We start from the raw sequence: 57,671 nt of genomic DNA, 5'->3' as shown, positions 1-57,671 counted from the left end.
AGCGGTCTTCGAACTCACCACGGTATTTTGTACCGGCGACGAGTGTTCCCATATCGAGAACCATGACGCGTTTATTCCGTAACGTCTCCGGCACTTCATTGTTAATGATTTGTTGGGCAAGACCTTCGACGACGGCTGTTTTACCAACACCCGGCTCTCCGATCAAGACCGGATTGTTTTTTGTCCGACGGCTTAAGACTTCAATGACACGTTGGATTTCTTTCGCACGGCCGATCACTGGATCAAGACGTGTTTCCCGTGCCTGTTGTGTCAAGTCGCGTGCGAGACCGTCAAGCGTCGGTGTTGCGACACCAGATCCTGCTTGCGACGCATTGGCTGTCGTTTCACTGTTACCAAGCAGTTGAAGCACCTGCTGACGGGCTTTAGAGAGGCTGATGCCAAGGTTGTTTAAGACACGTGCTGCGACGCCTTCTCCTTCACGGATCAGACCGAGTAAGAGATGCTCTGTACCGACATACGAATGACCGAGTTTACGGGCCTCATCCATCGACAGCTCGATGACTTTTTTCGCGCGTGGTGTATAGTGAATCGTCGTCGCACCGTCTTGGCCGCGACCGATTAAAGCTTCAACTTCCATTTGAATCTTATCTGAACTGAGTCCGAGTGCTGTTAAGGCTTTCGCCGCAATCCCGTCTCCTTCACGTACAAGTCCGAGTAAAATGTGTTCTGTCCCGATATTATGGTGACCAAGACGTACCGCTTCTTCTTGAGCAAGTGCGAGTACGCGTTGAGCACGTTCTGTGAATCGTCCAAACATCATTACGCAAAACCTCCTTGTGTGTGATCCCTGTTTGTCTGTTCGGTTAACATCTGACGAATGATACTCGCTCGTTCGATGTCCCGTTCTCTTGATGTTAATTGTTTCCCGAAATGCTTTTGTAGAAAACCTGTTTGTAGCGATACAAGTAAATGATGGAATAAGTTTGGCGGAAGTTCCACGGCCAAACCGAGGCTATCGGCTAACCGGACATCGGATAAACGCTCCGTTGCTTCCCGTGCCGTAATTAATCGGGCCGATTGCAAAATTCCGGATGACCGGTAAAGCCGGTCTTCTAGTTCTTCTTGATACGTCTCCAATAATCCTTTTCTTGCCGCTTGTTCTGCCTCAATTAATGCTTCAACAGCAAATTGATAATCCGTAATCAGCATATCCTCACTCGCACCAAGTGTCCGTTGATTCGATAATTGGAACATTCGACCGGAAGCATCGCTTCCTTCGCCGTAACGCCCGCGAATCGCAAAACCGAGCTGCCGCAGGTGTTTAATATACCCTTGGATTTGATTGGTCAGGACGAGTCCCGGTAAATGCAACATCACCGAGGCCCGTAGGCCTGTGCCGACGTTACTCGGACAAGTCGTCAAATAACCGAGCGTATCATCAAAAGCTATCTTGAAGCGTTCACTGATTAAACGATCGACCTGCTTTGCCACCCGAAAAGCTTCTTCTAACTGCAAACCCGGTAACAGGGTTTGAATACGAAAATGATCTTCTTCATTCACCATGACACTGATCTGTTCATCTTCACTGATAAAAAGTCCGGTTCGTGGGTGTGTCGCAAGGGCAGGACTGATCAAATGTTTTTCTACTAAAGCAGTTCGCGTTAAGGCATCAACTTGATCGACCCGCCCGAATTGAAATCCTTTTAGTCCGGATAATTGACGTTCTGTTTCGTTGATTAACGCATTTGCCTGTTCTTCTGTCATTCTTGTCGAAAAAGGATAATGGGCTACATTACGCGCTAAGCGAATTCGTGTCGAAACGACGATATCATCGTAAGGTGCCTGTTGATCCATCTTTTGACTAAGAGGTTGCGTCAATAGTTCTTCAAACATGGCGCAAATCCTCCTCCACATTTACAATCTGCTGTTTAATGAGTTCTGCTTCTTCATAGTCTTCCGATAAAATCTTACGGTTCAACTGTTCTTTGAGTCGACTCAACTGTTGTGCCAATCTTTTTTCGACCGACTCTTCTTCAGGACGTGAACCATAATGTTTCGTATGACCGTGTTGAAACTGACGAATCATCCCATCTACTTCTTCTTTGAAAAACGAATAGCATGTTGCACAACCAACTTTTCGCAAATGTAAAAGTTGTTGGCGTGTCATCCCACATGAAGGACAAGCGGTTTCTTGATAGGCTTTTGCCAGTTCTTTTACACAAACTGAACAAAGAACTTGTTCTGTTCCCTCTTGATCTTGTGGGAGTTTGACACGGACGACAGCTTCTCGTTCACCACACCGCTGACAACGCATACACATTCCTCCCGTGTCACAGTCGCTTAATGGTTTGCAGGACGGTCTGCATCAAATGAGCCCGCATCCGGCGTTGATCCTCAAGTGCCATTGGTAGACTTTCCTTTTGCAACAACGATTGAATCAAAATCGCTTCTCGCCGTGTCAACAGCTGCTCGTTTACTAAACGAATCAGATAATCTTCTGCAGCTTGTTCGGTTAAATCGTTTCCAACCCATTGGCTGACTTCATCTAACAGATCATGACTATCTAAAATGACAATCTTTTGAATGCGGATATACCCACCGCCACCACGTTTACTTTCAACAAAATAACCCTTTTCAACCGTAAAACGGGTGTTGATGACATAATTGATTTGTGAGGGTACACAATCAAAACGTTCTGCAATTTCCTGGCGTTTGATTTCAATTTTTTTCTCATCATGTAAAATCTGCTTTAAATAGGCTTCGATGATATCTGTGATGTTTTGCATGGGCACCACCTCTCTGACCATCTTTGACTATTGTTTGATTTAATAGTAATCATCTTAAAAGTGAAATGCAACCATTTAGGCTTTTCATTTGGCATACACAAAAAGACCGACCTGCAAAATGCAGATCGGTCCTTCACTTGCCTGGCAACGTCCTATCCTCACAGGGGGAAGCCCCCAACTACTTTCGGCGTTCAAGTGCTTAACTTCCGTGTTCGGCATGGGAACGGGTGTGACCACTTGGCTATCGTCACCAGACGACGGGCTCGCGCCCTCAAAACTGAAGTCATCAACAAGATCATCTGCTAGAACAAGGCCTCGACCGATTAGTATCACTCAGCTCCGCATGTCGCCATGCTTCCACCCGTGACCTATCTACCTCATCGTCTCTGAGGGGTCTTTCTTGATTACTCAAAGGGAAATCTCATCTTGGAGGGGGCTTCATGCTTAGATGCTTTCAGCATTTATCCCGTCCGCACGTAGCTACCCAGCGATGCTCCTGGCGGAACAACTGGTACACCAGCGGTGCGTCCATCCCGGTCCTCTCGTACTAAGGACAGCTCTCCTCAAATTTCCTGCGCCCACGACGGATAGGGACCGAACTGTCTCACGACGTTCTGAACCCAGCTCGCGTACCGCTTTAATGGGCGAACAGCCCAACCCTTGGGACCTACTCCAGCCCCAGGATGCGATGAGCCGACATCGAGGTGCCAAACCTCCCCGTCGATGTGGACTCTTGGGGGAGATCAGCCTGTTATCCCCAGGGTAGCTTTTATCCGTTGAGCGATGGCCCTTCCATGCGGAACCACCGGATCACTAAGCCCGACTTTCGTCCCTGCTCGACTTGTAGGTCTCGCAGTCAAGCTCCCTTCTGCCTTTGCGCTCTACGAATGATTTCCAACCATTCTGAGGGAACCTTTGGGCGCCTCCGTTACTGTTTAGGAGGCGACCGCCCCAGTCAAACTACCCGCCTGACACGGTCCTCCAGCCGGATGACGGCTGCGAGTTAGAGACTCTATGCATGAAGGGCGGTATCCCAAGGGTGACTCCTCCGAAGCTGGCGCTCCGGTCTCGACGTCTCCCGCCTATCCTGTACATCATGCACAAAGCCTCAATATCAGGCTGTAGTAAAGCTCCATGGGGTCTTTCCGTCCTGTCGCGGGTAACCTGCATCTTCACAGGTACTATGATTTCACCGGGTCTCTCGTTGAGACAGTGCCCAAATCGTTACGCCTTTCGTGCGGGTCGGAACTTACCCGACAAGGAATTTCGCTACCTTAGGACCGTTATAGTTACGGCCGCCGTTTACTGGGGCTTCGGTTCAAAGCTTCGCTTGCGCTAACCCATCCCCTTAACCTTCCAGCACCGGGCAGGCGTCAGCCCCTATACGTCATCTTGCGATTTAGCAGAGACCTGTGTTTTTGCTAAACAGTCGTTTGGGCCTATTCACTGCGGCTCTACTCATGTAGAGCGTCCCTTCTCCCGAAGTTACGGGACCATTTTGCCGAGTTCCTTAACGAGAGTTATCCCGCGCGTCTTAGAATTCTCATCCCGCCTACCTGTGTCGGTTTACGGTACTGGCACCTTCCACCTCACTAGAGGCTTTTCTTGGCAGTGTGAAATCGTGACCTTCGTCCCTACGGGACTCCGCATCGTTCCTCGACTTTGGTGCCTGACGGATTTGCCAATCAGACGGTCTCGAAACTTACACATGCACTTCCATCCGCATGCGTCACTATCCTCCTGCGTCCCCCCATTGTTCAAACGGTGGATCGGTGGTACAGGAATATCAACCTGTTATCCATCGCCTACGCCTTTCGGCCTCGGCTTAGGTCCAGACTAACCCTGAGCGGACGAGCCTTCCTCAGGAAACCTTGGGCTTTCGACGGAGGGGATTCTCACCCCTCTTTTCGCTACTCACACCGGCATTCTCACTTCCAAACGCTCCACTGCTCCTTACGGTACAGCTTCACAGCGGTTTGGAACGCTCCCCTACCATTCCTTACGGAATCCGCAGCTTCGGTGGTATGTTTAGCCCCGTTACATTTTCGGCGCGGCGCCACTCGACTAGTGAGCTATTACGCACTCTTTGAATGGTGGCTGCTTCTAAGCCAACATCCTAGCTGTCTAGGCAGCGCCACATCCTTTTCCACTTAACATACACTTTGGGACCTTAGCTGGCGGTCTGGGCTGTTTCCCTCTTGACTACGGATCTTATCACTCGCAGTCTGACTCCCGAGTATAAGTTGCCGGCATTCGGAGTTTAACTGAATTCGGTAACCCTGTGGGGGCCCCTAGTCCAATCAGTGCTCTACCTCCGGAACTCTCAACCTCGAGGCTAGCCCTAAAGCTATTTCGGGGAGAACCAGCTATCTCCAGGTTCGATTGGCATTTCACCGCTACCCACACCTCATCCCCGCACTTTTCAACGTGCGTGGGTTCGGACCTCCAGTCAGTGTTACCTGACCTTCATCCTGGACATGGGTAGATCACCTGGTTTCGGGTCTACGACAACGCACTATGGCGCCCTATTCAGACTCGCTTTCGCTACGGCTCCGCCTCATCAGCTTAACCTCGCGCGCTATCGTAACTCGCCGGTTCATTCTACAAAAGGCACGCCATCACCCATTAACGGGCTCTGACTACTTGTAGGCATACGGTTTCAGGATCTATTTCACTCCCCTTCCGGGGTGCTTTTCACCTTTCCCTCACGGTACTGGTTCACTATCGGTCACTAGGGAGTATTTAGCCTTGGGAGATGGTCCTCCCGGATTCCGACGGGGTTTCACGTGTCCCGCCGTACTCAGGATCCACTCTGGAGGGAAAACAGTTTCAGCTACAGGGCTGTCACCTTCTTCGGCCGACCTTTCCAGGTCGTTCACCTACTGTCTTCCTTTTTGACTCCGTATAGAGTGTCCTACAACCCCGGAGAGCATGCTCTCCGGTTTGGGCTGTTCCCGTTTCGCTCGCCGCTACTCAGGGAATCGCATTTGCTTTCTCTTCCTCCGGGTACTTAGATGTTTCAGTTCCCCGGGTCTGCCTCACGCTACACTATGTATTCATGTAACATGTCCCATCCCATTACGGATGGTGGGTTCCCCCATTCGGAAATCCTCGGATCAAAGCATACTTACTGCTCCCCGAAGCATATCGCTGTTCGTCGCGTCCTTCATCGGCTCCTAGTGCCAAGGCATCCACCGTACGCCCTTCATACCTTGATCTAGCATTTTGGTATTCTAAGAACACACGTCTAATGACATGGTTATAAAAATTTGATGTCTTGTTGATGTCTTCAGTTTTCAAGGTGCGAGTGTCTCTTGCGAGACTGAGAGACGAGCTCTCAAAACTGAACGATGGGCATGTCCCGTAAGGGACGTTTTCCTTAGAAAGGAGGTGATCCAGCCGCACCTTCCGATACGGCTACCTTGTTACGACTTCACCCCAATCATCTACCCCACCTTCGACGGCTGGCTCCTTGCGGTTACCTCACCGGCTTCGGGTGTTGCAAACTCTCGTGGTGTGACGGGCGGTGTGTACAAGACCCGGGAACGTATTCACCGCAGTATGCTGACCTGCGATTACTAGCGATTCCGACTTCATGCAGGCGAGTTGCAGCCTGCAATCCGAACTGGGAACGGCTTTCTGGGATTGGCTCCACCTCGCGGTCTCGCTGCCCTTTGTACCGTCCATTGTAGCACGTGTGTAGCCCAACTCATAAGGGGCATGATGATTTGACGTCATCCCCACCTTCCTCCGGTTTGTCACCGGCAGTCTCCCTAGAGTGCCCAACTGAATGCTGGCAACTAAGGATAGGGGTTGCGCTCGTTGCGGGACTTAACCCAACATCTCACGACACGAGCTGACGACAACCATGCACCACCTGTCACCCTTGTCCCCGAAGGGAAAACTTGATCTCTCAAGCGGTCAAGGGGATGTCAAGAGTTGGTAAGGTTCTTCGCGTTGCTTCGAATTAAACCACATGCTCCACCGCTTGTGCGGGTCCCCGTCAATTCCTTTGAGTTTCAGCCTTGCGGCCGTACTCCCCAGGCGGAGTGCTTAATGCGTTAGCTTCAGCACTGAGGGGCGGAAACCCCCCAACACCTAGCACTCATCGTTTACGGCGTGGACTACCAGGGTATCTAATCCTGTTTGCTCCCCACGCTTTCGCGCCTCAGCGTCAGTTACAGACCAAAGAGTCGCCTTCGCCACTGGTGTTCCTCCACATCTCTACGCATTTCACCGCTACACATGGAATTCCACTCTTCTCTTCTGTACTCAAGCCTTCCAGTTTCCAATGACCCTCCCCGGTTGAGCCGGGGGCTTTCACATCAGACTTAAAAGGCCGCCTGCGCGCGCTTTACGCCCAATAATTCCGGACAACGCTTGCCACCTACGTATTACCGCGGCTGCTGGCACGTAGTTAGCCGTGGCTTTCTCGCAAGGTACCGTCAAGGTACGAGCATTACCTCTCGTACTTGTTCTTCCCTTACAACAGAGTTTTACGATCCGAAAACCTTCATCACTCACGCGGCGTTGCTCCATCAGACTTTCGTCCATTGTGGAAGATTCCCTACTGCTGCCTCCCGTAGGAGTCTGGGCCGTGTCTCAGTCCCAGTGTGGCCGATCACCCTCTCAGGTCGGCTATGCATCGTCGCCTTGGTGGGCCATTACCCCACCAACTAGCTAATGCACCGCAAGGCCATCCCAAGGTGACGCCGGAGCGCCTTTCATCATCAGACCATGCGGTCTGAAGAACTATTCGGTATTAGCTCCGATTTCTCGGAGTTATCCCAATCCTTGGGGCAGGTTCCTTACGTGTTACTCACCCGTCCGCCGCTCATTCCCTTCACTTCCCTCCGAAGAGTTCCGTGAGCTTCCTGCGCTCGACTTGCATGTATTAGGCACGCCGCCAGCGTTCGTCCTGAGCCAGGATCAAACTCTCCATAAAGTGTTTGACTTGCTCGTTGTGTGACCGAAGTCACGTTGACGAAGCTTGCGCTTCATTCATTGTTTGTATCCGAAGATACGTTTTTTGCCTCATCGTTCAGTTTTCAAAGTTCGTCATAAAAATGGTGGAGCCTAGCGGGATCGAACCGCTGACCTCCTGCGTGCAAGGCAGGCGCTCTCCCAGCTGAGCTAAGGCCCCATTAAGGGATTAAATTGAAGATGGTCGGGAAGACAGGATTCGAACCTGCGACCCCTTGGTCCCAAACCAAGTGCTCTACCAAGCTGAGCTACTTCCCGAAAAGTGCACCCTGAGAGATTCGAACTCCCGACCCCTTGATTCGTAGTCAAGTACTCTATCCAGCTGAGCTAAGGGTGCGGGGTAATTAATCAAACAGTGAAATTTAAATGGTACCGAGGGCCGGAATCGAACCGGCACGGGGAAACCCCCGCAGGATTTTAAGTCCTGTGCGTCTACCAGTTCCGCCACCCCGGCAGGGTGTTAAAAGGTAGCATCTACACTTTTTCAAGGTCGATGATGATATTTAAGGTGAAAATGGTGCCGGCAACAGGAGTCGAACCCGCGACCTACTGATTACAAGTCAGTTGCTCTACCAGCTGAGCTACACCGGCAAGTGTAATAAAAAATGGTGGAGGATGACGGGATCGAACCGCCGACCCTCTGCTTGTAAGGCAGATGCTCTCCCAGCTGAGCTAATCCTCCATATGTATCGCCTGGCAGCGTCCTATCCTCACAGGGGGAAGCCCCCAACTACTTTCGGCGTTCAAGTGCTTAACTTCCGTGTTCGGCATGGGAACGGGTGTGACCACTTGGCTATCGCCACCAGACATCTATGATCTTAACATTATGTTTCCATAACGTCAAGCACTTTTTTGAAAGGCTCGCGCCCTCAAAACTGAAGTCATCAACAATGCATCTGCTAGAACAAGGCCTCGACCGATTAGTATCACTCAGCTCCGCATGTCGCCATGCTTCCACCCGTGACCTATCTACCTCATCGTCTCTGAGGGGTCTTTCTTGATTACTCAAAGGGAAATCTCATCTTGGAGGGGGCTTCATGCTTAGATGCTTTCAGCATTTATCCCGTCCGCACGTAGCTACCCAGCGATGCTCCTGGCGGAACAACTGGTACACCAGCGGTGCGTCCATCCCGGTCCTCTCGTACTAAGGACAGCTCTCCTCAAATTTCCTGCGCCCACGACGGATAGGGACCGAACTGTCTCACGACGTTCTGAACCCAGCTCGCGTACCGCTTTAATGGGCGAACAGCCCAACCCTTGGGACCTACTCCAGCCCCAGGATGCGATGAGCCGACATCGAGGTGCCAAACCTCCCCGTCGATGTGGACTCTTGGGGGAGATCAGCCTGTTATCCCCAGGGTAGCTTTTATCCGTTGAGCGATGGCCCTTCCATGCGGAACCACCGGATCACTAAGCCCGACTTTCGTCCCTGCTCGACTTGTAGGTCTCGCAGTCAAGCTCCCTTCTGCCTTTGCGCTCTACGAATGATTTCCAACCATTCTGAGGGAACCTTTGGGCGCCTCCGTTACTGTTTAGGAGGCGACCGCCCCAGTCAAACTACCCGCCTGACACGGTCCTCCAGCCGGATGACGGCTGCGAGTTAGAGACTCTATGCATGAAGGGCGGTATCCCAAGGGTGACTCCTCCGAAGCTGGCGCTCCGGTCTCGACGTCTCCCGCCTATCCTGTACATCATGCACAAAGCCTCAATATCAGGCTGTAGTAAAGCTCCATGGGGTCTTTCCGTCCTGTCGCGGGTAACCTGCATCTTCACAGGTACTATGATTTCACCGGGTCTCTCGTTGAGACAGTGCCCAAATCGTTACGCCTTTCGTGCGGGTCGGAACTTACCCGACAAGGAATTTCGCTACCTTAGGACCGTTATAGTTACGGCCGCCGTTTACTGGGGCTTCGGTTCAAAGCTTCGCTTGCGCTAACCCATCCCCTTAACCTTCCAGCACCGGGCAGGCGTCAGCCCCTATACGTCATCTTGCGATTTAGCAGAGACCTGTGTTTTTGCTAAACAGTCGTTTGGGCCTATTCACTGCGGCTCTACTCATGTAGAGCGTCCCTTCTCCCGAAGTTACGGGACCATTTTGCCGAGTTCCTTAACGAGAGTTATCCCGCGCGTCTTAGAATTCTCATCCCGCCTACCTGTGTCGGTTTACGGTACTGGCACCTTCCACCTCACTAGAGGCTTTTCTTGGCAGTGTGAAATCGTGACCTTCGTCCCTACGGGACTCCGCATCGTTCCTCGACTTTGGTGCCTGACGGATTTGCCAATCAGACGGTCTCGAAACTTACACATGCACTTCCATCCGCATGCGTCACTATCCTCCTGCGTCCCCCCATTGTTCAAACGGTGGATCGGTGGTACAGGAATATCAACCTGTTATCCATCGCCTACGCCTTTCGGCCTCGGCTTAGGTCCAGACTAACCCTGAGCGGACGAGCCTTCCTCAGGAAACCTTGGGCTTTCGACGGAGGGGATTCTCACCCCTCTTTTCGCTACTCACACCGGCATTCTCACTTCCAAACGCTCCACTGCTCCTTACGGTACAGCTTCACAGCGGTTTGGAACGCTCCCCTACCATTCCTTACGGAATCCGCAGCTTCGGTGGTATGTTTAGCCCCGTTACATTTTCGGCGCGGCGCCACTCGACTAGTGAGCTATTACGCACTCTTTGAATGGTGGCTGCTTCTAAGCCAACATCCTAGCTGTCTAGGCAGCGCCACATCCTTTTCCACTTAACATACACTTTGGGACCTTAGCTGGCGGTCTGGGCTGTTTCCCTCTTGACTACGGATCTTATCACTCGCAGTCTGACTCCCGAGTATAAGTTGCCGGCATTCGGAGTTTAACTGAATTCGGTAACCCTGTGGGGGCCCCTAGTCCAATCAGTGCTCTACCTCCGGAACTCTCAACCTCGAGGCTAGCCCTAAAGCTATTTCGGGGAGAACCAGCTATCTCCAGGTTCGATTGGCATTTCACCGCTACCCACACCTCATCCCCGCACTTTTCAACGTGCGTGGGTTCGGACCTCCAGTCAGTGTTACCTGACCTTCATCCTGGACATGGGTAGATCACCTGGTTTCGGGTCTACGACAACGCACTATGGCGCCCTATTCAGACTCGCTTTCGCTACGGCTCCGCCTCATCAGCTTAACCTCGCGCGCTATCGTAACTCGCCGGTTCATTCTACAAAAGGCACGCCATCACCCATTAACGGGCTCTGACTACTTGTAGGCATACGGTTTCAGGATCTATTTCACTCCCCTTCCGGGGTGCTTTTCACCTTTCCCTCACGGTACTGGTTCACTATCGGTCACTAGGGAGTATTTAGCCTTGGGAGATGGTCCTCCCGGATTCCGACGGGGTTTCACGTGTCCCGCCGTACTCAGGATCCACTCTGGAGGGAAAACAGTTTCAGCTACAGGGCTGTCACCTTCTTCGGCCGACCTTTCCAGGTCGTTCACCTACTGTCTTCCTTTTTGACTCCGTATAGAGTGTCCTACAACCCCGGAGAGCATGCTCTCCGGTTTGGGCTGTTCCCGTTTCGCTCGCCGCTACTCAGGGAATCGCATTTGCTTTCTCTTCCTCCGGGTACTTAGATGTTTCAGTTCCCCGGGTCTGCCTCACGCTACACTATGTATTCATGTAACATGTCCCATCCCATTACGGATGGTGGGTTCCCCCATTCGGAAATCCTCGGATCAAAGCATACTTACTGCTCCCCGAAGCATATCGCTGTTCGTCGCGTCCTTCATCGGCTCCTAGTGCCAAGGCATCCACCGTACGCCCTTCATACCTTGATCTAGCATTTTGGTATTCTAAGAACACACGTCTAATGACATGGTTATAAAAATTTGATGTCTTGTTGATGTCTTCAGTTTTCAAGGTGCGAGTGTCTCTTGCGAGACTGAGAGACGAGCTCTCAAAACTGAACGATGGGCATGTCCCGTAAGGGACGTTTTCCTTAGAAAGGAGGTGATCCAGCCGCACCTTCCGATACGGCTACCTTGTTACGACTTCACCCCAATCATCTACCCCACCTTCGACGGCTGGCTCCTTGCGGTTACCTCACCGGCTTCGGGTGTTGCAAACTCTCGTGGTGTGACGGGCGGTGTGTACAAGACCCGGGAACGTATTCACCGCAGTATGCTGACCTGCGATTACTAGCGATTCCGACTTCATGCAGGCGAGTTGCAGCCTGCAATCCGAACTGGGAACGGCTTTCTGGGATTGGCTCCACCTCGCGGTCTCGCTGCCCTTTGTACCGTCCATTGTAGCACGTGTGTAGCCCAACTCATAAGGGGCATGATGATTTGACGTCATCCCCACCTTCCTCCGGTTTGTCACCGGCAGTCTCCCTAGAGTGCCCAACTGAATGCTGGCAACTAAGGATAGGGGTTGCGCTCGTTGCGGGACTTAACCCAACATCTCACGACACGAGCTGACGACAACCATGCACCACCTGTCACCCTTGTCCCCGAAGGGAAAACTTGATCTCTCAAGCGGTCAAGGGGATGTCAAGAGTTGGTAAGGTTCTTCGCGTTGCTTCGAATTAAACCACATGCTCCACCGCTTGTGCGGGTCCCCGTCAATTCCTTTGAGTTTCAGCCTTGCGGCCGTACTCCCCAGGCGGAGTGCTTAATGCGTTAGCTTCAGCACTGAGGGGCGGAAACCCCCCAACACCTAGCACTCATCGTTTACGGCGTGGACTACCAGGGTATCTAATCCTGTTTGCTCCCCACGCTTTCGCGCCTCAGCGTCAGTTACAGACCAAAGAGTCGCCTTCGCCACTGGTGTTCCTCCACATCTCTACGCATTTCACCGCTACACATGGAATTCCACTCTTCTCTTCTGTACTCAAGCCTTCCAGTTTCCAATGACCCTCCCCGGTTGAGCCGGGGGCTTTCACATCAGACTTAAAAGGCCGCCTGCGCGCGCTTTACGCCCAATAATTCCGGACAACGCTTGCCACCTACGTATTACCGCGGCTGCTGGCACGTAGTTAGCCGTGGCTTTCTCGCAAGGTACCGTCAAGGTACGAGCATTACCTCTCGTACTTGTTCTTCCCTTACAACAGAGTTTTACGATCCGAAAACCTTCATCACTCACGCGGCGTTGCTCCATCAGACTTTCGTCCATTGTGGAAGATTCCCTACTGCTGCCTCCCGTAGGAGTCTGGGCCGTGTCTCAGTCCCAGTGTGGCCGATCACCCTCTCAGGTCGGCTATGCATCGTCGCCTTGGTGGGCCATTACCCCACCAACTAGCTAATGCACCGCAAGGCCATCCCAAGGTGACGCCGGAGCGCCTTTCATCATCAGACCATGCGGTCTGAAGAACTATTCGGTATTAGCTCCGATTTCTCGGAGTTATCCCAATCCTTGGGGCAGGTTCCTTACGTGTTACTCACCCGTCCGCCGCTCATTCCCTTCACTTCCCTCCGAAGAGTTCCGTGAGCTTCCTGCGCTCGACTTGCATGTATTAGGCACGCCGCCAGCGTTCGTCCTGAGCCAGGATCAAACTCTCCATAAAGTGTTTGACTTGCTCGTTGTGTGACCGAAGTCACGTTGACGAAGCTTGCGCTTCATTCATTGTTTGTATCCGAAGATACGTTTTTTGCCTCATCGTTCAGTTTTCAAAGTTCGTCGTGTCGTTTTCAGCGACTTTATTATCTTACCAAGTCACCGACACGATTGTCAATAACTTTTCTGATATTTTTTTCGGTGTGTCACAACCATTTGCGGCACAAGAAGTAATATACCATGGGGTTTTTATTTGTACAAGTGTTTTATTAGAAAAACATTTAAAATAACCTTATTCCCGGTTTTCATAATGATTATTCTAATAAACACCTGATTAATTAAATGTTTTTATTAGATGAATAAAAGCAAAAATCCCCCCGCTTCCTTCTATATGAAGAAAGACGAGGGAATGACCGTTCCAAATTAGTTTTGTTGATGACGCATCGTTGGGAACAACAGTACATCGCGAATCGACGGAGAATTCGTCAATAACATGACGAGGCGGTCAATTCCGATTCCGAGTCCTCCAGTTGGCGGCATGCCATACTCGAGTGCTTCGATGAAGTCATTGTCCATTTCATGGGCTTCATCATTCCCTGCTTCTTTTTCAACTAGCTGGGCTTCGAAACGTTCCCGTTGATCGATTGGATCATTTAACTCCGTAAAGGCATTCGCATGCTCACGGCGGACGATGAACAATTCAAATCGATCCGTAAAACGAGGATCTTCCGGATTTTTCTTCGCAAGTGGTGAAATTTCAACCGGATGACCGTAGACGAATGTCGGCTGAACCAATGATTCTTCAATTTTCTGTTCGAAGAATTCATTAAGGATGTGTCCTGTCGTCATATGGGCTTGGACTTCCACACCATGCTCGTGTGCGAGTTCATGGGCACGCTCTTTTGAAATCTCTTCAAAGAAATCAACACCTGTTGCTTCTTTAACCAGATCCGCCATATGGGCACGTTTCCATCCGACAGACAAGTCGATTACATCTTCACCGTAAGTCACTTGTGTTGTTCCAAGGACTTCCTGTGCCACATGGGCAATCAGGTTTTCCGTCAAATTCATGATGTCGTTGTAATCCGCGTAGGCTTCATATAACTCAATCATCGTAAACTCAGGGTTATGGCGTGTCGAGATTCCTTCATTCCGGAAGACGCGACCGATTTCATAGACTTTTTCAAGTCCGCCGACAATCAAACGCTTGAGATGCAACTCAATCGCAATCCGCATGTATAGTGTCATATCAAGTGCATTGTGATGCGTAATGAACGGACGAGCTGACGCACCACCCGCAATCGTATGCAACATCGGTGTTTCAACTTCCAAGTATCCGAGGCTGTCGAGATACTGACGAATCCCGCGAATGACTTTACTGCGTGCGATGAACGTCTCACGCGATTCTGTATTCGTGATTAAATCGAGGTAACGCTGACGATAACGCTGTTCAACATCTTTTAGTCCGTGATATTTATCCGGAAGCGGACGTAGTGCTTTTGTCAGTAACGTAAACGACGTGACGTGAACCGATAGTTCGCCGACATTCGTTTTGAACACGTATCCGCTGATTCCAACGATGTCACCTAAATCACATGTTTTATAGATTTCGTACGCTTCTTCGCCAACATCGTCCTTACGTACATACAATTGGATTTGACCGTTTACGTCCTGGACGTTCGTAAAACCGACTTTCCCTTTACGGCGTGTCGTCATGACGCGACCCGCGATCGAGACGTCCGGCTTCAGTTCTGCCAATTCTTCTTTTTCGTGTTCGCCGTAAGCGGCACGAATACTTGTCGTATCTGTCGTACGTTCAAAACGGGCACCAAACGGATCGAGTCCTTGTTCACGCATGGCGTTCATCTTACCGAGACGCACCTGCATTTGATCGTTCATTTCCATGTCCTGACTCACTGTCTTCACTCCTTTTATAATGGTTCACGATGGTTTTTACTTCTTCGATGAAAAAGCTGCCGGTATGACCGACAGCTCTTAGCAAAACCGATTCGCTCATCTTCAATGGCATTAGCGTACCATAAAACGGGTTAGCCCGACTATACTTTACCTGTTACACATGTACTGCATTCGTTTCCAATGTTTCGACATACGCATGCAGCAACTTTTGCAGTCCGGCATGGGTCTCTGTATCGAATAATGCTTTACGAACATGCCCGTTGCCGCTTAACCCTTTTAAGTACCAGGCGACATGGGTTCTCATTTCCCGCACCGCAAGCGCCTCTCCTTTAAGTGCGACAAGACGTTCGGCATGCAGGAGACAAATATCAATCTTCTCACGTGGTGTCGGCTCCGCCGGTAACGTTCCGGATTCAAGATACTGGATCGTCTGATACAGCATCCACGGATTCCCGAGTGCAGCCCGACCGATCATGACACCGTCTACTCCGATCTCATCAATCATCCGTTGGGCGTCTTGCGGCGTCTGGACATCTCCGTTACCGATAATCGGAATGTTGACTGCCCGCTTCGCTTCACCGATGATATTCCAGTCGGCGACACCTTCATATTTTTGTGAACGGGTCCGGCCATGGATCGCGACCGCTTTCGCCCCTCCGGCTTCCGCAGCCCGGACATTGTCGACACAATAAATATGATGGCTGTCCCATCCCGTCCGCATCTTAACCGTGACAGGTTTATCAACCGCTTGGGAGACGGCATGAACCATCTCGTAGACTTTATCCGGATCAAGCAGCCACTTGGCACCAGCGTCACACTTCGTCACTTTTGGTACAGGACATCCCATGTTGATGTCAATGATGTCCGCATTCGTATTGGCATCGACATACTGAGCCGCTTGGACCAACGTTTCCTTCGATCCGCCGTAAATCTGTAAACTGAGCGGTTTTTCCCGATCGTCCACGTATAACATCTGCATCGTCCGTTCATTTTCATAAAGGATTCCTTTATCACTGACCATTTCTGCACAGACGAGGCCTGCCCCGAATTCTTTTGCGATCAAACGAAACGCAGGATTACAGACACCCGCCATCGGTGCTAAAATGACACGGTTATTCAATTCGACTTCTCCAATTTTAAATCCTGTCATTCTTTTTTTCCCTTCTTCCTTCAATCGATCCCGACTCAATCCGTCTGACATCTGTTCGTTCTGTTTCCGGTAAATCCTGATAGAGTTCAGCAACCGTCCGATTTAAACCGGGAACAATATAAGAGGATACGAGTTCGTCCAGCGGAGCCAATACGAATGCCCGATCCTGCATACGTGGATGCGGTACTGTCAGTCCATCCATATGAATCATCTCACTGTTATATAAAAGGATATCGAGATCTAGTGTCCGCGGCCCATTTTTAAACAGACGTTTTCTTCCTTCCTGCTGTTCAATCTGTTGGAGAACGTCCAACAGTTGTTCCGCCGGCAAATCTGTCTCCAGTTCAATCACCATATTATAAAACAGATCTTGATCAGTATAGCCGACAGGAGCCGTCTCATAAACAGATGAAGGACGGATTGCCTGTGTCGTCGGAAGATGACGCAGAGCGTCAATCGCAGCTGCCAAATGTCCCGCTTTATCACCGATATTCGATCCCAGTGCGACGTAGGCACGATTCATGCATAATCGCCCCGCTTCCGGTGGATTTCAACGGCAACATGTTCATAATGTCCCGCAATCGGCGGATCCGGTTTAATGACCTTGATCGTCGTCTCAAGAATTCGGGAATCGAGTAACAGCACCTGCTCTGCAATCCGGTCTGCGAGCGCTTCGACGAGTTGCAACGGCTTCCCCTCGACGACCTGCTTCGTGACTTCGTACAACTCCGCATAATTGACACTTTCGCGTAAATCATCCGTCTTACCGGCAATTGATAAATCAAGACCAATCGTCAGGTCGACGTTAAAGCGTTGACCCAACTTCGTTTCTTCTGCAAACACACCATGGTATCCGTAAAAACGCATACCGGTCACCTGTATCCGATCCATCATCATTCTCCTCCCGGTAATTCCGCAGCCAACATCGTATCCATCATAACGGCTGCCCGTTTGACCGCCTGCACATCATGCACCCGCATCCATTCACATCCTTGTTGAATACCGTAGCAGACTGTCGCAATCGTCCCTTCGACACGCTGATCCGCTGGCAAGCCAAGCGTCAGACCAATCATTGACTTCCGGGATGTCCCAAGCAGGACCGGATAACCAAAGTCCGTAGTAATCGACAGATGACGCATTAAAAATAGGTTTTCTTGATGCGTCTTCATGAAGCCGATCCCGGGATCCAACCAGATGTGGTTTTCTGACACTCCGGCTTGTTTCGCCAATCGAATCGAATCTTCCAAATCGGCCCGTACTTCAGCCAGCATATCCGGTCCATGAGGTTCTAAGCGGTTGTGCATTAAAATAATCGGGACGTCATGCCGGGCTGCCACCTCGACCATCGAGCCGTCCCCCCACTTCGATCCCCAGACGTCGTTGATGATGTCTGCCCCGGCACGAACAGCGGCTTCGGCGACTTCCGGTTTATACGTATCAATCGACACCAATATATCCAGTTCACGTTTCAAGCGTCGAATAACCGGGACAACACGGTCGATTTCGTCTTCAGCCGAGACAAATGAAGCGCCCGGTCTCGTCGATTCACCGCCGACATCAATCGCGTCCGCTCCATCCGCGACGAGTTGTTTCGCATGCCGGACTGCTTGTTCGATATCCACATAGTTTCCACCATCAGAAAAGGAATCCGGTGTCACGTTGAGAATCCCCATGATTTTAGTCATCCTTTTTCCCTCCTTGACCACTTCGACTGGACGGCATCATCAAACAATCTCCGGACTGCTTGATATCCGTGTCCTTCGAGACCCGGGAATATTCGACCATCCAAGGAAGAGACCGCGACCGCTTCTTGAACCGAGTTCGTATAAAGAATTTCATCCGCTTCCGTCAATTGCGGCAACAATGCCAGTCGTTCCTCGACAGGCAACTCTTCCATCAGGAATTGACGGGTGATACCATTGAGGGCACCTGTCTCAAGTGGTGGCGTATACCATCTTTCTCCGTAACGCCAAAAGATATTGGACGTGATGCCTTCACAGATGAAACCGTCTTTTGTCAAAAAGAGGCCTTCCGCCTCTTGATTAAACAACTGACGTTTGGCGACCAAATTGTTCATGTAGTGATGTGATTTCAACCGATAACTTGTTTCCGGTGTACTCCGGGGCAAACGAACGGTTTCAAGCGCCCGTTCCGCCATCTGTCTGGAACCGATCGATTTCGCATACAACAGAACGGTCGGCTGCTCATACGGTTCAATCGAAAGACCGATTTCACGGGCACCGGCAGAGACGTTTAAGCGGAAGTACAGATCTCCCATTCCATGCACACGACACAACGCTTCAACAGCCGCCAATAGTTCATCAAGTCTGTAAGGTAATTTGATACCGATTGCCGCGCAACTCATCTGGAGACGCTCGATGTGATCATCAAAGAGAAACGGGTGACCCGCGTACGTCCGAAATGTCTCGAAGACCCCCATCCCGTACAAATACCCATGATCGAGCGGCGAGATGCGTACGTCTTCTTCTTGTTTTATCTGTCCATCATGCCAAAGATACATAGTGTGTCAACTCCAAAAAGTTTTTTAACATCTGTTTCCCGTCACGTGTCAAAATCGCTTCCGGATGGAACTGGACGCCGACGATCGGCAACTCCTTATGACGAAGGGCCATGATTTCCCCGTCTGCTTCTGCCGTCATCGTCAAGGCGTCCGGGAAACTTTCGCGTTCGACGACAAGCGAATGATAGCGCGTCACCGGTGTCTCCTGTTCAATTCCGGCAAACATGCCGGAACCGTCATGGGTAAGCAAAGACACTTTCCCGTGCATCAATGTCTTTGCCCGGACCACCTTTCCACCAAACACTTGACCGATTGCCTGATGCCCAAGGCAGACACCGAGGATCGGCAGACGACCGGCAAAGTAACGGATGGCTTCCAAACTGATTCCGGCTTCGTTCGGAGTGCATGGTCCTGGGGAAATAACCAAATGATCCGGAGCGAGTGCTTCAATTTCTTCAATCGTAATTGCGTCATTTCGAAAAACACGGATCTCTTGTCCAAGCTCTCCAAAGTACTGTACTAAGTTATACGTAAATGAATCATAATTATCGATCAGTACAATCATGTCGTTCCCTCCGCTAATTCTTTGGCGACCCAAAGCGCCTTCGCCTTACTGAGTGATTCTTCATATTCGCTTTCCGAGTCGGAATCTGTCACGATTCCGGCTCCCGCCTGAATATACGCCATCCCGTCTTTTGCGACAAGCGTCCGAATCAAGATGTTGAAAATCGCATCATCCGCCCAGCTGATAAAACCGAGTGAGCCGGTATAAATTCCCCGGCGGACCGGTTCAAGCTCTTCAATGATTTCCATCGTCCGGATTTTAGGCGCTCCCGTGATCGTTCCCCCTGGAAACATCGCAGCAAGGACACTGCTTCCGGTTTCGCCTTCCGCAATCTCTCCCCGAACGTTTGAGACGATATGCTGGACGTGGGAATATTTTTCGATGACCATCAATTCATCAACATGAACGGAACCGTACTCGCTGACGCGCCCTAAATCATTCCGCTCGAGATCGACGAGCATCACGTGTTCCGCCCGTTCCTTCTCGTTGTCGAGTAACGTTTTGGCTAGTGCAAAATCTTCTACCTCGTCTTTCCCGCGCGGCCGTGTTCCGGCAATCGGGCGGGTCGCGAGCGATGAACCGATCTTTTCGACCAATAATTCCGGAGACGCTGAAACGAGTACCAACTCTTCGTCCGCAAAATAACCCATGTAGGGCGACGGATTGACCATTCGTAACACATCATAGATATGCGCCGGTGTCGTCCGCAATGGTTCCTGCTGACGGACAGCAAGGTTCACCTGAAAGACATCGCCCGCTTCGATGTAACGTTTGATCCGGTCTGCTGCCTCTATAAAAGCGGACCGTTCAAACGAACGTCCACGGTCTAGCTGATTTTCGTACGGTGCCGCGAACACCGGGACCGGACACGGCTGACGCCATGACACGACTTCCGTTGCCAAAGCAAGTGTTGCTTCCGCTTCCGTATCCCGTGTGACGGCTACAAATAACCGTTCCGCCTGATGATCGAAAACGGCGACCTCATCATACCAGTAAAGCGAGAGATCGGCTGTTGTCAAATCATCCTCCGCCTGTTCCGGCAACCGTTCGAGATAGCGGACGGCATCGTAACTGACATATCCGGCCAATCCTCCGAAAAACGGCGGCATTCCTGCCGGACGAGCCGATGCGTAACGAGCGCGTATTTCTTCCAACAGTATAAACGGCGCCTCTGTTCGTTGCTTTTGCTCCCCGGCTTCTTGAATCGTTGTCACTCCGTTTTTCGTACGGATATGTCCGACAGGTCGGACTCCCGCCATCGTATAAGATCCGATACGGCCACTTTCGAGCCAGACATGTCCTGTCTGTCCTGCCGTCAATTCCACATACCGGTTATAAAATTGTTCCTTTGTCCATGTAAATGATTCGTATACTGTCTGTCGCACGAGCGTTCCCCCACTTCCGAACTATTCTGCTCTCATTATACGCAAAAAATCGGACAGGCGGAGGACTCAAACATAAGTCGCTTGCCCCGCCCAAATAAAAAGAGGTCCATTCCTTTACATCGGAATGAACCTCTCGGTTAAAAAAATTACAGTTTTGAACTGTCCGCCTCTTCTTCCACTTGATACAGTGGTGTGCTGAGGTAACGTTCTCCGTTCGACGGGATGATGGCGAGAACCGTTTTCCCTTTGCCTAGACGCTTCGCTGTTTTTAAGGCAGCCGCAATCGCAGCTCCGGAAGAAATACCACCAAGAACGCCGTTCGACTTCGCTGCACGACGGGCATGATCAAACGCTTCTTCCGTCGTCACCTGCTCGACACTGTCATAAATCTTAGTATCCAGAATCGACGGAACGAATCCGGCTCCGATTCCCTGCAATTTATGGGGACCCGGTTTTCCGCCTGAAAGAACAGGAGAATCGGTTGGTTCAACCGCAATGATTTCAATGCCCTGGAAAGCCTCGCGCAATACTTTTCCCGCCCCTGTGATCGTACCGCCCGTACCGATACCGGCGATGAACGCATCAAGTGTCAATCCTTCAAATGCTTCAACGATTTCCGGTCCAGTCGTCTTTTCATGAACAACAGGGTTTGATTCATTATTGAACTGTTGCGGCATGAAATAACCATGTTCTTCCGCTTCTGCCGTCGCTCGAGCAATCGCACCCTTCATTCCTTCTGGACCGGGTGTTAAAATCAACTCCGCACCGTACGCACGAAGAAGAGTTCGACGTTCCATGCTCATCGTTTCCGGCATGACGAGAATCGAACGGTATCCTTTAGCAGCAGCGACCATTGCCAGTCCGATTCCCGTGTTGCCACTTGTCGGTTCAATGATCGTATCGCCTGCTTTTAAGTGACCCGCTGACTCTGCTGATTCGATCATCGCTAGAGCGATCCGGTCTTTGACGCTTGACCCCGGATTCATATATTCCAATTTCAGGTACACGTCCGCATCTTCCGGTCCTGTTAAATGATTTAATTTAACAATCGGCGTGCGGCCGACTAAATCCAATACTGAATTCGCAATGCGCATGACCATTCCTCCTCATAATGAAAAGCTTTAATTCCAAGTAATCCGATAGATCAATTATCCACGGACTGGATGAAAATTGTCAATCAAAGCGCTTTACTGTCGGCTTCGATCCGTTTTCCGACTGTTTTTCGACTGCTTCCTGAATCAGACGGTCGAGGGTTTCTTTTTCATGCCCCTTACGCATTGTCTGATACAGGTCGGCACGCGTAATCTCTTCATCTCCGACCGACGCGACGACATCCTCAAGCGGTCCGCCGATACTGTCCTGGACAATCTTCGGTGAATCGACTTTCGGCAATTCGCCCATGAATGCATACGCACCCGTCATAAAATTCGTCAGCAACAAAATGAAAATCAACATCCACAAGTACTTAGAGTTTACAGTTCCCATTTTCAGACCCTCTTATGCTCTTTCGAGTGATTTTTCGCGAAGTGATTGTAATTCTTCGACATCGTATTGGTAATGTTCCGAACAGAAGTGGCAAACGGCTTCCGCGCCACCATCTTCGTCAATCATCGCTTGAATCTCATCGGGTCCTAGTGCGACGATTGCAGTTGCTAACTTTTCACGTTCGCACGTACAGTTGAACGCAACCGGAATCGTATCCAGCACTTCAAACGTTTCACCCAGTACAAGACTCAACATCTCTTCCGGTGTTTTTTCTTCACCGACAAGAATCGAGATCGGTTTTAACGCCGCAACACGTTGTTCAAGTGCCGCAATCGTTTCTTCCGATGCACCCGGCATCAATTGAACAATCAAGCCGCCCGCTGCGATGACCGACTCATCTTCCGGATAAACAAGAACACCTGCTCCAACGACAGACGGACTTTGCTCCGACACGGCGAAGTAATACGTAAAGTCTTCACTGATTTCACCTGTCTGAATCGGAGACTGACCACCGACGAAATCACGTAGACCTAAATCTTTGATGACGGAAATATTTCCGCGGCCGACCGCATCGCCAACCTTTAATTTTGTCAAACCATCACTGTTGACGTACGTATCCATCTCGACACGCGGGTGGCTGACATATCCCCGCACTTGTCCTTTTGCATCGGCATCGACGATGATTTTTCCGATTGGACCATCACCTTCGACTTTTAATGTGACACGGGTATCGCCTTTTTGCATCGTTCCCATCATGGCACCGATCGTCAATGTCCGACCGAGTGCTGCCGTGACGACCGGTGTCGTCTGATGACGGAGTTGTGCTTCGTACACCGTTTTTGTTGAACGGATTGCAAAGGCACGGACTTCTCCGTTAAACCCTAATGCTCTTACCAAATAATCATCTTTTAATTGTGCTAATAATTCTTCACGTTTCATTCGTTTTCCCTCACTTATTTCGTTCGTAGATAATCCGCAACCCGTCAAGCGTCAAAAATGGATCGACGATTTTAATCGTTGCAGATTCCTCACTGATTAGTCGGGCGAGTCCACCTGTCGCAATGACAGTTGCCTCTCCCATTTCTTCTTTCATCCGATGGACGAGTCCATCGACTTGCGCGACGTAGCCGAAATACGTTCCGGACTGCATCGCATGTACGGTATTGCGGCCAATCGTTGACTGCGGTTTGGCAATTTCAATCCGCGGTAATTTAGCCGCCTTATTATAAAGTGCTTCTGTCGACACCATGACACCCGGTGAAATGATTCCACCGTAATAGCGTTTTTTTGCATCGATATAACAATAGGTCGTTGCCGTTCCAAAATCAACGATGATCAAAGGACCATCATATTTGACCGTCGCTGCGACGGCATTGACGATCCGGTCGGCTCCCACTTCTCTTGGATTGTCGACTTTCAGGTCAAGTCCTGTCTTGATTCCAGGCCCGATTACGAATGGGCGCCGGTTGAAATAACGGACGCACATGTTTTCAAGCGGAAACACGACAGGGGGTACGACAGATGATAACACGATTCCCTCAATATCTTCCACGTTTAACTCTGCATCTCGAAACAGGGCTTTCACCAACATCCCATATTCATCGGTCGTCCGCGTCCGGTCCGTCGCAATCCGCCAATGCTCGACAAGTGTTTGTTCGTCATATACTCCAAGTACGATATTCGTATTTCCTACATCGATTACTAAAATCATCTGATTCCCCACTTTTCTCTGACGATAACTGATTCTATACGTTGTGATTATACCACGCAGTTTAGGCATCACCTATCGAAGTGCGCACTGCGGCTTGGTACTTCCACAAAAAAAGGTCAGCACCCCGGTTGGGAATGCTGACCTCTCGCTCGAACGAATCATCCGTCTTATTCCTATCGTCACCCCGGTCGATTAGACCGGGAAGATAGAAAATCAGATTTGATCATCCCGACGTGGTTGACCTGATTTTTCCGTATCGACATTTTGTCCTTCGTCGATGACAGAGCCGCGTTGCGTTGGAGATTCTGTCGGTTGATCGATGACAGGTGTCGTCGATTCCGGCGTTTTCTCGTCTGCTTTCGGTTCTGTAATGGCCGCAGGCTCATGTTTTTTATATTCGCCTGTCTCTAAGAGATGGTGAATTTGTTTTTGATCCAGTGTTTCGACTTCAAGTAACGTCGTCGCAATCAAATCAAGCTGATCGCGTTTCTCCGTCAAGATCGTCTTCGCCTTTTGGTAACAACGGTTGATGATCGCTTGAATTTCCATGTCAATTTCATGGGCAATCGCATCTGAATAGTTCTGTTCGTTTTGGAAGTCACGTCCTAAGAAGACATTTCCACCTTGACCGGAACCAAACTGAAGCGGTCCGAGTTTTTCACTCATCCCAAACTCCATGACCATCTTACGGGCAAGTCCTGTCGCACGTTGGAAGTCATTGCTTGCGCCAGTGGAAGCTTCACCAAAGACGACATCTTCCGCGACACGACCACCAAGTAATCCGGTGATCTTGTCTTCAAGTTCCGGTTTCGTCATGAAGTAACGATCTTCTTTTGGAAGCATGATGACGTAACCGCCTGCATTACCACGAGGAACGATCGTTACCTTATGCACTTCATCCGCATCATCGAGTGTGACACCGATGATGGTATGACCCGCTTCGTGCCATGCCACAATTTTTTTCTCTTTCGGTGAAATGATCCGACTCTTCTTCGCAGGACCTGCGATGACGCGGTCGATCGCTTCTTCCAAATCAACGATTGAAATCTTATCACGGTCTGTACGGGCTGCGATAAGTGCCGCTTCGTTCAACAGGTTTTCAAGATCTGCACCTGAGAAACCTGGTGTACGTTGCGCGATGGCTTTCAAATCAACTGTCGTATCGAGTGGCTTGTTGCGTGCGTGTACTTTAAGAACTGCTTCACGTCCGACGACATCTGGACGCTCAACCGTGATTTGACGGTCAAAACGGCCTGGACGGAGTAAAGCGGGGTCCAAAATGTCCGCACGGTTAGTAGCTGCGATCATGATGATGCCTTCGTTTTCACTGAATCCATCCATCTCAACAAGAAGTTGGTTCAATGTTTGTTCGCGCTCATCGTGTCCGCCGCCAAGACCGGCGCCACGTTGGCGACCAACGGCATCGATTTCATCGATGAAGATGATACATGGTGCATTTTTCTTCGCGTTTTCAAACAAGTCACGGACACGTGATGCCCCGACCCCGACAAACATCTCAACGAAGTCAGAACCTGAAATCGAGAAGAACGGGACGCCGGCTTCGCCAGCTGCTGCACGGGCAAGCAATGTTTTACCTGTACCTGGAGGACCTACAAGGAGGACACCTTTAGGAATACGGGCACCTAGACGGGCAAACTTGCGTGGATCTTTCAAGAATTCAACAACCTCAACGAGTTCTTGTTTCTCCTCATCCGCTCCTGCCACGTCGTCAAACGTAATCTTTTTCTTTTCTGTATCATACAGGCGCGCCTTCGATTTACCGAAGTTCATGACACGGCCACCGCCGCCGCCACCTTGTGCTTGATTAATCAGGAAGAAGAATAGGATGAAGATGATGATGAATGGCACGATTGTCGTCAACAGCGCAATCCAACCACCGTTTGTTTCTGCTGCTTTGAAGTCCATCTTGACGTTTTGGCTACGCAATTGCGTATACAAATCCGTCAGTTCTGTATCAACAGCCGGTACGACCGTTTCATATGTCGTATCTTTTTCACGTAATTCACCTGTGACATTGTACGTCTGTCCCTCATACTGGAACGTCGCCGTCTTCACATCACCTTTTTCAACAGACTCGACAAACTGTGTGTAATTGATTTCTTTGCTTTTGTTCACTGGACTCTGCAAGTATTGCAGAAACAAGATCAAAGCTAGAAAAATGACCCCAAACACAAGGGTATTCTTCACTGCTCGGTTCATCGTAGGCCTCCTCTCCGCATCAACTGATTGATTTTCTTCAATCGATACGAATCCTAACGCGGCAAAGCGCGCTTTGTAATTGGTTTTATCTTATCATGTGACAGTCAAGATTAAAAATAATTAGCCGCCGTAGACTGCTGGTTTCAAGACACCAACATAAGGAAGGTTACGATATTTTTCTTCATAGTCAAGACCATAACCAACAACGAACTCATGTGGAATGACAAAACCGCTGTAATCCGCATGTAAATCGTTTTTACGACCACTTGGCTTATCCAGCAATGTTACGATTTTTACCGACTTCGCTTTCCGGTATTTAAACAGGTCCACGAGGTAGCCTAATGTTAATCCGCTGTCGATGATATCTTCGACAATCAGGATGTCACGACCTTCTACGGATGTGTTTAAATCCTTCTCAATCTTCACTTCACCTGTCGATGTCGTACCGCCGTGATACGTCGAGACATCCATGAAGTCCATTTCAAGATGCATGTCCATCTTTTTGACGAGATCTGACATGAACGGCATTGCGCCTTTCAGGACACAAACGAGGAGCGGGAAACGATCTCCGTAATCCGCTGTCAGTTCACCCGCGAGTTCACCGACTTTATGTTGGATCTCTTCTTCTGAAATCAGTACTTTTTCCATATCATTCATTAAGGTCATACTAGGTATTCCTCCTCCATTTTAAACACTACATTACCATTCTATCATTAAACACGATTCTGCGAGGAGTTCAAATGACCCGAATATTGCAATTCGATGTCCGATGACCGCCAGAACTTGCCCTGTCGCATCGACGACAACCGGAATTTCCGTCCGTAACCCCCGTGGAACCTTCGCATCCACAAGAATCCGGCTCACTTTTTTCGTACCGACCGCTAACCGGATCCGGTCACCGGGTAAGGGCTGTCGAATCGTCAGTGGAAAACGGATGGCTGAAAATGGAATACCGGTCGCCGAACGTGAGAACACAATCGTTTGTTCACCATAATGATAAGTGCCCAAATCAATTCCCACTTCCAATGCTTCCGGGAGCAGGTGCTTTCTCGGACAACGGACACATGTCACGTAGCCATATGTACGCTGTATCCTCCAGTTTCCATAATACACTTCGCCGGACGGCATATCTACTCGTAACAATGCCAAAAATTGATTGTATTCCTCGGAAGTAAAGTCACGGTCCGGTAATAAGGCACGCAGGACAAGCCGCTTGAAGTCTGAAGGGAGTGTTTGAATCGCTTCAAGAGGAAGCCCGCGGTCCGTCATCCGTTCTTTGACAAAGGACGTGACGTACGTGAAATGTTCCTGTTTTTGTTCATGACGAGATATCGCCGCCTGAACCGTTGCTTCTTCATAACCCGGGCGAAGTTCCGCAAGCCATGGCAGGATCCGGTGCCGCATCTGATTCCGGAGATATTTCGTTCCGGCATTCGTCTCGTCTTCATACCATGTCACGTAATGGGTTCTTGCATAGTCATACAGTTGTTGTTTGGAGTACGTCAACAACGGACGATGAATCTGTCCCGTCGCAAAAGAACGGATCCGGGGAATGCCGTCGACGCCTGCTTCCCCTCGGATCAACTGGATCAACAACGTCTCCAATTGATCGTCCCGGTGGTGTGCGAGCACAAGATGCCGCCGTCCGGTCTCAGCCATGACGTCTTGAAAAAAGGCATAACGCCTCGCCCGGCAAGCCGCCTGGCTCGGTGTTTGATCATCCCATGCGAGTCGTGTCATCCGAAAAGCCACTTGTCTCGCATCCGCCCAAGCGCGGACCGCTTCTGCTTCTTCGTCCGATTCTTCGCGCAGACCATGATGAACATGAACAATCATTAGATCATGATTCGCTTCATACAAAAGATGTGCCAGTACCATTGAATCACAGCCGCCGGAAACAGCAACCAACAACGGTTCCTTTGGAAGATTAATCTCGAATCCCATGCCTGGTCCCCCTTGATCCATAAATGACTTAAACGAAAAAAGCTACCTCTATATAATAGAGATAGCTTTTTTACAGAATGACCCGTACGGGAATCGAACCCGTGTTACCGCCGTGAAAGGGCGGTGTCTTAACCGCTTGACCAACGGGCCAAAAAAATATGGTAGCGGCGGAGGGAGTCGAACCCACGACCTCACGGGTATGAACCGTACGCTCTAGCCAGCTGAGCTACACCGCCATATTTTGAACGCGTGCGTCTTAAGCACATTTTCTATAATACGGTGGAGTCAAATAATTGTCAACGCTTTTCATAAAAATAATTTCAAAAAAATAAAAGATGGAATGAACAGCGTCATTCCATCTCTATTCTTATAAAGAACAGGTCAGCAAGTTATTGACGTTTAGCACCGCGTCCGCCACGTTTTGAATCGGTTTGTCGTTTCAATGTCGCAAGACGATCTTCACTATCTTTGAGGAAACTAGTCATCAACGTATCGAACGTTTGCTCTTTACGTGGAGCTGGTGCGCCACGGCCACCTTTGTTAAAGCCGCCACGGTTTCCACCGCCGCCGCTTCCACCACGCGGTCCTTTGTTATCGAACGGACGTGGTCCACGGTCTTGACCTGCCGGACGTGGTCCGCGATCAAATTGACGAGCTGGAGGACGAGGACGTTCGCCTTCTGGACGATCGACTGCTTTCTTAATTGAAAGACCAATCTTCCCGTCGTTCTCTACACTCAACACTTTAACCGTGATTTCTTGTCCGACTGTCAAGACATCATTGATATCTTTGACGTAAGAATCTGCTACTTCACTGATGTGAACAAGACCTGTCTTACCCGTCGGTAATTCTACGAACGCGCCGAAATTGGTGATGCCTGTAACTTTCCCTTGTACTTTGCTGCCTACTTCAATCGACATAAATTGTATTGCTCCTTTTTAGTTGATTCTTTCTTATTATACGAGTGATTCTACATTTTTTCAATCAATCGACAACCTTCGTTTAATCTTCCGGTGAAAAATAGAAAATCGTTTCGCCTTTTTTCGAGTACAGCAGTTCACTTCTCGCTAAGTTCGCAACATATTTCTTATCATTCAATCGTTCAATCTCTTCTTTCAGACGAACTGTTTCTTTTTCTGCTTTCGCCTGTTCTTGGTTCGCAACCTGAAACGACTGCTTCTGTTCAGCGATCAGTTGTTGTTTTTCGATATATGACCACCCCATCAGGGACAGGACAATAAGAAAAATCGACATACAGACTAAGAAGCGCCTCTTCAGACGTAAACGGTTTTCGATTGCATTTTGACTCAACTGTTTTTTCCGGTCATTAAGCGGTTTGATCTTGGGCGGTGTATCACGCCCTGATTCCAACGGTGCTGGCATATCATCCCTCCTTATCCGAGTGGTCATCTCTGACACTCTCTAGTATACTTCCTTTTTCAACCAAATTACATCGATTCTTCGGAATTCACTTTTTCTTCACGAATGATTTGATACATGTCTGATGCTTCTTCTTTTTTCGCATGCTCTTTAATACTGTCGATTTGAACGGTGACAATCTTATTTCCGAACCGGATTGTCATCTCGTCCCCCACCGAAACCGTACTGCTTGCTTTTGCGACAAGCCCGTTGATGGTGATCCGGCCTTGATCGGCAACTTCTTTTGCCAGTGTCCGGCGTTTGATTAAACGAGATACCTTTAAAAATTTATCGAGTCTCATGACTGTTCCTCCTGCTTTGATTGATTCCATAATGCATCTTGTTCGGCGAGCGACAAGTCTGTCAACGGGCGGTCCGTCAATTGTTCCATGCGTGTAAAACGACGGATGAATTTGTCATTGGTTTGCTGTAAAGCATCCTCTGCAGATAACTCCAGGTATTTGCCGACAAGTGCGAGTGAAAACAGGATATCACCGAATTCACCCAATCGTTCTTCTGCCGGAGCCTCTTTTAATTCTTGAATCTCTTCCCGGACTTTATCGAGCGCACCGGCAACCGTCTCCCATTCGAATCCGACTCGGGCGACTTTCTTCTGAATCTGTTCGGCACGCAACAAGGCAGGAGCTCCCTTCGTGACACCGTCCAACAGATACGTCCGTTCCGATTTTTCCTGCGCTTTAATTTCCTGCCAGTTCGTGACGACGTCCGCGGCCGAGTCGACTTTTACATCTCCAAAGACATGCGGATGCCTGCGAATTATCTTGTCGCTGACACTTCCGATGACGTCACGGACATCGAAATACCCTTCATCCAGACCGATTTGGGCATGTAGCATGACTTGCAACAACACATCGCCTAATTCTTCTATCATTAAGTTATCGTCCTGAAGGTCGATTGCTTCCAGTAATTCGTAGGATTCTTCGATTAAATGTTTTTTGAGCGATTCATGTGTCTGTTCTTGATCCCACGGACAACCGCCTTCTCCACGCAAGCGCGCGATGATTTGCTTGAGTGTCGTGAAATCACGATTCAAGATCGTTTGATCCGTGACAGGCGGTACATAAACCGTCGTCAAGTTACTGAGTGTCGTGATGTGATCCAGTTCATAGAGCGGAACCGTCTTGACATGTTGGCGACTCGTTCCCGCCGCCGTCACAAGCGTCACGTCATGTTCGTCAGGATAACGCTCCATCAACATGACCTTTAAATCACCTGCAACCAGTTGATCATAAACTTGTCCGATCAACAAATGCTGACGAATCTGCGCTTCATCGATATCAAACGCTGTCGCATCCAATAATTGAAAGCCTTCGATCGGATCAACACCGACCGCGGCAAACATCGGATCGAGGAAGCTTTGACCACCAATGATGTCGAGGTTCTCCGTCTGAGCGAGCAACTGTTGGACCGTACTCTCCGCGACAAGCGGATGACCCGGAACAGCATAGATGATCGGCTCCTTCTCGGACTGTTCAAGCAGCGTTGCAACAATCTCACGGTAGACGCCTTCAAACTGATCATGTTTTTCATAAATCGAATCAAACGATGTAAATTTCATTCCCTCTGCCATCAATTCCGAAACGACAGGATGATCCGCAGTCCGCAGATAAATCGGTTGTTTCGTTTCCTTTAGGCGTTTATAGATGCCGTACGGCAATTGTTCGAGTTCTCCGACTCCTAAGCCGACGACTGTAATCTGATGTGTCATATAATCCTCCTATGCTGATGCATTCGATATAGTTTTTCCCCGAACGGCAATACGGCCCATTCCCGTTCCGTCAAGACCCCCATCCGTAAGGCAAAGAGACAAAAGATACCGGCTCCACCCAGAACGAGTAGGGCAACCTCAAGTGTCGCTCCAACCCGGTTTTCCCAGCCCGACAGCCGGAAAAGTTGTTCGACGATGTATAAAAACAGGGCCATCGGAATGACCGCCTTCAAGAGACGAACATAAAAAGGACGTCCTGCCGTCACCCGACCGAACTTTCGATTGAGTAAAAGTAACTGAGCTGCTGCCATGACCGCAAAACCACCAAAAGTCGCCATTCCGGCACCGATCATGCCATATAAGGGAATTAAGTAGATATTGAGACCCAGCTTGATCAACAGACCTGCAACTACACCGACAAACGCATATTTTTCCGCATCGACGGATTGCAGACACGATACGATGATCATTGACAAGGAGGCGGTGAACGCCGTCGCAGCCAACCAGCTGAGTGCTGCTGTTCCGTTATCGTCCTGATACAAGGCAATATTCAACGGACGCATGACACCAACCAATCCGACGGTCGCTGCCGCCGCAATCAGTAACCCGGATCGTAAGAGCGTTTCAAGATGCAGTTTTGTTGCTGCATCATTCCGCTTCCGGTATTCCATCAACAACGTCGGAACACTGGCCAAACTGATGGATGTCGCGAACAAGATCGCAAACTGTAAGAGCGGATACCCTCGATCAAAAATTCCTTTTTCGACTTTCGTTTCCATCGAATTCCCGAGTAAATTGACGAACGTCAATCCATCAATCAATTGCATCAGTAACAAGGCCAAAGACGCGATACTGACTGCCAGACCACTCGTCAACAAGACCCGTCCGACACGGCGAATGTGTCGTTTCGAGATGACGGGACGACCAATCCTTCCTTTCGCAAAGCGTAACAGCAAGATCAGCGACGCGATGCTTCCACCGAGTGCCGTCATGTGCGCATTTGCTCCGACTTGATACGGATTCGCACCTATCTGAACCCCGTAATACGTCACAATCAACAATAAACAGACCCGAACGGCATTTTCCGTGATTTGTGAGAAAGCCGTCGGACGCATTTCAAGATCCGCCTGAAACATCCCGCGCAAAACAGCAATGACCGGCAACAGGTAGAAGGTAAAGGTAACGGCTCGAAGCGGTTGGACGAGCTGTTCGTCACCGAACAAGAATGCGACTTCAGGAGCGACCCACCAACCAATCGTTCCTAATATAATCGACATCGCAAGTAGGACAAAGAAAATCGACCACAATACTTCACGTTTCTCTTGCGGATGATGCAATGTTAACTTCGCAACGACGACCGGTAAGGCGTAAATACCAAGCGCCGCTGCAATCGCAAACACCGGATAGACAGTTTGGTAGACATATAACCCGAAGTCTCCCGCCATATTTTGATATGGAATCCGGTAAAAGAAACTCAACAGTTTTGAGACATAGCTCGAAATAGCAAGCAAAGCTGCCCCTTGCGCAATCGTCCTTCGTTGACTCATTGTACGATCCGGCGGTCAATCTCAGCCAGTAACCGTTCAGCCTGCTCTGTCATCTGTTGTAAGTTTTGTTTCCCGCGGTTGAGCGTCAGAACAAGTTTACCTTCTTCCTGCCCCATACCAAGACCACGTCCAATCGGAACCGTCCATTTGACAAAATCCGCTACATCCAGCGTTTGTGTCGTCTGTTCAGACAAGACGATTTCAATTTTCAGATCCGTTTGTTTGACCCGTTCGACCCGTGCCCGTTCGGCAAAGATTCTCATCCGAGTCAATTGGATCAACCGTGCGACTTCGGTCGGGAATTCTCCGAAACGTTCCAACATCTCTGTTTCCAGCGATTCGAGACTTTCCGGTGTATCGACATACTTCAAACGTTTGTAGAACTCGATTTTGAGTTCCGAATCTGCCATGTAGTGACTTGGAATATAGGCATCCAGACTGAACGTGAAATCCGGAACGAATTTCTGAACTTTTTTTCTACCTTTCATCCGTTCCTTCCGTTCTTCAACTGCTTCCGAAAGCATTTGTGAATACAGATCGAACCCTACAGAGTCGATGAAACCGGATTGTTGCGATCCGAGCAAGTTCCCGGCTCCGCGAATCGATAAATCACGCATCGCAATCTTAAAACCGCTCCCGAGTTCAGTAAATTCCTTGATCGCTTGCAGACGGCTTTCCGCAACTTCCGTCAATCGTTTTTGCGGACGGTATGTGAAGTAGGAATACGCGACACGGCTCGATCGGCCGACACGGCCGCGTAATTGATACAACTGCGACAGCCCCATCTGATCGGCATCGTTGACAATCAACGTATTGACGTTCGGAATATCGATGCCTGTTTCAATGATCGTCGTACTGACCAGGACGTCCGCATCGCCTTCGAAGAAGGCGATTAATTGGCTCTCCAGTTCTGTTTCCGTCATCCGACCATGGGCAGTGACGACACGCGCTTCCGGTACAAGAGCCCGGATTTCCTCTGCCTTGCGTTCAATCCCTTCGACGCGGTTATACAGGAAGAACGCTTGTCCGCCCCGTCCCAGTTCACGTTCGAGTGCTTCGCGCATGACGATTCCGTCATACTCCATGACATATGTCTGCACCGGATAACGGTTTTCCGGCGGTGTCTCGAGTACGGATAAATCACGAATTCCGATCATCGACATATGCAACGTCCGGGGAATCGGTGTCGCCGTCAATGTCAGGACATCGACATTTGTCTTCAACTGTTTCAGTCGTTCTTTATGTTTGACGCCAAAGCGTTGTTCTTCATCGATGATCAATAAGCCGACGTCCGCGAACTGGACATCTTTCGACAGGACACGATGGGTTCCGACGACGACATCAATCGTTCCTTCCTTCAATCCTTTTTTCGTCGCTTTCAGTTCTGCCGCTGAGCGGAAACGACTCATGACGGAGACGTTAATCGGCCACTCACTGAATCGTTCGAGCATCGTTTCATAATGCTGTTGGGCAAGCACCGTCGTCGGAACGAGTAAGGCGACCTGTTTTCCTGCCATGACAGCTTTAAAGGCTGCCCGGATGGCAACTTCCGTTTTCCCGTAACCGACATCGCCGCACAACAGCCGATCCATCGGGCGCGGACGTTCCATGTCTTTTTTGATTTCTTCGATCGACCGGAGTTGGTCAACGGTTTCTTCATAAGGGAATGACGCTTCAAAGGCCTGTGTACTGTCATCATCTTCCGGGAAGGCAAAGCCGACTGCTGCTTCGCGTGCCGCATAGAGCTTAATCAGTTCATCCGCGATATCCTCAACGGATTTTTGAACCTTCGCCTTGACCTTCTTCCACTCCATGCCGCCCAGTTTATAAATCTTCGGCTCTTTTCCTTCTGCCCCGACATACTTCTGAATCAAGTCAATCTGGTCGACCGGGACATACAGTGAATCCTCACCGGCATAAATCAAATGCAGGTAATCCTGGTGATTGCCGGCAACATCAATCGTTTTAATACCATGGTAACGACCGATTCCGTGATGAATGTGGACGACGTAATCGCCCGTCTTCAATTCCTGGTAACTTTTGATCCGTTCGGCGTTCGTCAGTTTCGTCGTTTGCTTCCGGCGCCGTGCCGGCTGTTTAAAGACTTCTTCTTCCGTAATGACGACGAGACGGGCATTGGTCATCTCGAATCCGCCGTGAATGCCACCGATTAAAATCGACGGATGACCGCGGCGAATCTCGTCTTCCGTCGTGTGCAGGGAAGCTTCGACTCCGTAATCCGATAACGTCTGTCGCATCCGTTCTGCCCGTTCCCGGTTACTTGCCAGGAAGACCATCCACATATCGGCCCGGCCGTAACGATCGACCTCCTGTTTCAACCGTTCCATCTGTCCGTGGAAAGGTGCTATCGGCTTGATGCTGAAATGAATCGCCGCACTTTCCGGCACACCGCTGCGGCGTGTCGGGAGCAACGATAAATACAGCAATTGGCGTTGCTTGAACACCTGCAGCATCGGAACCGATAACGTATAGTCACTGATGCTTTGTCCCCGTTCAATCAACGAAGCCATCCATTCCGCTTCTTCCGTATCCTGGACCTCGGCGGCTTCTTCAATCCGTGCCACCTCGTCGACAATCAAAACAGCATCTTTGATATCGTCGAGTAACGTCGTTTCATATAGAAGCGGTGCATATTTTGCAAGTTGCTTCGGACGATCACCGCTTTCGAGGACTTCGACGTCGTAAGCAATTCCTTCTTCCAGGGCAGCCAATACTTCCGTACTTTGGACCCGTTCCTTCGTTGCTTCATACAGACGGCGTAATTGTTCACCGGCCGATTTCAATCCGTCACGCGATGCAAAATGTTCCGTTGCCGGAGGTACCAGAGCTTCCGCGATGACACCAAGCGAACGTTGGGTTTCCGCATCAAACGTATAGATGGAATCGACTTCTTCGTCAAATAAATCAAGACGATACGGACGTTCGACGGTTAACGGGTATAAGTCGATGATGCTTCCTCGGACTGCGAACTCGCCCGGCGTCGTCACCGTTGCCGTCCGTTCGTATCCCGCGTCGACCAATTCCTGAATAAAGTCTGGGATCGACAGGACATCGCCAGGTTTGATTCGTTTCGTATGTCCTAAAAAGTCGGGCGCCGTCGGGACGTAACGTCTCAGTCCGACAAGCGGAATGATGAGGATTCCGTCATCCGTCGTCAGCAGACGGTGACGGGTTTCAATCCGCGTCGCGCGCAATTCCGGACTTGCACCGTATGACAGCTCCGCCGCAAGTGTTTCATCGACCGGATACAACATCACGTCCTGCTCGGGTATAAGTTCAATTAAATCATCATATAATTTTTGAGCCTGGAACATGTTGTGGGTCACGATGACGAACCGTTTTTTCGTCTCTTGGTAAATACCGGCGACGAATAACGCTTTTCCGCTGTTCATCAGCCCTGTGATCAGTTGGGCATTGACTCCGTCGCGGAACCGTTCCCGGACGGTTTTAATCTCCGGAATGCCGAGTAACAGATTTTGTAGTTGTTTCATACGTTCTTTCCCTCCTAGGACGACAGCAAAAACGCTTTGGTCACCCAAAGCGTTTTGTTCAGTTATAACGATTCATCAAAGCTAAAAACGGTGTATCGATAAAATCAGTTGCGATCTCGACGGAATCAGACAACACATGTTGCAACGTCGTCTGTTCCGACTTGGCGAACGGCATCAAGACCCAGTCGATGACTTGAATCGGTGCTGGCGGACGACCGACTCCAAGTTTCAATCGTTTGATGTCTTGTGTACCTAAATGTTGAATCAACGATTTGACTCCGTTGTGACCACCGGCACTTCCTTTTGAACGCAGGCGCATCTTTTCAAGCGGCAAATCAAGGTCATCATAAATGACAAGGACGTCCTCGACCGCAATTTTATAGAAATCGAGCAACGGACGGACAGCTTCTCCCGATAAATTCATATACGTCAATGGCTTAACGAGAACGACCCGTTCCCCTTTAATCATTCCCGTTCCGAAGACGGCTTTAAACTTCGACTCCGCTAATTTTATGCCATGTTCCTTGGCGAGGGCATCGATCGCTAAAAAACCGATATTGTGACGCGTATTCGCATATTTCGTGCCTGGATTTCCTAAACCGACGATACATTTCATATCGTCACCTCCTCTACTTATCTGCTTTTTTTGATTTATATCCCGTTGACGAAAAATGGAACGCACAAGGGTCCGATTTCTAAAAACCGGACCTTGGCGTTCATATCTGTTTGAAATCAGCTGAAGAGCGGGCTGATTGATTTTTGTTCGTGAACACGGATGATGGCTTCTGCCAACAAGCGTGCAACTGAGATTTGTTTGATTTTGCTTGCACATTCACGTTTCGTCAAATCGATTGTGTTCAAGACGACGAGTTCTTCGATTGCCGAGTTTTCAATCCGCTCCATCGCTGGACCTGAGAGAACCGGGTGCGTACAGCAGGCATACACTTGCTTCGCTCCGTTTTCGATCAAGGCGTTGGCAGCAAGCGTGATTGTACCCGCTGTATCAATGATATCGTCAATGATAATGGCAATCTTGCCATCGACTTGTCCGACGATGTTCATGACTTCTGCGACGTTCGGTTTCGGACGACGCTTATCGATGATTGCGATTGGTGCTTTTAATTGTTCCGCTAATTTACGTGCCCGTGTCACACCGCCATGGTCTGGAGAAACGATGACAAGTTCGTTCGGGTCGATGTTCTTCTTCTCGAAGTAAGAAGCAAGCAGGGGAACACCCATTAATTGATCTACTGGAATATCGAAGAATCCTTGGATTTGTGCAGCATGAAGATCCATCGTCACGACGCGTGTCGCACCGGCTACTTCAAGTAAGTTCGCTACAAGCTTCGCTGTGATCGGCTCACGTGAACGGGCTTTGCGGTCTTGACGTGCATATCCGTAATACGGAATAACGACGTTAATCGTCCGCGCAGAAGCACGTTTTAAAGCGTCAATCATGATGAGAAGCTCCATCAAGTTTTCGTTGACCGGTTGGCTTGTCGATTGAATGATGTAGATATCATCCCCACGGACGCTTTCTTCGATGTTCATTGAAATTTCGCCGTCACTGAAGTGTTTGACTGAACTTTCGCTGACAGGGATTCCGATGACTTTAGCGATTTCCTCTGCCAGTGGTTTGTTCGAGTTAAGTGCGAAAATACGAATTTCATGTTCTAAGACAGTAGACATGGTTAGGTGGCCTCCATTTGTTTGGGTTTAGACGAGTAGAGCGACAGATAATGAACGAATAAAATTAACGGTAATCTGGTTTAGTTATTTGACGTTCCCGTGCGATGGCAAGACCGTTTTCCGGAACATCATCCGTAACGGTTGATCCTGCTGCGACAAGCGCATTTTTACCGACCGTGACCGGTGCAATCAAATTGACATTACAACCGATGAACGCATCGTCTTCAATGACAGTTTGGAATTTATTTGTTCCATCATAATTCACTGTGATCGATCCGCAACCTAAGTTAACGTTCGTGCCGATTGTTGCATCACCGACGTAACTTAAGTGAGCAGATTTGCTGCCTTCACCAAAAGTGGATTTCTTCACTTCGACGAAGTTACCGATGCGCGTGTTCGCTCCGAGAACTGCCTGTTGGCGTAAGTGCGCAAATGGACCGACTTGTGCAGCTGCTCCAATTCGGCTGTCGGTTACGACTGATTGACGCACCACGGCTTGATCAGCCACTTCACTGTCACGGATATCCGAATTTGGTCCGATGATACATTCTGAGCCAATCGTCGTTTTACCAAGCAATTGTGTTCCCGGGTACAGGACCGTATCCGAACCAATCACGACATCCGGTCCGATATACGTAGACGCCGGATCGATGAACGTAACGCCTTGACGCATCCAATGTTCATTCGTCCGCTTCCGCATTGACGTTTCCGCCTGCGCCAGGGCAACCCGGTCATTGACACCAATCGTTTCTTCAAACGTCGCTGCCGCATAGGCCGCAATCGTTTCACCGTCTGCTTTTGCGATTTCGATGACATCCGGTAAGTAGTACTCACCTTGGACATTATCATTCTTAACTTCTTTTAAAGCAGCGAATAACATCTCATTGTCAAATACGTACGTTCCGGTATTGATTTCTTTAATGAGAAGTTCTTCTGCGTTCGCATCTTTGTGCTCGACGATTTTCGAGACGTTGCCGTCTTCCCCACGAACGATTCGTCCATACCCCGTCGCATCATCCGCATGCGCTGTTAAAACAGTTACTTTCGCGCCTGTTTCTGCATGATGTTGCAAGAGAGATTGTAACGTCTCACTTGTCAAAAGGGGAGTGTCTCCGCAGACGACAAGTGTCGAGCCTTTCTCCTGTCCAAGGACAGGTTCTGCCATTTGAACAGCATGACCCGTGCCAAGCTGCTCGCTTTGAAGTGCATATTCCACCGATGTGCCGAGCACTTCTTTAACAGACTCTGCACCGTGACCGACGATGACGACTTGACGCGTGACACCGAGTGTCGTCAATTGATCAACGACATGTTGTACCATAGGTTTCCCAGCTACTGGGTGAAGTACTTTATATAGCTTTGATTTCATCCGAGTGCCTTTACCCGCTGCTAGAATTACCGCGAAATGATTCATCCTTGTCGCTCCTCCATGTAAATTAGTGTTGATTTCGTTCTGAAATAGTCCACTCGTTCCCACTATAACGAAAATGGCGCAACGAATCAATGACAGGACAGACCGGAAATCAACAAAACACGCAAAAAAAGACAGGTTCTCCCATTGATGGAGACCTGTCAATCGCGTTAGGAAGGATCGGTTGCTTCGAGCGCCGTCAGTTCAAATTCTGACGCCTCACCGTTTTCTTCACGAATCGCGTATGCTTCTAGTACTGAATCTTCGACTTTTTTTCGCATTAATGCATTGATTGGATGGGCGACATCACGAAAGATGCCTTCCTGTGTCCGCTTGCTTGGCATCGCGACGAAAAGACCGCTGTTCCCTTCAATCACGCGTAAATCATGTACCACAAATTCGTGGTCAAGCGTAATCGAAGCCAGTGCTTTCATTCGACCCTCTGCTACGACGCGACGAATCTTGACGTCGGTGACATTCATTTTGTCCGCACCCCTTTTTATAACCGTTGTCACAACTCTTCGTTGTCTACTTCTACTTACGGCTTAAAACATTCAAAGGTTTAGCTTTTGCCAATCATTTCACGCATAATTTCCAAAAGTTTGATAATTACAGTATAGTTACAAAAAAATCGTGTGTCAAATTCAGGTATTTTCTACGTCTGTGAAATACTGGTCGACGTTTCCCCGTTTCACTTGAATCTGTCCAAGATCCACATCAACATCCGAAAGCTTCATCAGACTGACGTACTCACTGACCATCTTCTTCTCGGCACCCTCTGCTTCGATCAACACACCGACACCTGCTACGTTCGCTTCAAACTCACTCAGCAGACTCATCATCCCCCGGATCGTTCCGCCGGCTTTCATGAAATCGTCAATCAGCAGGACGTTCGCACCGCGCGGTAAACTGCGTCTCGCAAGAGCCATCGTCCGGATTGCTTTCGATGAGCCGGAAACATAGTTGATGCTGACGGTCGAACCTTCCGTCACCCGGCTGTCCGAGCGGACGATGACGAACGGTACACCCAACTGTTCGGCGACGGCATAAGCAAGCGGGATTCCTTTTGTCGCAATCGTCATGACGACGTCGACTTTTTTCTGGCTGAAGACAGAAGCAAACACTTGTCCCATCTGTTTCACCATCCGCGGATCTCCGAGCAAGTCCGTCAAATACAAGTAGCCCCCCGGTAACAGACGATCCGGTCGTGCGACACGTTCACATAACTCATCGATAAACGGCAACGCCTTTGCGCTGCTCCATGTAGGGATGAACATGACGCCTCCCGCGGCTCCCGGAACCGTAACGAGTCGTCCTGTTCCTTCATGCTCCAACATTTCGCTGACAATATCTAAATCTTCACTGATCGAAGATTTCGCAGAGCTGTACCGTTCTGCGAAGATCGTCAATGAGACCAGATGATGCGGATGATCCAGCAGGTAACGTGTCATGTCTACCAACCGACCACTTCTCCGAATTTTCATCTAAATCGTTCCACCTCTCCGTAATTCCGAATATTCAATAGTGAATATATCATTTTCATACGGAAACTATCAATGGTTTTCCCCTAAAAGACGAACGACGTAGACTTCATTACAAAATCCTCGTAATCCGTTATAGAGACGTTGAGCCCGGTTTTCATGTTCCGTCAAGGCAAAGACAGTCGGACCGCTACCGCTCATCAGGACACCTTCCGCCCCGCAACTCGTCATGAAAGCCTTGATTTGTTCGACCTCCGGATGCATCGGTAACGTCACTGATTCAAGGACATTGCCAAGGGCATCACAAATCGCCGTGAAATCTTGGTTCTTGACCGCATCAATCATCGCTTCGACATCCGGACGTTCCGCTGTTTCTAAATCCAGTGCTCCGTAAACATCGGCTGTTGAGACACCAATCGTCGGTTTCGCCAGTACGACCCAACAAGGCGGAGGGGATACTAGTTTCTCGAGCTTCTCTCCGCGTCCCGTTGCAATCGCGGTTCCGCCCATGACACAAAACGGGACATCCGATCCCACTTCTGCTCCGATTTCCGCCAACTGTTCAAGTGTCAAATCGAGCTTCCACAATTCGTTCAGCCCGCGCAACGTGGCTGCCGCGTCACTCGAGCCGCCCGCAAGACCTGCTGCGACCGGGATTTGTTTTTCTAAGTAGATTTCAACCCCGCTCTTGATGTCGAACCGTTCCTTTAAAACCGCTGCTGCTTTATACGCTAAGTTGCGTTCATCATTCGGCACATATGCATGTTGGGCATTCATCCGAATCTCGCCGGACGCTAGTTCCGTCAACTCGAGACGATCTGCCAAATCCACCGTCGTCATTACCATATGTACATCATGATAACCATCCGGACGTTTCGCCGTCGCATCCAATACTAAATTGATTTTCGCTGGAGCTTTTACAATAATCGTCATCCTGCCGTTCCTCCTCTAGTACGTTTCCTGTACGAATTGTATCAACCTTTGCACAAAAAAAGAAGCGAACATTTCTGTCCGCTTCGGAAGGTAAGTTTACGAATTCGCGAATTCGATTTGTACGGAGTCGGTTAACACGTCGGCGTAGCTATAAGAAACTCGCTCGACATTGTGGCGCTCTGCGTCTAGCTTGACTACAAACACCGATGGATACGTCTCAACGAGCGTTCCGATTCGGGTTACGACCTTTTTACGACCGCCGCTTGCTTTTAGCGTCAGTCTTTCACCTACATGTGTTTCAAATACATGTCTGATTTCGTTCAACGTCTTTGGCATACGCTTCACCTCACTAGTATTTATTATAGCATATGAACTAAATATTAGAAAGGGGAAATATTATATCCGTTCTTTTGTCTACCGTCAACGTTTTTTAATCGGCAAAAGTGCATCGGCCAGCTGTGCAAATTCCTGCAGGCTGAGCGTCTCGCCACGGCGGCGTGGATCAATACCCGCTTCATGTAAGGCCGCTTCGACCGCCTCTTTTTCCGCTTTACCGAAATGGCTGGATAAGTTATTCAAAATCGTTTTCCGGCGTTGAGCGAAACTGGCACGTGTCACTTCGAAGAAGAGTTTCTCATCCAGCGTCTTGACTGCCGGCTCCTTGCGAATATTTAAACGGATGACCGCTGAATCGACGTTCGGTGCCGGAATGAAGACGTGTTTCGGTACCGTGAAACAGACTTCTGCCTCCGCATAATACTGAATGGCGATCGACAATGAACCGTACGCCTTCGTTCCCGGTTTTGCCCCGATTCGTTCCGCCACTTCTTTTTGAATCATCATGATGAGTGTCCGGAACGGAGTACGGGCTTCTAAAATACGCATAATGATTGGTGTTGTCACGTAGTAAGGAAGGTTCGCCACGACGGCGAGATCCGTAATCCCTTGTTGCGTGAATTCTTCGTCAACGATCGTTTCAAGATCCAGTTCCAGTGCATCCCCATGAATGACTTTCACGTGGGGGTACGGAGCAAGTGAGTCTTCAAGAATCGGTAAGAGCCGTTGATCGATTTCGAGCGCCACAACTTTTTTCGCCTGTTTTGCTGATTGTTCCGTTAATGAGCCGATACCGGGACCAATCTCAAGCACACCGCTTTCCGGTGTCAGATTAGCGGCACCGACGATGTTTCCGAGTACATTTAAATCGATTAAAAAGTTTTGTCCCAAGGACTTTTTAAATGAAAATCCGTGTTTGGCCAAGATTTCCTTCGTCCGGTGCAATGTAGCGATGTCTTTCAATCCTGTTCCTCCTCTATCTGTTTCAAAGCGTCTTCCCATTCCTGTTTCGTGATTCGGATCGACGCGACACGTTTGACGAGTTGTTTGGCATTCGGTTCACCAATGGCAAGCACTTGTCCCAACCGTTTCCGACGTTTCGAGGCTGCCGGTCCCCCGATCAGATCGGCGGCGAGAATCATATCCCGTGTCACTTCGGCATCATGCTGCTCTTCTGTCTCATATACCGCACCAAGTGCCCGTTCGATTGCTTCCGGTGATGCATGTTCGACACCGATTTTCCCGCGTTTATCTTTTGCGTCTGCCCGTGGCAGGTAGGCTTGTTTACATCCCGGTACCCGTTCATTGATCCGTGCCCGAATCCGGTCACCCGGGAAGTCGGGATCGGTAAACACGATGACACCACGGCGTTCAAGCGCTTTGGCAATGCGTTGTAATGTCTGTTCGTTGACGGCCGAACCGTTTGTTTCAATTGTATCGACATCGAATACTTCCTGTAAGCGTGTCGTATCATCGCGTCCTTCAACGACGATGACTTCTTTTAAGCGTTTCCGCATCATATCTTCTCCACCTTTTTCAAACACTTCCGTAATTGTACCTGTTTCCGCAAAAAAAACAAGGAAGCGTCAAGTACCCGCTTCCGTCGTATCGTTCGGGATGACCCAGACTTGGATCGTCTTCCGGCCAAACTGTTTGGCGGTCGACTCCCCTTCAACGAGTACATCGATTTTATTGCCTTTGATGGCACCGCCTGTGTCGAGGGCGATCGCCAGTCCGACCCCTTCGACGTACACCTTGGTTCCGAGCGGAATGACTTTCGGATCAACGGCGATAATCGGCAGTCCTTGATACGTGATCGTATCCGTTACATCATAGCCGGTTGCTGTCAAAGCCCGTCCGTCATACAGCTGGCTGCCATTGGAAGCGGGATTATTCGTATAAGCTGTTGCTTCGACCATCAGCGTTTTCGCTTTGCTAAAATCCAAATCGGCTGCCGCTTTAGGCACTTCTGCTAACGGTACCGTCGCTTTTTCCGTATCAAACGCCGGTGTTGGTGTCGGTGTCGTCACGGCCTCAACCGGTTCGACCGGTTTTGTTCCGACCTTGACGACTTGTTTGACCGGTTCACTCGTAACTTCATTAGCAATCAGTTTCTTTTCCTTGCTTAAACCGTCCGCGAGGGTCAATTGATATTTTTGTGTCCGGATGCCCGGCCGGCCGGATTTCGTAACCAACTGTTCACCCGCCGGCAACGTGTCGTCTTCGATGGTCTCGACTTCAAATGGTAACAGCTGTTGTTCCGTCAGCACGGCACGACGCGTCGTATTGACCGTGACCAGCATATCCTTTGCGACGACTGTCTCTAGACCAGGCATGACCTTATCTTCCGTCTGGAGCTTAACCCCCTGCATCGACAGCAGTTCCCGCACCGTCGTTTGGTACGTATAGACTTCGCGGGCTTTTCCTTCGACAATCAGCTCGACCGGGAATGCCTCCCGGTACCGGACGGTCATTCCGCTTGTCAAAACGGCTTCTTTTGAAGGATACACGTCATCTGTCTCTAACATTTGACTGATTCCCTGTTCTTTTAACAGATCGTCGACGCGGCGGGCTTGCGTCCGGATCGTCCGCGCTTCACCATACCCCATGATTAGTGTAATTTCTTTGGCCGGTTGAATGACGATCAAATCGTTTTTCGGAAGATCAGCACTCAGTGCCGGTTCGATGACATCTTGTGGTCGAACTGAAATACCGGCTTCCTGCAAGACACCGAAAACGGATGTCTCAAGCGTCTCGACTTTTGTTTGTCGACCATCCACCATGATCGTGACATCACGCGGATGGTCCATCATTACATAAAGCAGGCTCGCAACCAACAATAGGGTACAGCCGATTGTCATATACGTAATCGATCGAATCATGGAAGGCGGAAGACGCGTTTCGCGTTCTCAGTCGTCGCCTGTTCGACATCAGCGTACATCATCCCGCGCAACTGTGCGATTTCTTCCGCAACGAATCGGACATACGCCGGTTCATTTCGTTTTCCGCGATATGGCGTTGGTGTCAGATACGGACAGTCGGTCTCGACCAATAACCGGTCAAGCGGCACTTCTTGTGCGACGCGTTTAGGCATCTTCGCATTTTTGAACGTCACCGGTCCTCCGAGGGAAATGTAGAAATTCATTGCCAGGCAACGTGGTAACAGTTCTGCACTCATGCTATAGCTGTGTAAAATGCCACCGACTTCTTTTGCGTTTTCTTCTTCCAAGATGCGGAGCGTATCTTCTGTCGCCTCCCGGTTATGGATGACGATCGGTTTATTTTTTTGTTTCGCCAAGCGAATCTGCTTTCGAAACGCTGCGTCCTGAATATCCTTCGGAGAAGTATCCCAGTGGTAATCCAGTCCGATTTCTCCAAGGGCAACGACTTTCGGATGGTCCATTAAACGTTCCACCTTTTCATAGGCAGCATCGTCGAAATCAATCGAATCGACCGGATGCCATCCGATGACGGCGTAGAGATCATCATACTGTTCAACGAGTTCCATTGCCCGGTCAATCGTCTTATGATCAAAACCAACGACGATCATCGGAGATACACCGTTTGCGCGTGCCCGCTCAATCGTCTCATCGACATCTCCGTCAAACTGATCCGAGTTTAAATGTGTGTGTGTGTCAATCAACATACTATTCGACTCCTTCTTTCAAAAAAATGCCTGTGACATCGAGTCCACAGGCATCTGGATTATTTTACGCTTGCCCCGTTCGCCATCGTTGATGGTACGGTAGCTAATTCAAGTTTACCTGATTTCTCGGCAGCGAGCACCATTCCTTGCGACAATTCTCCCCGTAATGTGACCGGTTTTAAATTGGCGACGACGATGACTTTCCGACCGACTAAATCTTCCGGCTCATACCATTCAGCGATTCCTGAAACGATTTGTCGTGTTTCTTTCCCCATGTCGACCGTCAGCTTCAGCAATTTTTTTGCTTTTTTGATTTTTTCAGCTGTAACGACTTCTCCGACGCGTAACTCGATTTGGTCAAACACATCAATCGTCGTTTCCGGACGAACATCCGTGTCTGCCTCTTCGACTTCCGTCTCTTCTTCGACGCGCGCAGCAGAAGCTTGTTTCATCATCTCAACGATGGCTTCGACCTCTTCTTTCATATCGCGACGCGGGAAGATTGGTTCTGCCGTACCGACCTTCGTCCCCTCTTCAACAGTTGCGAACTGTTCAAGTGCTGCCCAGTCCATCGGTTGTCCTTCAAGACCGAGTTGACGGAAGATTTCTTTTGGCGAACGTGTCATAAACGGTTGTAACATGATTGCGACGTGGCGCAACGCACCAACCAGGTGGACCATCGATGAAGCGAGTTCTTTTGTTTTCGTTTCATCTTTTGCGAGTACCCACGGTTGTGTCTCATCGATGTATTTATTGGCACGGCTGATCAATTGCCAAATGTGCGATAAAGCAACCGAGAACTCCATGTGTTCCATCGAAGCTTCGACCTTCTCGACCGTTTCTTTGGCCAGTGTCGACAACGTTTCGTCAAACGGTGTCACGTTTCCGGCATACGTCGGAATGACGCCGTCGAAATACTTCGTGATCATCGCAATCGTCCGGTTGAGTAAGTTCCCTAGGTCATTCGCTAAATCAAAGTTCATCCGTTCGACGAATGCTTCCGGTGTGAACATCCCGTCTGAACCGAACGGTACTTCCCGAAGCAGGTAATAACGTAACGCATCGAGTCCGTACCGATCAATCATCGGAACCGGATCAACGACATTTCCTTTTGATTTCGACATCTTGCCGTCTTTCATCAACAACCAACCATGTGCAAACACTTGTTTTGGAAGTGGTAAGTCGAGTGCCATCAAGAGAGCAGGCCAGACGATTGTGTGGAAACGAACGATTTCTTTTCCGACGAGGTGGACATCAGCCGGCCAGTACTTATCAAAGTTTCCTTGGTCGTCTGTTCCGTATCCAAGTGACGAGATGTAGTTCGTTAACGCATCAACCCATACGTACACGACGTGTTTCGGATTGGACGGGACTTTGACACCCCAATCGAATGTCGTCCGGGAAACAGCAAGATCTTGTAAACCCGGTTTGATGAAGTTATTAATCATCTCATGTTTCCGTGATTCCGGTAAAATGAACGATGGATTTGCTTCATAATACTCTACTAAACGATCCGCATATTGACTGATCCGGAAGAAGTAACACTCTTCCCGGACAAGTTCGACCGGATGACCGCTGTCCGGACTTTTACCGTCGACGAGCTGTGATTCCGTATAATACGTCTCATCCGGAACAGAATACCAGCCTTCGTATTCTCCAAGATAAATATCACCTTTTTCGAGTAATGTCTCGAAAACGCGTTCAACGACTTCTTTATGACGTGATTCTGTCGTCCGGATATAATCATCATAGGAAATATCAAGACGGTCCCATAAGACTTTGATTTGTTCAACGACACCATCGACGAACTCCTGCTCGGAAACGCCGGCTTCCTTCGCTTTTTCTTGAATTTTTTGTCCGTGCTCATCCGTTCCGGTTAAGTAACGGACATCAAATCCCTGAAGTCGTTTGTAACGCGCCATCGCGTCCCCTGCGACTGTCGTATAGGCGTGACCGATATGTAGCTTAGCGCTAGGATAGTAAATCGGTGTAGTGATATAAAATGTTTTTGCCATGATATTCCTCCGTTCTGTATTTCATTTCATTATTATACGCTGTTCTGCCGTCTGTGTCGAAACTCGTTTTTTGTCGAATCCAAACATTTTTTGACATCAGACATCGAATACCAAAAAAACACACTAAATAGTTTCATTTCCTTTAAAAAGGGAAAATCTATTAGTAAATCGTTTCATTTGTGGCTTTTTTGAGAAAAAAATGACATTTTGATTTCAAGCTATTCAGATTGGTTGACTACTTTTGGAAAGTTTAGTATTCTACATTCTATAGAAGTGATGTCGAATTTTGACGATTTTCCAAAAATAAAGAGAACCTAGACATCAGAGGAGGAACAACAAAATGAAATCAACAGGTATTGTACGTAAAGTAGATGAACTCGGACGGGTCGTTATTCCAATCGAACTTCGTCGTACTCTTCAAATTGCAGAGAAGGATGCTCTTGAGATTTATGTCGACAACGAGCAAATCATCCTTAAAAAATACAAACCAAACATGACTTGCCAAGTAACAGGCGAAGTATCAGACGATAACTTCAAATTAGCAGATGGTAAATTGATTCTCTCTCCAGATGGCGCACAACGTGTCCTCGTTGAGTTAAAAGATTTCCTCGACCGTCATTACGCTGGAAACGAATAAGTAAAAAGAAGCGATTCCAAATGGAGTCGCTTCTTTTTTTAGGATTCATGATAACGCAAATACAATTCCTGACGATCGAGTCCCCGTTCCTTCGCCACACGTTTTAAGGCAGCATTCGGCTTTTCACCTTGTTCGATATACCGCTCAATTTGTTGCAACGGATCCGCTTCCTGTTCCTCTTCCGCCGGCCGCTCCTCCGTCGAACCTTCGACGATGACAACGAACTCTCCCCGGACTTCTTCTCCGGCCCATTCAAGAGCTTCTGTCACAGAACCCCGTATATACTCTTCATACCGTTTTGTCAGTTCGCGGGCTAACGTCAGTTGACGATCCCCAAGTACATCCCGTAAGGCGCCTAACATCTCTTTAAGGCGATGCGGTGCTTCGTAGAAGATGAGGCTGCCTTTTTCATAACGGACGGTCTCAAGCGCCTCACGACGCTCTTTTTTCTTACGCGGTAAAAAACCATAGTATAAAAATCGTTCTGTCGCAAGACCTGAGGCGACGAGTGCCGTTAACGCGGCATTAGCTCCCGGTAAGACGACGACCGGAATGTCCTCGGCAATCGCTTCCCGAATCAAATCACTGCCCGGATCTGAGATTCCCGGCATCCCGGCATCCGATACCAGAGCAACCTGTTTTCCCGCATGCAGGTCGCCCAACAGCCGTGCCCCGCTGACCTGTTTGTTATGTTCATGATAGCTGACGAGTTTCGTATCGATTTTAAAATGATTAAATAATTTCATCGTTTGCCGTGTATCCTCAGCCGCGACGAGATCGGACTCTTGTAAGATACGAACCGCGCGATAAGTCATGTCTTCGAGATTACCGATTGGTGTCGGTACGATGTACAAACCGGTTGTTTGTCCTTTAAAACTACTGGTTGCTTTCATGAGATGACCTCCCTCCTTGAATAAGTCGTTCTTTTTTAAGACGTGTCAATTGTTTAATGGCATACTCACGCTTTAAGGCTTCCGACTTTGTCGAAAATGTTTCTGTATATTCGAGTACGACCGGCAACCGGGCCCGGGTATACTTTGCACCTTGTCCATTGTTGTGTGTCGCAATCCGCTTTTCGACATCAACTGCATATCCTGTGTAGAGACTGCCGTCCCGGCAACGGACGATGTAGATGGCATGTTCAGACATCAAACTGAGTCCGCATCTGCAATGTGTACGTATCGTCCGGTTCGTATACGATGAAGGGAGGCAATACTTTCAGACCCGGTTTGGCATCTTTGATCCCTTCAATCAACAGCATGTTGGCTTCTTTTCCTTCTTTTGGGTAAACGAGTTGCATCCGCTTCGGTTCAAGCCGGTACTGACGCATCAAGGTGACGATATCGAGAAGACGCTCCGGTCGATGGACGAATGCTGTTTTTCCGCCTTGTTTCAAAAGATCTGCCGCTGACCGGATACAATCTTCAAGTGTACATAATACTTCATGCCGGGCGATTGTATAATGTTCACTTATGTTCCGGTTCGATGACTCATTTGCCAGGAAGTAAGGGGGATTACACGTGACGGCATCATACAGACCATACCCCAGTCGTTTCCCGGCTTCCTTGACGTCACCTTCGATCATCTGCAGTTGGTCCTGTTTTTCATTCAGTTGAATACTGCGCTCGGCCATATCGACAAGACGGGGTTGAATTTCAAGCCCTGTGATCATCCCTTTCGTCCGATAAGACAAAAATAATGGAATCGCTCCATTACCGGCACATAAATCGACCAACTTCCCTTGTTGGATCGGTACCCAGGCGAACTGCGCCAGTAAGGCGGCATCCAAGGAGTAGGAAAATACGGTGGGGCTTTGAATGATTCGTCCTTCTTTTCCAAGCAGATGATCCAGTCGCTCATCTGATAATAGTTCAGGCATATCGTTCTTCCTTTCTGAAAAAAAGACTGACTCCTAGGAAGTCAGCCTCTCAATGTTTCGTTAACATGGACAAGCAGAACAGACAATCTCCGTCTTTACGGACTTGACCATAATGCAGGTTACAAATATGGAATCCTTCTTGATATAGTCGTCCTAGATTATCATAGCCAGCACCTGTACCGGCTTCCGCCTGCGCTTCTTCTGTAATCGGTTGTTGCTCATCGCGCTCTACCTTCTCACGGAGGTGATGATTCTCAAGATACAGATGTTGATTCTCCTCCATCATGTAAGCAAGCTGATCTTTCAAAACGCTCAGATGCTCAGTCAGCAAGTGAATCTGTTGCTCGATCGCATCAACACGCGTAATGATTTCTTTTTTATCGACTCTCTCCACGCGTATGCACCCCGTCATTCTTTTGGTCGTTTTTGTTTTACGGCACCGACAGACAGTAGTTCCTCCATCGAGTATGTCAGAACCCGCGAACGGTCTTTCAACTCAATTTGGACGATTTGATCGAGAATGTTCAGACCCACCACGCGTCCTTCACCTTCCGGAACAGTCAATCGTTTTCCGTAATCCGGTAAATCCCGTCGCATTTCTTCGTATGTGTCATTTTCATATTTTAAACAACACATCAAACGACCGCAGACACCAGAAATCTTCGTCGGATTCAAGGACAGATTTTGATCTTTCGCCATCTTGATTGAGACCGGTTCAAATTCACCTAAAAACGAAGAGCAACAAAGAACACGACCACACGGACCGATTCCCCCGAGTAACTTCGCTTCATCACGAACACCGATTTGTCGTAACTCAATGCGTGTCCGGAAAACAGCTGCCAAATCTTTGACGAGTTCCCGGAAATCGACACGACCTTCTGCCGTGAAGTAGAAAATGACTTTATTGCGATCAAATGTATATTCGACATCGACTAATTTCATATCGAGTTTGTGCTCACGAATTTTTTCCACACAAACAGCATGCGCATCAAGCGCTGCCATTTTATTTTCACGGACGATCATCGCATCTTTATCATCTGCGACCCGAAGAATGGATTTTAGTGGCAAGACCACATCTTCTTCGTCCATTTGTTTATCGGCAATGACCACTTCGCCATATTCAATGCCCCGTACTGTTTCAACGATGACGGACTGTCCTCGTGATAATGACTCTTGTCCAGGTGCAAAATAATAAATTTTGCCCGCTTCTTTAAAGCGAACGCCTACTACTTCTAGCATATCGCTCTACCCCTTCTGTAAGTCAAACATGAGACGCTCAACTGTTAATTGAGGATTAACATTTGCTTCGATCCGCTTAACGGCTGCGAGTACTGCCTGCAACCACCGCGTGATCGTCGTCTGACTTTTTCCACCCATTTGTTCCAGTAATGGCCGGCTGTTTGCATATGTGATCGTTTCCCATGACGGATTCAATTTGAGATGAAGAACATCTTCAAAGAAACAGGTCACGAGTTCCAGACCAATTCGTGCATCTTGCCGATTTTTAAATTGACTCATCCATTTTTCCTGGACAAACAACGGTAAATCCGCCGGACGATTCGCTAATTCCTCCATCAATTGTACCACTGACACTCGCGCATTTACAAACCAGTCTTCGACTAATGCCTGTTCCGCATCCTCTATTTTCGGATAGACCCGGGCAGCCAGTTGCGTTAATTCGTTATCCCGTCCCGTTTTTTCGGATAAGACTTGTCCGATTAACAAACGATCTGCCGGACGAAAACTTAATAATTGCCCCCGTGAACGAATCGTCGGCAACAATAACTGCGGCTGATTCGTAATTAAAATCGCTACTTTTCCGGCACCCGGCTCTTCAAAGAACTTCAACAGACTGTTGGCTGCCTGGGGTGTCATTTTATGCGACTGTGTCACGACATAGATTTGCCGGTCGCCTTCAAGACCCCGTAACGATAGATCATGCATCAACTGCTGAATCTGTTCTTTCTTAATGGTGGCTCCGTCCGGTTCGATTTGATAGTAGTCGACCAGGTTGCCGCTGTCCATACGGCGGCAACTCCGGCAAGTTTGACATGGTTCAATTTGATTCCGCCGTTCACAAAACAGGCTCTTGGCGAACAACTGAGCCGCCTCTAAAAGAAGCGGCTCATAGTCCCCCGTAAAGATATAAGCGTGGTTAATACGATTCGTCTGTAACGAGTTACGCAAAATCGTCGCGATGACCGATTGAGTTTGTTCTAGTTCATGAAATGTCTGCATTAGAATTGATAAAACCCTTCGATTGGTAAGACGAATACTGTCGCCCCGCCTACCTGTACTTCGACTGGGTATGGGATGTATGAATCGGCATGACCGCCCATCGGTGAAATAGGTGAGACCATTTGTTCCCGGCTTGAACAATTCTTTTTAATCAAACGCATTAAATCATCCAATCGTTCGCTTTGGACACCAATCATGAACGTCGTATTTCCTTCTTTGAGAAAACCGCCTGTCGTCGCAAGTTTCGTTGCCCGAAAATCGTGTTCGACCAATGCTTCTGCTAAACGTAGGCTATCTTTATCTTGAACAATCGTAATGACCATTTTCATGATAATCTCTCCCTTTTTTTTAAATACGCCAGAGCATCCTGACATAATGTCGTTTGTAATGCTTCAATCGATTGAGTTGCATCAACCAGCTGAATTCGTTCTGGTTCCTGTTCCGCTAACGTCAGGAACCCTCCATACACCCGTTGGCGGAATGCGTCATCACGTTGTTCGATTCGATCCAGTGTCCCACGGTCCATCATCCGTTGCTTTGAATCTGCGACTGACAAGTTGAACAGATACGTGCGATCCGGTGTGAGATGGTTGGTGGCCTGTTGATTAATGGAACGAACCTGTTCAATCGAATATCCGAGTCCATATCCTTGATACGCAATCGATGCATCGATGAATCGATCGCATAAAACGACTTTTCCGGCAGCAAGAGCGGGGCGAATCAGTTCATTGACATGTTGTGCCCGAGACGCCGCATACAGGAGAATTTCCGTCATCTCATCCATCTCTTGAAAGTCGGGATTTAAGATCAGTGATCGAATCTCATTTCCGATTCGTGTACCACCGGGCTCACGTGTCATCACGATATCATATCCTTCAGCCGTTAAACGATCTGCAAGTAACTGCAACTGGGTCGTTTTCCCGGCACCATCTGGTCCTTCGACCGTAATAAATGTTCCTGTCATTCTATAATTCCTTCCTGTATCACACGCAATTTCCCCTGTTGGAGAAACTCACCGCCTTGCAGATGAATCGATGTGTTTGTATAGTATTCAATCATTTTAATATGTTCTGCTATAATCCGTTCTCCCCGCAATAGTAAAGGTATACCAGGTGGATAGGGGATGATGGTTTCAAGTGAAACCAATCCGACTGCTTTTTCAAAAGTCTGCTCGACTGCCTGGGCGTATTCCAATTGATCAAGTGGATAACTCAGGGACGATACCTTTATTTTACCCATAATCGGTTGTTCCATATACCTTTTATCTGGAATTCCTTCTGCTTTCAGGAACTCGACGGTTAATTGTATCTGATGGATCCAGGCATCCCGTTCAAATGGTTCGATGATTCGTAACGGTAAAATGCACACGACGTGTGCTCCAAGAGCAAATTCAGCATCAAGTCCTTGATCTGCTAGTGCCTCCAACAACTGACTTCCGGAATACGGTTCACAGGAAAGCACCATCCGCGACCAATCATCAAACGTAAATGCCGCCATACCTGTCCATTGATTAATTTGCTGATGAAGGAATTCATGACTAGTCCGAACAGATTTCATGTATGAAACCGTCCAACGTTCGCGATAATCACGGGCAAAGTCCAGTGAAGCCATCAACAGATAAGACGGACTAGATGTTTGAAATGCCTGAAGGGCCCGCATCAATCGTCTTCGTTCATCCTCCGTAAATCGTTCATGAATCCACGCCCCCATTGTCAGAGCAGGTAATGTCTTATGTGCTGATTGAACCACGGCGGTTGCACCAAGTTCAAATGCCGAACGGACACCAAACGCTTCACCGAAATGAGCGCCATGGGCTTCATCAATCAGTAACGGTATATTGGATGATTTTGTGATCCGAACCAACTCTTCGATTCGAGCAGTTTCACCATAATAAGTCGGTGATGTTAAAAATACGGCTGTACCTCCAGGAAAAACAGTTAAGGACTCCTTTAATGTTTCACGTGAAACATTCCCACTGATACCCGTTACCGGATCCCTTTCTGGTTCGAGTAAAATTGGTGATAAGCCCAACCATTCCATCGCATTAAAGACCGATTTATGTGAATTACGCTGAACATATATCCGGTCTCCCCTTTGTGAGACAGCAGCCAACATCGCCCAATTCCCGACCGTCGATCCGTTGATCAAAAAATGACTATCTGATGCCCCATAAATTCGGCGCAATAAAAGCTTGGCTTCATAAATGGCTTCTTCCGGATGATGAAAATCATCCAGACCACGCAACTCCGTTTTATCCCATTCAAAAAAAGAAGGTAATCCCTCAACTAATGTTCCATTCTTATGCCCCGGAACATGCCAGGAAGTAGCTTTTCTCTCTACATGAGCACCAAGTGCTTCAATAATTGGCATACGACCTTCCATATTTTACAGTCCTTTCTTAATCCAAACTACAAAAAGACCGACCTGCAAAATGCAGATCGGTCCTTCACTTGCCTGGCAACGTCCTATCCTCACAGGGGGAAGCCCCCAACTACTTTCGGCGTTCAAGTGCTTAACTTCCGTGTTCGGCATGGGAACGGGTGTGACCACTTGGCTATCGTCACCAGACGACGGGCTCGCGCCCTCAAAACTGAAGTCATCAACAAGATCATCTGCTAGAACAAGGCCTCGACCGATTAGTATCACTCAGCTCCGCATGTCGCCATGCTTCCACCCGTGACCTATCTACCTCATCGTCTCTGAGGGGTCTTTCTTGATTACTCAAAGGGAAATCTCATCTTGGAGGGGGCTTCATGCTTAGATGCTTTCAGCATTTATCCCGTCCGCACGTAGCTACCCAGCGATGCTCCTGGCGGAACAACTGGTACACCAGCGGTGCGTCCATCCCGGTCCTCTCGTACTAAGGACAGCTCTCCTCAAATTTCCTGCGCCCACGACGGATAGGGACCGAACTGTCTCACGACGTTCTGAACCCAGCTCGCGTACCGCTTTAATGGGCGAACAGCCCAACCCTTGGGACCTACTCCAGCCCCAGGATGCGATGAGCCGACATCGAGGTGCCAAACCTCCCCGTCGATGTGGACTCTTGGGGGAGATCAGCCTGTTATCCCCAGGGTAGCTTTTATCCGTTGAGCGATGGCCCTTCCATGCGGAACCACCGGATCACTAAGCCCGACTTTCGTCCCTGCTCGACTTGTAGGTCTCGCAGTCAAGCTCCCTTCTGCCTTTGCGCTCTACGAATGATTTCCAACCATTCTGAGGGAACCTTTGGGCGCCTCCGTTACTGTTTAGGAGGCGACCGCCCCAGTCAAACTACCCGCCTGACACGGTCCTCCAGCCGGATGACGGCTGCGAGTTAGAGACTCTATGCATGAAGGGCGGTATCCCAAGGGTGACTCCTCCGAAGCTGGCGCTCCGGTCTCGACGTCTCCCGCCTATCCTGTACATCATGCACAAAGCCTCAATATCAGGCTGTAGTAAAGCTCCATGGGGTCTTTCCGTCCTGTCGCGGGTAACCTGCATCTTCACAGGTACTATGATTTCACCGGGTCTCTCGTTGAGACAGTGCCCAAATCGTTACGCCTTTCGTGCGGGTCGGAACTTACCCGACAAGGAATTTCGCTACCTTAGGACCGTTATAGTTACGGCCGCCGTTTACTGGGGCTTCGGTTCAAAGCTTCGCTTGCGCTAACCCATCCCCTTAACCTTCCAGCACCGGGCAGGCGTCAGCCCCTATACGTCATCTTGCGATTTAGCAGAGACCTGTGTTTTTGCTAAACAGTCGTTTGGGCCTATTCACTGCGGCTCTACTCATGTAGAGCGTCCCTTCTCCCGAAGTTACGGGACCATTTTGCCGAGTTCCTTAACGAGAGTTATCCCGCGCGTCTTAGAATTCTCATCCCGCCTACCTGTGTCGGTTTACGGTACTGGCACCTTCCACCTCACTAGAGGCTTTTCTTGGCAGTGTGAAATCGTGACCTTCGTCCCTACGGGACTCCGCATCGTTCCTCGACTTTGGTGCCTGACGGATTTGCCAATCAGACGGTCTCGAAACTTACACATGCACTTCCATCCGCATGCGTCACTATCCTCCTGCGTCCCCCCATTGTTCAAACGGTGGATCGGTGGTACAGGAATATCAACCTGTTATCCATCGCCTACGCCTTTCGGCCTCGGCTTAGGTCCAGACTAACCCTGAGCGGACGAGCCTTCCTCAGGAAACCTTGGGCTTTCGACGGAGGGGATTCTCACCCCTCTTTTCGCTACTCACACCGGCATTCTCACTTCCAAACGCTCCACTGCTCCTTACGGTACAGCTTCACAGCGGTTTGGAACGCTCCCCTACCATTCCTTACGGAATCCGCAGCTTCGGTGGTATGTTTAGCCCCGTTACATTTTCGGCGCGGCGCCACTCGACTAGTGAGCTATTACGCACTCTTTGAATGGTGGCTGCTTCTAAGCCAACATCCTAGCTGTCTAGGCAGCGCCACATCCTTTTCCACTTAACATACACTTTGGGACCTTAGCTGGCGGTCTGGGCTGTTTCCCTCTTGACTACGGATCTTATCACTCGCAGTCTGACTCCCGAGTATAAGTTGCCGGCATTCGGAGTTTAACTGAATTCGGTAACCCTGTGGGGGCCCCTAGTCCAATCAGTGCTCTACCTCCGGAACTCTCAACCTCGAGGCTAGCCCTAAAGCTATTTCGGGGAGAACCAGCTATCTCCAGGTTCGATTGGCATTTCACCGCTACCCACACCTCATCCCCGCACTTTTCAACGTGCGTGGGTTCGGACCTCCAGTCAGTGTTACCTGACCTTCATCCTGGACATGGGTAGATCACCTGGTTTCGGGTCTACGACAACGCACTATGGCGCCCTATTCAGACTCGCTTTCGCTACGGCTCCGCCTCATCAGCTTAACCTCGCGCGCTATCGTAACTCGCCGGTTCATTCTACAAAAGGCACGCCATCACCCATTAACGGGCTCTGACTACTTGTAGGCATACGGTTTCAGGATCTATTTCACTCCCCTTCCGGGGTGCTTTTCACCTTTCCCTCACGGTACTGGTTCACTATC

47 protein-coding genes, 8 tRNA genes and 8 rRNA genes (2 of these 63 only partly in view) are annotated in these 57,671 nt (G+C 49.2%); 1 reads left to right on the top strand and 62 read right to left on the bottom strand.

Going from position 1 to position 57,671, the window contains the following annotated elements; translation table 11 throughout:
- The 51 genes from clpC to metG all read right to left on the bottom strand — a co-directional run.
- On the bottom strand, positions 1-781 hold the 5' portion of the coding sequence (gene clpC, locus HNY42_RS01815) for an ATP-dependent protease ATP-binding subunit ClpC (protein ID WP_131504426.1). 1,667 nt of this gene lie to the left of the window's left edge; the window shows 781 of its 2,448 coding nt (coding positions 1-781); its start codon is at positions 779-781; its stop codon lies beyond the left edge, outside the window.
- Positions 781-1,854: a protein arginine kinase gene (locus HNY42_RS01810; RefSeq protein WP_188004980.1), complete on the bottom strand. Its 1,074-nt coding sequence runs from the start codon at positions 1,852-1,854 to the stop codon at positions 781-783. The genes clpC and HNY42_RS01810 overlap by 1 nt, the downstream gene beginning before the upstream one ends.
- Complete coding sequence (locus HNY42_RS01805; RefSeq protein WP_114597353.1) at positions 1,847-2,275, bottom strand: hypothetical protein; 429 nt, start codon at positions 2,273-2,275, stop codon at positions 1,847-1,849. The genes HNY42_RS01810 and HNY42_RS01805 overlap by 8 nt, the downstream gene beginning before the upstream one ends.
- A 16-nt stretch (positions 2,276-2,291) precedes the next feature.
- Positions 2,292-2,747 (bottom strand): CtsR family transcriptional regulator, encoded by a 456-nt coding sequence (locus HNY42_RS01800; RefSeq protein WP_114597352.1) that lies wholly within the window; start codon positions 2,745-2,747, stop codon positions 2,292-2,294.
- 139 nt (positions 2,748-2,886) lie between these two features.
- Positions 2,887-3,002, bottom strand: a 5S ribosomal RNA gene (gene rrf, locus HNY42_RS01795).
- Positions 3,003-3,050: 48 nt separating this feature from the next.
- Positions 3,051-5,965: ribosomal RNA gene (locus HNY42_RS01790) — 23S ribosomal RNA — on the bottom strand.
- 165 nt (positions 5,966-6,130) lie between these two features.
- Positions 6,131-7,692: ribosomal RNA gene (locus HNY42_RS01785) — 16S ribosomal RNA — on the bottom strand.
- A 122-nt stretch (positions 7,693-7,814) separates the two neighbouring features.
- Positions 7,815-7,890 (bottom strand) — tRNA-Ala (locus tag HNY42_RS01780).
- A gap of 21 nt (positions 7,891-7,911) precedes the next feature.
- Positions 7,912-7,988, bottom strand: a tRNA-Pro gene (locus HNY42_RS01775).
- A 5-nt stretch (positions 7,989-7,993) separates the two neighbouring features.
- A tRNA-Arg gene (locus HNY42_RS01770) sits at positions 7,994-8,067 on the bottom strand.
- Between the two features lie 30 nt (positions 8,068-8,097).
- Positions 8,098-8,184, bottom strand: a tRNA-Leu gene (locus tag HNY42_RS01765).
- 61 nt (positions 8,185-8,245) lie between these two features.
- A tRNA-Thr gene (locus HNY42_RS01760) sits at positions 8,246-8,321 on the bottom strand.
- Between the two features lie 15 nt (positions 8,322-8,336).
- Positions 8,337-8,412: transfer RNA gene (locus HNY42_RS01755), tRNA-Val, on the bottom strand.
- 9 nt (positions 8,413-8,421) lie between these two features.
- A 5S ribosomal RNA gene (gene rrf, locus HNY42_RS01750) occupies positions 8,422-8,537 on the bottom strand.
- 93 nt (positions 8,538-8,630) lie between these two features.
- Positions 8,631-11,545, bottom strand: a 23S ribosomal RNA gene (locus HNY42_RS01745).
- Positions 11,546-11,710: 165 nt separating this feature from the next.
- Positions 11,711-13,272: ribosomal RNA gene (locus tag HNY42_RS01740) — 16S ribosomal RNA — on the bottom strand.
- Together the 16S, 23S and 5S rRNA genes with 6 tRNA genes alongside form the textbook arrangement of a ribosomal RNA operon.
- A 413-nt stretch (positions 13,273-13,685) precedes the next feature.
- A complete protein-coding gene (lysS, locus tag HNY42_RS01735; protein ID WP_188005396.1) occupies positions 13,686-15,167 on the bottom strand; it encodes a lysine--tRNA ligase in 1,482 nt (493 codons plus the stop codon).
- 166 nt (positions 15,168-15,333) lie between these two features.
- Positions 15,334-16,329, bottom strand: coding sequence for a tRNA dihydrouridine synthase DusB (dusB, locus tag HNY42_RS01730; RefSeq protein ID WP_131504477.1), 996 nt, complete (start codon positions 16,327-16,329; stop codon positions 15,334-15,336).
- Positions 16,316-16,852 (bottom strand): 2-amino-4-hydroxy-6-hydroxymethyldihydropteridine diphosphokinase, encoded by a 537-nt coding sequence (folK, locus tag HNY42_RS01725; protein ID WP_026826979.1) that lies wholly within the window; start codon positions 16,850-16,852, stop codon positions 16,316-16,318. The genes dusB and folK overlap by 14 nt, the downstream gene beginning before the upstream one ends.
- A complete protein-coding gene (folB, locus tag HNY42_RS01720) occupies positions 16,849-17,220 on the bottom strand; it encodes a dihydroneopterin aldolase (protein ID WP_131973702.1) in 372 nt (123 codons plus the stop codon). The genes folK and folB overlap by 4 nt, the downstream gene beginning before the upstream one ends.
- Before the next feature lie 2 nt (positions 17,221-17,222).
- On the bottom strand, positions 17,223-18,014 hold the full coding sequence (gene folP / locus HNY42_RS01715; protein WP_131504478.1) for a dihydropteroate synthase: 792 nt from the start codon (positions 18,012-18,014) through the stop codon (positions 17,223-17,225).
- Positions 18,011-18,850 carry an aminotransferase class IV gene (locus HNY42_RS01710; protein ID WP_188004979.1) on the bottom strand — a complete coding sequence of 280 codons (840 nt, stop codon included), beginning with the start codon at positions 18,848-18,850 and terminating at the stop codon, positions 18,011-18,013. Before HNY42_RS01710 ends, folP begins: the two co-directional genes overlap by 4 nt.
- A complete protein-coding gene (locus HNY42_RS01705) occupies positions 18,834-19,415 on the bottom strand; it encodes an anthranilate synthase component II (protein ID WP_131504480.1) in 582 nt (193 codons plus the stop codon). The genes HNY42_RS01710 and HNY42_RS01705 overlap by 17 nt, the downstream gene beginning before the upstream one ends.
- Positions 19,412-20,800: an anthranilate synthase component I family protein gene (locus HNY42_RS01700; RefSeq protein ID WP_131973687.1), complete on the bottom strand. Its 1,389-nt coding sequence runs from the start codon at positions 20,798-20,800 to the stop codon at positions 19,412-19,414. The genes HNY42_RS01705 and HNY42_RS01700 overlap by 4 nt, the downstream gene beginning before the upstream one ends.
- Before the next feature lie 146 nt (positions 20,801-20,946).
- The gene (gene cysK / locus HNY42_RS01695; protein WP_188004978.1) at positions 20,947-21,894 is read right to left on the bottom strand and encodes a cysteine synthase A; all 948 of its coding nucleotides are present in this window, start codon (positions 21,892-21,894) and stop codon (positions 20,947-20,949) included.
- A gap of 79 nt (positions 21,895-21,973) precedes the next feature.
- Entirely contained in the window at positions 21,974-22,285 is a 312-nt protein-coding gene (locus HNY42_RS01690; protein WP_188004977.1) for a SurA N-terminal domain-containing protein, read from the bottom strand.
- A gap of 12 nt (positions 22,286-22,297) precedes the next feature.
- Positions 22,298-23,224 carry an Hsp33 family molecular chaperone HslO gene (gene hslO, locus HNY42_RS01685; protein WP_114597445.1) on the bottom strand — a complete coding sequence of 309 codons (927 nt, stop codon included), beginning with the start codon at positions 23,222-23,224 and terminating at the stop codon, positions 22,298-22,300.
- 10 nt (positions 23,225-23,234) lie between these two features.
- A complete protein-coding gene (locus tag HNY42_RS01680; protein WP_131504484.1) occupies positions 23,235-23,996 on the bottom strand; it encodes a type III pantothenate kinase in 762 nt (253 codons plus the stop codon).
- A gap of 213 nt (positions 23,997-24,209) precedes the next feature.
- Positions 24,210-26,216 carry an ATP-dependent zinc metalloprotease FtsH gene (gene ftsH, locus HNY42_RS01675; protein WP_188004976.1) on the bottom strand — a complete coding sequence of 669 codons (2,007 nt, stop codon included), beginning with the start codon at positions 26,214-26,216 and terminating at the stop codon, positions 24,210-24,212.
- A 120-nt stretch (positions 26,217-26,336) separates the two neighbouring features.
- Positions 26,337-26,882, bottom strand: coding sequence for a hypoxanthine phosphoribosyltransferase (gene hpt, locus HNY42_RS01670; protein WP_012368964.1), 546 nt, complete (start codon positions 26,880-26,882; stop codon positions 26,337-26,339).
- A gap of 33 nt (positions 26,883-26,915) precedes the next feature.
- The gene (tilS, locus tag HNY42_RS01665; RefSeq protein ID WP_188004975.1) at positions 26,916-28,160 is read right to left on the bottom strand and encodes a tRNA lysidine(34) synthetase TilS; all 1,245 of its coding nucleotides are present in this window, start codon (positions 28,158-28,160) and stop codon (positions 26,916-26,918) included.
- Between the two features lie 78 nt (positions 28,161-28,238).
- Positions 28,239-28,310, bottom strand: a tRNA-Glu gene (locus tag HNY42_RS01660).
- Between the two features lie 9 nt (positions 28,311-28,319).
- Positions 28,320-28,396 (bottom strand) — tRNA-Met (locus tag HNY42_RS01655).
- 153 nt (positions 28,397-28,549) lie between these two features.
- The gene (locus HNY42_RS01650; protein ID WP_014969107.1) at positions 28,550-29,080 is read right to left on the bottom strand and encodes a S1 domain-containing RNA-binding protein; all 531 of its coding nucleotides are present in this window, start codon (positions 29,078-29,080) and stop codon (positions 28,550-28,552) included.
- Between the two features lie 82 nt (positions 29,081-29,162).
- Entirely contained in the window at positions 29,163-29,543 is a 381-nt protein-coding gene (locus HNY42_RS01645; RefSeq protein WP_114597442.1) for an FtsB family cell division protein, read from the bottom strand.
- A 65-nt stretch (positions 29,544-29,608) separates the two neighbouring features.
- The gene (locus HNY42_RS01640) at positions 29,609-29,881 is read right to left on the bottom strand and encodes an RNA-binding S4 domain-containing protein (RefSeq protein WP_014969105.1); all 273 of its coding nucleotides are present in this window, start codon (positions 29,879-29,881) and stop codon (positions 29,609-29,611) included.
- The gene (gene mazG / locus HNY42_RS01635; RefSeq protein ID WP_188004974.1) at positions 29,878-31,308 is read right to left on the bottom strand and encodes a bifunctional methyltransferase/pyrophosphohydrolase YabN; all 1,431 of its coding nucleotides are present in this window, start codon (positions 31,306-31,308) and stop codon (positions 29,878-29,880) included. The genes HNY42_RS01640 and mazG overlap by 4 nt, the downstream gene beginning before the upstream one ends.
- A complete protein-coding gene (locus HNY42_RS01630) occupies positions 31,305-32,855 on the bottom strand; it encodes a polysaccharide biosynthesis protein (protein WP_188004973.1) in 1,551 nt (516 codons plus the stop codon). Before HNY42_RS01630 ends, mazG begins: the two co-directional genes overlap by 4 nt.
- Entirely contained in the window at positions 32,852-36,367 is a 3,516-nt protein-coding gene (gene mfd / locus HNY42_RS01625; protein WP_188004972.1) for a transcription-repair coupling factor, read from the bottom strand. The genes HNY42_RS01630 and mfd overlap by 4 nt, the downstream gene beginning before the upstream one ends.
- Before the next feature lie 58 nt (positions 36,368-36,425).
- On the bottom strand, positions 36,426-36,983 hold the full coding sequence (gene pth / locus HNY42_RS01620; protein ID WP_188004971.1) for an aminoacyl-tRNA hydrolase: 558 nt from the start codon (positions 36,981-36,983) through the stop codon (positions 36,426-36,428).
- Between the two features lie 116 nt (positions 36,984-37,099).
- Complete coding sequence (locus HNY42_RS01615) at positions 37,100-38,056, bottom strand: ribose-phosphate diphosphokinase (RefSeq protein WP_014969100.1); 957 nt, start codon at positions 38,054-38,056, stop codon at positions 37,100-37,102.
- A 64-nt stretch (positions 38,057-38,120) separates the two neighbouring features.
- Positions 38,121-39,470, bottom strand: coding sequence for a bifunctional UDP-N-acetylglucosamine diphosphorylase/glucosamine-1-phosphate N-acetyltransferase GlmU (gene glmU / locus HNY42_RS01610; RefSeq protein ID WP_188004970.1), 1,350 nt, complete (start codon positions 39,468-39,470; stop codon positions 38,121-38,123).
- A 167-nt stretch (positions 39,471-39,637) separates the two neighbouring features.
- Positions 39,638-39,949: a septation regulator SpoVG gene (gene spoVG / locus HNY42_RS01605; protein WP_131504491.1), complete on the bottom strand. Its 312-nt coding sequence runs from the start codon at positions 39,947-39,949 to the stop codon at positions 39,638-39,640.
- Between the two features lie 162 nt (positions 39,950-40,111).
- Positions 40,112-40,951, bottom strand: coding sequence for a pur operon repressor (gene purR / locus HNY42_RS01600; RefSeq protein WP_114597435.1), 840 nt, complete (start codon positions 40,949-40,951; stop codon positions 40,112-40,114).
- Between the two features lie 69 nt (positions 40,952-41,020).
- The gene (gene ispE, locus HNY42_RS01595; protein ID WP_114597434.1) at positions 41,021-41,881 is read right to left on the bottom strand and encodes a 4-(cytidine 5'-diphospho)-2-C-methyl-D-erythritol kinase; all 861 of its coding nucleotides are present in this window, start codon (positions 41,879-41,881) and stop codon (positions 41,021-41,023) included.
- Positions 41,882-41,977: 96 nt separating this feature from the next.
- Positions 41,978-42,217, bottom strand: a complete 240-nt coding sequence (locus HNY42_RS01590; RefSeq protein ID WP_012368950.1) for a Veg family protein — start codon at positions 42,215-42,217, stop codon at positions 41,978-41,980.
- A gap of 84 nt (positions 42,218-42,301) precedes the next feature.
- Positions 42,302-43,180 (bottom strand): 16S rRNA (adenine(1518)-N(6)/adenine(1519)-N(6))-dimethyltransferase RsmA, encoded by an 879-nt coding sequence (gene rsmA / locus HNY42_RS01585; protein WP_026827000.1) that lies wholly within the window; start codon positions 43,178-43,180, stop codon positions 42,302-42,304.
- Positions 43,177-43,737: a ribonuclease M5 gene (rnmV, locus tag HNY42_RS01580; protein ID WP_081776591.1), complete on the bottom strand. Its 561-nt coding sequence runs from the start codon at positions 43,735-43,737 to the stop codon at positions 43,177-43,179. The genes rsmA and rnmV overlap by 4 nt, the downstream gene beginning before the upstream one ends.
- Positions 43,738-43,803: 66 nt before the next feature.
- Entirely contained in the window at positions 43,804-45,099 is a 1,296-nt protein-coding gene (locus HNY42_RS16335) for a 3D domain-containing protein (RefSeq protein WP_131973695.1), read from the bottom strand.
- Positions 45,096-45,863, bottom strand: a complete 768-nt coding sequence (locus HNY42_RS01570; RefSeq protein ID WP_131504493.1) for a TatD family hydrolase — start codon at positions 45,861-45,863, stop codon at positions 45,096-45,098. Before HNY42_RS01570 ends, HNY42_RS16335 begins: the two co-directional genes overlap by 4 nt.
- A 59-nt stretch (positions 45,864-45,922) precedes the next feature.
- Complete coding sequence (metG, locus tag HNY42_RS01565) at positions 45,923-47,878, bottom strand: methionine--tRNA ligase (RefSeq protein WP_188004969.1); 1,956 nt, start codon at positions 47,876-47,878, stop codon at positions 45,923-45,925.
- Between the two features lie 340 nt (positions 47,879-48,218).
- Here metG and HNY42_RS01560 point away from each other — a divergent pair, with 340 nt between their 5' ends.
- Positions 48,219-48,515 (top strand): transition state genes transcriptional regulator AbrB, encoded by a 297-nt coding sequence (locus tag HNY42_RS01560; protein WP_014969089.1) that lies wholly within the window; start codon positions 48,219-48,221, stop codon positions 48,513-48,515.
- A 38-nt stretch (positions 48,516-48,553) separates the two neighbouring features.
- Here the strand turns inward: HNY42_RS01560 and rsmI are convergent, their stop codons facing one another.
- The 11 genes from rsmI to HNY42_RS01505 form a co-directional block, all read right to left on the bottom strand.
- Positions 48,554-49,408, bottom strand: coding sequence for a 16S rRNA (cytidine(1402)-2'-O)-methyltransferase (gene rsmI, locus HNY42_RS01555; RefSeq protein ID WP_131504495.1), 855 nt, complete (start codon positions 49,406-49,408; stop codon positions 48,554-48,556).
- Positions 49,392-49,664 carry a GIY-YIG nuclease family protein gene (locus HNY42_RS01550; RefSeq protein ID WP_131504496.1) on the bottom strand — a complete coding sequence of 91 codons (273 nt, stop codon included), beginning with the start codon at positions 49,662-49,664 and terminating at the stop codon, positions 49,392-49,394. Before HNY42_RS01550 ends, rsmI begins: the two co-directional genes overlap by 17 nt.
- Complete coding sequence (locus tag HNY42_RS01545) at positions 49,657-50,394, bottom strand: tRNA1(Val) (adenine(37)-N6)-methyltransferase (protein ID WP_131973699.1); 738 nt, start codon at positions 50,392-50,394, stop codon at positions 49,657-49,659. Before HNY42_RS01545 ends, HNY42_RS01550 begins: the two co-directional genes overlap by 8 nt.
- Before the next feature lie 49 nt (positions 50,395-50,443).
- Positions 50,444-50,806 (bottom strand): DNA replication initiation control protein YabA, encoded by a 363-nt coding sequence (gene yabA / locus HNY42_RS01540; protein ID WP_026827008.1) that lies wholly within the window; start codon positions 50,804-50,806, stop codon positions 50,444-50,446.
- On the bottom strand, positions 50,803-51,633 hold the full coding sequence (locus HNY42_RS01535) for a PSP1 domain-containing protein (RefSeq protein WP_131504498.1): 831 nt from the start codon (positions 51,631-51,633) through the stop codon (positions 50,803-50,805). The genes yabA and HNY42_RS01535 overlap by 4 nt, the downstream gene beginning before the upstream one ends.
- Positions 51,634-51,639: 6 nt before the next feature.
- On the bottom strand, positions 51,640-52,632 hold the full coding sequence (locus HNY42_RS01530) for a DNA polymerase III subunit delta' (RefSeq protein WP_131504499.1): 993 nt from the start codon (positions 52,630-52,632) through the stop codon (positions 51,640-51,642).
- The gene (locus HNY42_RS01525) at positions 52,632-52,961 is read right to left on the bottom strand and encodes a cyclic-di-AMP receptor (RefSeq protein WP_114597425.1); all 330 of its coding nucleotides are present in this window, start codon (positions 52,959-52,961) and stop codon (positions 52,632-52,634) included. The genes HNY42_RS01530 and HNY42_RS01525 overlap by 1 nt, the downstream gene beginning before the upstream one ends.
- A complete protein-coding gene (gene tmk, locus HNY42_RS01520) occupies positions 52,958-53,596 on the bottom strand; it encodes a dTMP kinase (RefSeq protein ID WP_131973700.1) in 639 nt (212 codons plus the stop codon). Before tmk ends, HNY42_RS01525 begins: the two co-directional genes overlap by 4 nt.
- The gene (locus HNY42_RS01515) at positions 53,593-55,002 is read right to left on the bottom strand and encodes an aminotransferase class I/II-fold pyridoxal phosphate-dependent enzyme (RefSeq protein WP_188004968.1); all 1,410 of its coding nucleotides are present in this window, start codon (positions 55,000-55,002) and stop codon (positions 53,593-53,595) included. Before HNY42_RS01515 ends, tmk begins: the two co-directional genes overlap by 4 nt.
- 82 nt (positions 55,003-55,084) lie before the next feature.
- Positions 55,085-55,200, bottom strand: a 5S ribosomal RNA gene (gene rrf / locus HNY42_RS01510).
- Between the two features lie 48 nt (positions 55,201-55,248).
- Positions 55,249-57,671 (bottom strand): 23S ribosomal RNA (locus tag HNY42_RS01505) (it continues 492 nt past the right edge of the window).

Origin of the sequence: Exiguobacterium sp. Helios (assembly GCF_014524545.1) — a bacterium.
Taxonomy (GTDB): domain Bacteria; phylum Bacillota; class Bacilli; order Exiguobacteriales; family Exiguobacteriaceae; genus Exiguobacterium_A.
This window is presented reverse-complemented; position numbering and strand designations above follow the sequence as displayed.

Excerpts from the sequence above, each read along its gene's own strand:
- HNY42_RS01810 (WP_188004980.1), bottom strand. The coding sequence starts at position 1,854 with ATGTTTGAAGAACTATTGACGCAACCTCTTAGTCAAAAGATGGATCAA.
- HNY42_RS01805 (WP_114597353.1), bottom strand. The coding sequence starts at position 2,275 with ATGCGTTGTCAGCGGTGTGGTGAACGAGAAGCTGTCGTCCGTGTCAAA.
- HNY42_RS01800 (WP_114597352.1), bottom strand. The coding sequence starts at position 2,747 with ATGCAAAACATCACAGATATCATCGAAGCCTATTTAAAGCAGATTTTA.
- lysS (WP_188005396.1), bottom strand. The coding sequence starts at position 15,167 with ATGGAAATGAACGATCAAATGCAGGTGCGTCTCGGTAAGATGAACGCC.
- dusB (WP_131504477.1), bottom strand. The coding sequence starts at position 16,329 with ATGACAGGATTTAAAATTGGAGAAGTCGAATTGAATAACCGTGTCATT.
- folK (WP_026826979.1), bottom strand. The coding sequence starts at position 16,852 with ATGAATCGTGCCTACGTCGCACTGGGATCGAATATCGGTGATAAAGCG.
- folB (WP_131973702.1), bottom strand. The coding sequence starts at position 17,220 with ATGGATCGGATACAGGTGACCGGTATGCGTTTTTACGGATACCATGGT.
- folP (WP_131504478.1), bottom strand. The coding sequence starts at position 18,014 with ATGACTAAAATCATGGGGATTCTCAACGTGACACCGGATTCCTTTTCT.
- HNY42_RS01710 (WP_188004979.1), bottom strand. The coding sequence starts at position 18,850 with ATGTATCTTTGGCATGATGGACAGATAAAACAAGAAGAAGACGTACGC.
- HNY42_RS01705 (WP_131504480.1), bottom strand. The coding sequence starts at position 19,415 with ATGATTGTACTGATCGATAATTATGATTCATTTACGTATAACTTAGTA.
- cysK (WP_188004978.1), bottom strand. The coding sequence starts at position 21,894 with ATGCGCATTGCGAATTCAGTATTGGATTTAGTCGGCCGCACGCCGATT.
- HNY42_RS01690 (WP_188004977.1), bottom strand. The coding sequence starts at position 22,285 with ATGGGAACTGTAAACTCTAAGTACTTGTGGATGTTGATTTTCATTTTG.
- hslO (WP_114597445.1), bottom strand. The coding sequence starts at position 23,224 with ATGAAACGTGAAGAATTATTAGCACAATTAAAAGATGATTATTTGGTA.
- HNY42_RS01680 (WP_131504484.1), bottom strand. The coding sequence starts at position 23,996 with ATGATTTTAGTAATCGATGTAGGAAATACGAATATCGTACTTGGAGTA.
- ftsH (WP_188004976.1), bottom strand. The coding sequence starts at position 26,216 with ATGAACCGAGCAGTGAAGAATACCCTTGTGTTTGGGGTCATTTTTCTA.
- hpt (WP_012368964.1), bottom strand. The coding sequence starts at position 26,882 with ATGACCTTAATGAATGATATGGAAAAAGTACTGATTTCAGAAGAAGAG.
- tilS (WP_188004975.1), bottom strand. The coding sequence starts at position 28,160 with ATGGGATTCGAGATTAATCTTCCAAAGGAACCGTTGTTGGTTGCTGTT.
- HNY42_RS01650 (WP_014969107.1), bottom strand. The coding sequence starts at position 29,080 with ATGTCGATTGAAGTAGGCAGCAAAGTACAAGGGAAAGTTACAGGCATC.
- HNY42_RS01645 (WP_114597442.1), bottom strand. The coding sequence starts at position 29,543 with ATGCCAGCACCGTTGGAATCAGGGCGTGATACACCGCCCAAGATCAAA.
- HNY42_RS01640 (WP_014969105.1), bottom strand. The coding sequence starts at position 29,881 with ATGAGACTCGATAAATTTTTAAAGGTATCTCGTTTAATCAAACGCCGG.
- mazG (WP_188004974.1), bottom strand. The coding sequence starts at position 31,308 with ATGACACATCAGATTACAGTCGTCGGCTTAGGAGTCGGAGAACTCGAA.
- HNY42_RS01630 (WP_188004973.1), bottom strand. The coding sequence starts at position 32,855 with ATGAGTCAACGAAGGACGATTGCGCAAGGGGCAGCTTTGCTTGCTATT.
- mfd (WP_188004972.1), bottom strand. The coding sequence starts at position 36,367 with ATGAAACAACTACAAAATCTGTTACTCGGCATTCCGGAGATTAAAACC.
- pth (WP_188004971.1), bottom strand. The coding sequence starts at position 36,983 with ATGAAATGTATCGTCGGTTTAGGAAATCCAGGCACGAAATATGCGAAT.
- HNY42_RS01615 (WP_014969100.1), bottom strand. The coding sequence starts at position 38,056 with ATGTCTACTGTCTTAGAACATGAAATTCGTATTTTCGCACTTAACTCG.
- glmU (WP_188004970.1), bottom strand. The coding sequence starts at position 39,470 with ATGAATCATTTCGCGGTAATTCTAGCAGCGGGTAAAGGCACTCGGATG.
- spoVG (WP_131504491.1), bottom strand. The coding sequence starts at position 39,949 with ATGAATGTCACCGACGTCAAGATTCGTCGCGTCGTAGCAGAGGGTCGA.
- purR (WP_114597435.1), bottom strand. The coding sequence starts at position 40,951 with ATGAAAATTCGGAGAAGTGGTCGGTTGGTAGACATGACACGTTACCTG.
- ispE (WP_114597434.1), bottom strand. The coding sequence starts at position 41,881 with ATGACGATTATTGTAAAAGCTCCAGCGAAAATCAATTTAGTATTGGAT.
- HNY42_RS01590 (WP_012368950.1), bottom strand. The coding sequence starts at position 42,217 with ATGCCAAAGACGTTGAACGAAATCAGACATGTATTTGAAACACATGTA.
- rnmV (WP_081776591.1), bottom strand. The coding sequence starts at position 43,737 with ATGATGCGGAAACGCTTAAAAGAAGTCATCGTCGTTGAAGGACGCGAT.
- HNY42_RS16335 (WP_131973695.1), bottom strand. The coding sequence starts at position 45,099 with ATGATTCGATCGATTACGTATATGACAATCGGCTGTACCCTATTGTTG.
- HNY42_RS01570 (WP_131504493.1), bottom strand. The coding sequence starts at position 45,863 with ATGTTGATTGACACACACACACATTTAAACTCGGATCAGTTTGACGGA.
- metG (WP_188004969.1), bottom strand. The coding sequence starts at position 47,878 with ATGGCAAAAACATTTTATATCACTACACCGATTTACTATCCTAGCGCT.
- HNY42_RS01560 (WP_014969089.1), top strand. The coding sequence starts at position 48,219 with ATGAAATCAACAGGTATTGTACGTAAAGTAGATGAACTCGGACGGGTC.
- rsmI (WP_131504495.1), bottom strand. The coding sequence starts at position 49,408 with ATGAAAGCAACCAGTAGTTTTAAAGGACAAACAACCGGTTTGTACATC.
- HNY42_RS01550 (WP_131504496.1), bottom strand. The coding sequence starts at position 49,664 with ATGTCTGAACATGCCATCTACATCGTCCGTTGCCGGGACGGCAGTCTC.
- HNY42_RS01545 (WP_131973699.1), bottom strand. The coding sequence starts at position 50,394 with ATGCCTGAACTATTATCAGATGAGCGACTGGATCATCTGCTTGGAAAA.
- yabA (WP_026827008.1), bottom strand. The coding sequence starts at position 50,806 with ATGACGGGGTGCATACGCGTGGAGAGAGTCGATAAAAAAGAAATCATT.
- HNY42_RS01535 (WP_131504498.1), bottom strand. The coding sequence starts at position 51,633 with ATGCTAGAAGTAGTAGGCGTTCGCTTTAAAGAAGCGGGCAAAATTTAT.
- HNY42_RS01530 (WP_131504499.1), bottom strand. The coding sequence starts at position 52,632 with ATGCAGACATTTCATGAACTAGAACAAACTCAATCGGTCATCGCGACG.
- HNY42_RS01525 (WP_114597425.1), bottom strand. The coding sequence starts at position 52,961 with ATGAAAATGGTCATTACGATTGTTCAAGATAAAGATAGCCTACGTTTA.
- tmk (WP_131973700.1), bottom strand. The coding sequence starts at position 53,596 with ATGACAGGAACATTTATTACGGTCGAAGGACCAGATGGTGCCGGGAAA.
- HNY42_RS01515 (WP_188004968.1), bottom strand. The coding sequence starts at position 55,002 with ATGCCAATTATTGAAGCACTTGGTGCTCATGTAGAGAGAAAAGCTACT.